This window comes from Chroococcus sp. FPU101 (assembly GCF_017312365.1).
Lineage (GTDB): Bacteria > Cyanobacteriota > Cyanobacteriia > Cyanobacteriales > Microcystaceae > Chroococcus.
The window spans coordinates 1-57671 of record NZ_BLJI01000018.1 but is presented as its reverse complement, the minus strand read 5'-3'; the positions used below and the strand labels follow the sequence as shown (position 1 = coordinate 57671).

The following is a 57671-nucleotide window of genomic DNA, read 5'->3' as shown; positions in this document are numbered from 1 at the left end:
TAATTCCAAAGCGGCTCAACGTCCTGAAGTTAAGCAATTTGTCGAATATTACATCAATAATGCGTCTAAACTGGTTTCTGAGGTCAAATATGTACCTTTACCTGCCGCCACTTATAAAGATGTAATGGATAACTTCAGAAAAAATAAAACTGGTAGTGTTTTTGTTGGTAAAGATATTGTCGGTGTCACTGTTCAAGACATCGTTCGTATGGAAGCCAAAGATTAATTAATTGTTTTAATACATTTAGTAGGGGTTTGGTCGCCAAACCCTTCATTCAAACCAATAATTTTTAATTCAATTCACAAAAATCGCCGATGCAAACTTGGACAAATCAATACAAAAAAAAGCGTAACTTACAAGAAAAAATTATTGAGATAATTCTGCTATTAGCGGCTTTAACCTCAGTCTTAACAACCTTTGGTATTTTAGAAGTATTAATTAGTGAGTCGGTTTATTTTTTTCAAAAAGTACCACTTAAACTATTTTTGACCGATACCCAATGGAGTCCACTATTTGCTGACCCTCACTATGGTATTTTACCGTTATTATCGGGTACTTTAGTTACATCTATTGTAGCAATGTTAGTGGCGATTCCTCTTGGAACCATTGTCGCCATTTATTTGAGTGAATTTGCACCCGCTAAAGTAAGAGAAATTGCTAAACCCTTTTTAGAATTACTCGCTGCTGTGCCAACGGTTGTCTATGGTTATTTTGCCCTACTTTCGGTGACTCCTTTATTACAAACCATTTTTCCAGACTTACCAGGATTTAATATGCTCAGTGCAGCTCTAGTCATGGGATTGATGATTATTCCCTTGATTAGTTCGATTAGTGAAGATGCCATGCGGGCTGTGCCACAATCGATTAAAGAGGGTTCGTATGCAATGGGGGCAACTCGCTTACAAACAGCCTTAAAAGTGGTCTTTCCCTCGGCTATTTCGGGAATTAGTGCGGCTTATATTTTGGGAATTTCTCGCGCTGTTGGTGAGACAATGATTGTCGCAATTGCAGCAGGATTACAACCTAACTTAACATGGAATCCTTTTGACCAAGCGGCTACCATTACAGCATATATTGTTCAAGTTAGTTTAGGTGATTTACCTCATGGCTCACTAGAATATCAGTCTATCTTCGCTGCTGGAATTACGCTAGTTCTCATGACATTAGTTTTAAATATTATTGGTTATTTTCTCGCCAAAAAGTATCGAGAAATTTATTAAAAGATGGTTGCAGAGAATTTACAAACACTACGAGGGGAAATTAATCAGCGCAAATTGATTAATAATCTGTTTGCCATTGTGGGATTAATTGTCATTTTAGTGTCAGTCTTAATTTTATTAGCCTTAATCCTACAATTAGCGATTAATGGCTGGTCGCGCATCACACCAGAATTTTTTACCTCATTTCCCAGTCGTCGCGCTTCTAGGGCTGGTATTCTTTCTGCTTGGGTGGGTACTTCGTTGGTGATGTTAGTGACCGCTTTTTTTGCCGTTCCTTTGGGCATTGCATCGGGTGTCTATCTAGAGGAATATGCTCGTAAAAACTGGCTTTCTGCATTGATTGAAATTAATGTCACTAATTTAGCAGGTGTTCCTTCGATTATCTATGGATTATTAGCATTAGGTGTTTTTGTCTATCAGTTTAATCTCGGCGAAAGTATCTTAGCCGCAGGTTTAACGCTGGCATTACTGATTTTACCTGTCGTCATTGTAACCACTCGTGAGGCACTGCGGGCGATTCCGAATAGTTTACGAGAAGCGGCTTATGCAATTGGGGCGAGTAAATGGCAGATGATCTGGGATCATATTTTGCCCTATTCTTTTGGTAGTATTCTGACAGGTATTATTATCGGCTTATCTCGTGCGATTGGCGAAACTGCACCCGTTATTACGATTGGGGCCTTGACTTTTATTGCTTTTTTGCCTGATTCTCCGATTACAAGCGAATTTCCGTTTATTTCGTTTGCATGGTTAAAAGCCCCGTTTACTTTAATGCCCATTCAAATGTTTAACTGGGTATCGCGTCCCGAACCTGAATTCGAGGTGAATGCAGCGGCGGCTGGAACCGTTTTATTATTTATGACACTAGCGATGAATGGTTTAGCTATCTCTTTACGTTATCGTTTTCGCAAGGGAATCAAATGGTAGAAAATATTTCATATATCGCGCAAGAATTTTTAGATACACCTCCAAAAGCAGAGGTGAGAAATCTAGATTTTTATTATGGTTCATTTCACGCCCTGAAAAAAATTAATATGCTGGTTGCTGACAAAAGAGTAACCGCCTTAATTGGCCCTTCAGGGTGCGGTAAAACCACGCTTTTAAGATGTTTTAATCGGATGCACGACCTTTACCCAGGAAATCGCTATGAGGGACAAATTGCGGTAGATGAGGTTAATATTTTAGGTCGTCAGGTTGACCCGATTGAAGTTAGAATGCGGATTAGTATGGTTTTCCAAAAACCGAATCCGTTTCCGAAATCGATTTATGAAAACGTCGCCTATGGGTTACGAGTCAGGGGAGAAACGCGACGCAATCTTATTGATGAAAAAGTCGAAAAATCCCTTAGAAATGCTGCCCTTTGGGAAGAAGTCAAAGACCGTTTGAGTGCATCTGCTTATGATTTATCGGGGGGACAACAGCAACGTCTTTGTATTGCAAGGGCTTTAGTCAGTGAGCCTGAAATTATTTTATTTGATGAACCCACCTCGGCACTAGACCCCATTGCTACGAACAGTATTGAAAAGTTAATTGGTCTTATTAAAGAGCAAGTTTCAATTTTAATTGTGACCCATAGTATGCAACAAGCGGCGAGAATTTCTGACTATACCGCGTTTATGTATTTGGGTGAATTGATCGAATTTGGTCGGACACAAGATATGTTTAGTCAGCCAGAAAATCAGCAAACTAAAGATTATATTAGTGGTCGTTTTGGATAATTTTTGTTTTTAGAAGGGTTTGGAGACCAAACTGCACCGCTCACGGAATTTTAAATTCCGTGAAACGGCGTGCAGTCGCCTTCCGCGACCCCTACGAAATGATTAACTCTTCGGTTGAGGAATGGTGACATCGACCACTTTAACCTCGCCTCCTAGTTGGGATAATGGGGGTTGAATGGTTTGTTTATTACCGACGACTAGGGTCACAATTTGGTCTGGTTTGAGATATTTTTGGGCGACACGTTGAATATCTGAAATCGTTGTTGCTTGTACTCCACGTTGATAGTTAAAGATAAAATCAGCAGGATAACCATAATATTCATAATTCATCAAACGTGATAAAATTTGACCAGAATTGGCAAATTTAAAAACAAATGAATTTAAAATTGAATCTTTGGCTAGTGCTAATTCTTGTTCCGTGATGGGTTCGGTTTGGATTCGTTCTAGTTCTTTAAGTAAAGATTGAACAAAGGTAACAGTTGTTTCTGAACGAGTTTGTCCACCCGCAAGAAACATTCCAGGAAAATCATAATTAGCACTCCAATACCCATACACTGAATACGCTAATCCTTGACGTGAACGCAGTTGATTAAATAAGCGTCCACCAAATCCATTTAACACTTCATTCATGACGCTGAGTGCTGGATAATCTGGATTACTCAATTTTCCGCCCAAATGTCCGATAAGAATGTTACTTTGGGTTAGTTGCGGTTGATTGACGAAGAAAACACCCCTATCATATTTTTGTGAGGCTGTAGGGATATCTATCTTAGGGGGAGTCGCGGGTGGTTTCCAGTCAGCAAAGGTTTTTTCAATGAGGGCTTTCATTTGTTGAGGTTCAAAATCACCCACCACCCCTAAAATGATTTCATCGGGACGCACATAGGTTTGATAAAAATCAACGATATTGTCACGAGAGATATTATTTAAGGTAGTGAATTCAATTGTCCGCGCATAAGGACTACTTTCACCATAGATAAGCTTTTGGAACTCTCGACTCGCTATATCACCAGGGTCATCGTTTCTGCGAGAAATTTCCCCTTTTTGTTGTGTTTTGGCGATTGTCAATTGTTTATCATCAAAAACAGGATAACGCAGGATTTCAGCAAAGAGTCCAAAGACGGGTTCAATATCTTCTTTAAGAGCGTTAAAACTAGCACTTCCTGACGATGTACCGATCAATGTTTCTACAATAGCAGCATTTTGATCGAGGAGTTCATTGACTTGGGAAGGTGAATGATACTGGGTACCTCCGATACGCAGCATGGTTCCTGCCAGTTCCGCTAAACCGACTTTTTTCGAGGGTTCTAAGCGTGAACCTGTCCGAATCAACGCATTACCGCTAATTAAAGGAAGTTGATGATCTTCCATTAAATATACAATCATGCCATTTTTGAGTTGATAGCGATCGTATTTTGGGATTTTGATTTCGGGTAAAGGAGGAAAGGTTATCTCATTATATTGTCTAGGAGTTTGGGCAATAGCAGGTAAACGCAGAGTTAAAACCATCACCAAAACTAATACAAATATACTTAACCACTGAAAACGCTTAAACGATTTTTGCATAGATGTGATCCTTATTTATTGTGCGGGTTGAATGCGTCCGATCGTGCTATTTTCTTCTTTAAAGGTAGAAATAGCGACACGTTGAATATCTTCAGCACTAACCGCCGAAAATTGATCGATTTGATTAAATAAATTGCGCCAACTTCCTGTTTTAACGTCGTATTCGGCTAAGGCTTGTGCCATTCCCGAATTAGAATTGAGAGTACGCAGGAGTTGCGCCCGTAGTTGATTTTTAGCCCGTTGTAATTCTTTTTCGGAGACGGGTTCATTTTTAAGACGTTCAATTTCTTGGTTTAATGCTTTTTGTACTTCTTCGAGGGTTCCATTGGGTGAAGTCATCGCATAAAACAAAATTAAATTCGGATATTTGTCCCCTGGAAAACCATTAAATCCCTGTGCAACTAACGCGATTTGTTTGTCTTCAACCAAAGAACGATACAAACGCGATGTTCTGCCATTACTCATCAAAGTAGTAATCACTTCATATATCGCATTATCAGGATGATTCAATTCTGGACGATGATACCCTTTAAAGTACCAAGGTTGGGAAGGTAGGGTTAAATCAACTTCTCTTGATGCGGTTTGTTGCGGTTCAATAGAAATATTTTCGCTAGGTTTGGGTTTTGCCGTATAACGACCAAAATAAATCTTTGCTAATTCTTCTACTTTAGCAGCATCGACATCACCAACGATCGCAATTGTTAAATTATTCGGTGGATAATAAGCGTTAAAAAACTGTGTCACATCCTCTCTAGATAAATTACGGATATCCTCGTCATAACCAATGACAGGACGCTTGTAGGGATGTTTCGTAAACGCTTTGTCGATAAAAGCTTCAATCATTTGACCAACTGGATTATTATCGGTTCTGAGACGACGTTCTTCGAGAATCACTTCTTTTTCTTTATAAAATTCTCGAAACACAGGATCTAAAAAGCGTTCTGATTCAAGGGACATCCACATTTCTAGTTTATTAGCAGGAAAACTATAAAAATAGACCGTTGCATCCGCCGAAGTTGCCGCATTTAAGCCAACTCCCCCCGAACGTTCGACAATTTGACCAAATTCATTTTGCTTGACAAATTGATTAGCTTGTGCTTGTAATTGTTCAAATTCTTGGCTTAATTGTTTAACGTCTGCGGACTTACCTAATTTTTTAGCGGTTTGTATCTGGTCATAAACTTGATCCTGACGGTCTAAAATTGCTTTTTCCGCCTGATAATCAGTGGTACCAATTTCTCTAGTCCCCTTAAAAGCCAAATGTTCCAAAAAATGAGCCACCCCTGTTTTGCCAACAGGTTCATCGACTCCCCCCACATCTGCATAGGTAAAAAAGGAAACAACGGGAGCATCACGGTTTTCCATGACAATAAATTTTAACCCGTTATCGAGGGTAAATTCGGTAACTCGTTCTGTGGCTTGTTTGAGATAAGGATTGATTTCTTGTGCAATTACATGAGAGGGCAATAAACCCCAACTTGATATAAACAGGGTTAAGCCAAGTGCCAAACCGATAATGGTTCTTAAAAATCCCATATTGATAATTTAAGTGAGCAGTTCCTTAGCTATCCTAACTATTATCAATTACTAACTGACAACTCCTGATATCGTTGTTGTAGTTCCCGAATCGAAAACAAAGCTTGGAATTTAAGCCCCAAGGACTCATAAAGTTCCCCGCCACCCTGTTCTCGGTCTACTAAAGCAATAATTTGTTCGACGACATACCCCGCGTCTTTTAAGCGTTCAACGGCTTGTAAGGCTGATTTTCCAGTGGTTACAACGTCTTCTAGAACCACTACCTTAGCACCCGAAGAAAGTGTAGGCCCTTCAATATAGGCTTTAGTTCCGTGACCTTTGGCTTCTTTACGAATAATTAATGCTGGAATAGGACGAGCTTCATAGGCTGATACAACACTTACCGCCGAAACAATGGGATCTGCGCCTAATGTTAATCCCGCGACAGCATCGGTTTGTGGGGGCAGGAGTGGCAAAATTAAACGACCAATGGCTAAGGCTCCTTCAGCATTAAGAGTCACTTCTTTGCCATTGATATAATAGGAACTTTTTTGCCCAGAAGATAAAACAAAATCACCTTCTCGATAGGCTAACTGAAGGAGTAAATTGAGCAGAAATTCACGGAGGGCGGGACGAGATGCGATCGCTACTGAAAAATTAGACATAAATTTCATTTTTTGTGGTTCAAAATATCATTTAATTTGATTCAATTTTATTAATTGATCGGCTACAATTGGGTCAAGCTGGTTCAACATTTCATCTATTGTTTTATTAGGATTTTAAATAAATTTACTTAGATAAATTCACGTAAAATACCCGACAAAACCGATGATGTTGTTGCAACTTTCTTAACATCTTTAAACATTTGGAGCAAATGATGGCCATTAGAAAAAATCTGGGTCTTTGGATTCCCAGTCTTTTAGTAACCTCTCTTATTTTAGCCCCTGGGGTTAGAGCCGATGAAGTTTCCTTTGAAGTCGCTCAACAGGAAGATACACAACTCAGTGATAGTAATTTTTCTGCTACCCTAGATGGTGGTATGCTCAATAATGATCTTTCTACCTTATTTGATCGAGCCTTTAATCACAATACTGGAACCTTTCATGATATTACGGGTATCTCAGGACAAATTAATAATATATTTGGCGCACGGACTTTCCCTGGATCGTTTCTAGATAATCTTATTGCTAGAGATGGGAAACTTGTAGGGGCGTTGTATACCTATTTTAAAGAGCAAGAATTTAATAAACCACGTCTGAGAACTCAGGATGCACCCAATCCTTTTAATAGTTCAATTCAAGATGATCCTTCTTATTTAAGTCCCTAACCGTTTGTTACGGGTTCGACTCTTCGATCCAGGGTGCAGGAGTTGAACCTGCCTTGCGCGAATTATGAGTTCGCTGCCTCAACCGCTCGGCCAACCCTGGTTATTATTCTCAGTGTATTATATCCTGTTTAATTAAGCTTTGAGTATTTAAGTCCAAAGAACGGCGATCGCTAAAATGAAAATTAAAACGTATCAACTGACCCTTGCTATCTTAGTTTCTATTTTAGGAGCAGGCATTGGAAGTGCTGTGTTAGCCTATAAACTAGGGGCTGAGGCAATCAAAGGAGTCAGTTCCCCCGATGTCAATCCTAGCAAGAAGTTTTCGACATCGGCTTCACAGACAGCCCGCCCTCAAGCTTTCAAACCCGTTAATGAAAAGCAAATTATTAAAAAAGTAGAAACCTACATCCAAAATCAAAAAACAAAATCTAAAGCCAAGAATGAGCCGAAAAAGGAAACTGAACCCGTCTCTTCACTTGAAAAAACTGAAGCCACTGCCTCAAAAAATCAAGATCTTACCTTCAATTTTCCCTTAAAAGTTCAAGATAAAAAAATGACTTTAGAGATTACGAAAGCCAGTTATCAAGGAGACTCTCTAATTTTTGATATTAGTCTTAAAAATGAAGGTAACCAAACCATACAATTTCTTTACAGTTTTTTAGAAGTTCAAGATAATCAAGGACAAATCTTAAGCGCGATTACTGAAGGCTTACCTAGTGAAATTCCAGCAAATGGCGAAACCTTTAAAGGAACAGTTGAAATTCCGATCGCTTTAATTGAAAAAAATAGTAAATTAATTTCTTTAAAATTAACAGATTATCCTGAACAAAAACTGAAACTTGATATTTCTAATATTCCAATTAGTTCATCAGAGCAGGCAATAGCAAATTAATGATTGTCTGAAAAAATATCCGAATTCCAGAGATTATCTCTTTTATCTAAATGACTACTGACGATATTATTTTAAGATTATCTTTAGTTTTCTTATTAATTTTTCTCAATGCTTTTTTTGTGACGGCAGAATTTTCGATTGTTTCGGTACGGCGTTCTCGAATTATACAACTCGTAGAAAGTGGAGATCTATTAGCCCAAACGGTACAATCATTACAAAGAAGTTTAGATCGTCTTTTATCAACCACTCAACTTGGCATTACGCTTTCGAGTTTGGCTTTGGGGTGGATCGGCGAAAGTACAATGGCAACTTTAGTCAAAGATTGTATCTTACGTCTGCCACTATCTCCACAAACATCTGAGTTTTATGCTCATGCTTTTTCGATTCCGATCGCATTTTTTTTAATTGCATATTTACAGATTATTTTAGGCGAACTTTGCCCCAAATCAGTCGCTCTCATCTATGCCGAAAAACTAGCCAAAATCTTAGCCTTACCCATCGGAGTCATTGCAAAAGTATTTAATCCTTTTATTTGGATTTTAAATCAATCGACCCGTTTTTTACTCAGTTTATTGGGGATTCGTTCGTCAGATACAAGATGGCATGATCGCGTCACTCCACAAGAATTACAATTAATGATTAGTACTGATGAAGTATCAATGGGTTTAGAAGAAGAGCAACGAGAAATTATTAATAACGTCTTTGAATTCAAAAAAGTAACAGCCGAAGAAATTATGATTCCACGAACTCAAATTGCGGCTGTAGAAAAAGAGGCTACATTTAAGGATTTATTAGAAGAAGTTTCCGCAAGTGGCTATTCTCGTTATCCAGTTAAAGGACACTCATTAGATGAGATTAAAGGCGTAATTGAATTTAAAGATTTGGCTTTGCCTTTAGCTCAAGGTAGAAATCTTAATGACACTTTATTACAATCTTGGATTAAACCGGTTAATTTTTATCCCGAATCCATCCCTTTAAGTGAATTATTATCGATTATGCAGGAATCAAACGCCAAAATGGTGATTTTAATCGATGAATTTGGTGGAACATCGGGTTTAATCACAATACAAGACATCATTGCAGAAATTATCGGCGATGAATCCGATGATAATAATTTAGAACCTGTTGATGTTCAAAAGATAGACGAAGACACTTTCTTAGTGCAAGCACAAATGGATTTAGAAGAAGTTAACAAAGCTTTAAATATCGATTTACCTGTCACCGATGAATATCAAACCTTGGGCGGGTTTTTACTCTATGAACTGCAAAAAATCCCTCATCAAGGAGAAATTTATAATTACAATAACTTAGAATTCGCAGTTGTCGCCGCCCAAGGGCCTCGTTTAACTCAAATTCGGATTCATCGTCAAGAATCAGTAGGAGATCAAAACTCAGAAAATGAGCTTAATCATTTATCTGAATAAAACTAACATGGTAAAGTTTTATGTAGCCTGTGAAAGATTTTTGCTCGGATAGATAGCCCAATTTTGAATTTTGCGCTTTTCTAAAATAGCTGCTACCTGTTCAAGATCTTCCGCATTGCCATCAACTATAATCAAAGGATCTCCCGCAATTAGACGATCGCTATAGACTTTGGCATCCTCTTCGGGTATACCACTTTCAACCAGAGCCTTGACTAAATCACCGATTGATGCTGCTTCTACACCGCTACTGACTACGGTAGCAACAAGAGCAACTGCCGCCGTTCCCGCAGCAATCACAGGGCCGATACTGGGTAAAACAAGACTACTCAAACCAACTAAAAAGGTAGCTATTACCCCACTCATAGCCGTATCTTTAACAATTCCCGTCGTCCCCTTGACCTCTTTACTACCAACGTGTCCACTAACTTGAGCGTCGGCAAACTGGGTATCTTTGTCTATCTGTTTAGCAATTACAGAAACCTTATCCATGTCAAAACCCGACGCTTTGATATCATTAAGTGCGTCTTCAACGATTTGAGGATCGCTAAATATGCCAACAGCACGTTTAAGATTTTCACTCATATTTTTTTCTTCCTTCTCCAAAGAAAAGAGCATTACTTGTTAACTGAAGATTTAATCTAAAATTGTGATCGCTACTCGTTGTGCCATCATGAAGCAATTCACTATTACACAGAACACTGTATCCTTTTCAGACTAACGAATTGGACTTGTCCTACCGTCCGTCTTAAGGAATAAACGATCGTGTTAATTCATTTTTAGTAATAATTACTTACGTTACATAAAAACACATAAAATCAGTAAATACTCAGTTTCAGATCAATAAATAAATTATTAAGATAAAAATTAAGACTGAATCACAAAAAGATTCATTGAAGCTATAGTAATTACGAAAGGTAGAAAATTATGCCAGTTGCTCAAGAATTACTACGACCAGATTTAGGCGACTTTAGTAGTATAGTTTGTACAAAAGCAATTGTTATCGGTTTAGAAGATGCACTAGGTGAAAAAGCGGCAATGATCGCATTAGTCGCAGCAGGAAGAAAGCGCGGTAAACAGTTAGCTGAATCTCTGGGTTTAGCGAAAGCTTCCGATAATATGACGATGGATGAAATTAAAGTAAGAGTGAATGAAGCTATTGGAAAAGAAGGGACACGCTTGTGCATCGTCGATCAAATTCTTCAAGTTGGAGAAGTTTATCAAGTTTACACCAAAGAAACGATTTGCTCGGCAGGTGAACCTCAAGGATCTAGCCGTAATTGTACTTATACTTTGGGTGCCATTCAAGGATTTCTAGAAACATTTTTAGACAAACGTTTACGAGGTAAACAAACTGATTCTGTTTTAAGAGGTGGAACTCATGATGTTCTTGAATTTACCGTATTATAGTAGTTCTAAATCAACACTTCTAGAAGTTTGATAGTCAAACTAAATAGGGTTTGCTATTAATGATTGATTTCTAACCAATCATCAATATCATTTAGCACTTGCTCAGGGATTTCCCAAGGAAATAAATGGGCTGTATCAGGGTAGCATTTCCAAGTACAATTTTTTAAATGTTCTGCTGTTTCTTGACTCGCACGACTGGTGATATGACGATCATCTGCACCTGCTAAAACCAAACAAGGCATCTCTAAGATTTTTAGATCTTTTAAGCGATTGTAACCTAAACCCAAGGCTTCAAAGAGAGCTTTTTCGGCAGCGCGAGAGGTTTGTAAATAAGCAGGAGTTCCATAAGAAGCAATATAATTATAGGCTTGCGGCGTTTGCTGTGTAATCAAGTAACGGAATAGCGATCGCTTACCAAAGGTTTCAATATTCCATTGCCATCCTGGTTTGACTGCATTAATTAAACCCGAAATTCCTGTAAATACTAAATCGTACCATCGAATCGGCGGATGATTGCCAAAAGGACGCGCCGCCGACGCAATTAGAATTAATCCTTTAAAACGTTTTGGATTCGCTAGAGCTAATTCTAGTGCTAGAATTCCTCCTAAAGACCATCCCAGTAACCAGCATTCCTCAATTTGATTTTGATCTAAAAGTGCAGTCAAATCTGTTAAATGATCCTGCATCTTAAACTTACCCTGATAACGACTTTTTCCGTATCCTCGAAGATCGGGTGCAACCGTCTGATACTGTTGAGCAAGATGATCCGTAAATACAGATAAACTCTTACTTGAGCCTGGATGACCATGTAGACATAAAATTGGCTCACCTTTTCCTTGAATCTCTACATTGAGGAAAAATGGGGAAATTTGCGTCATGGGAAGAAAGAAAGTCTATATCAATTCTAAGTCAAAAATCTTTATTTTTTATTTATGATTGCTTTTTCAAGAGAGATTTATGATCTAAAACGTATGTTAATCATTTTTAGATACTACTTTGAATACAAATCATTTCAATTATATTTCTTTTGGATATTTTATCAATAAATTAAATGAAGGAAAATCAACTTTAGGCTGACCGCGAGTCAAAACGCAAGATTGTCCAATTAATTTATTATTTGAAGATGACTGAACTATTTGTCGATACAACAGATGATCAAAATGATGGTAGTGCAGCGAATGGTTTATCGCTACGAGATGCAATTATCATTGCTAATAATGATCCGAATAATGCTTACGTCATTAACTTAACAGGTGGTGCTACCTATCAACTGACAGCAGCATCGATCAATGATGATACTAGAGGTGGCGACTTAAATATTATCAATAGAGCGAATGTAACAATTGTCGCTCAGGGTCAACCAGCGATCATCGATGCTTCACGTTTAGTAACACGAGATCGAGTTTTTACGGTTGGTACTTCTGATAATGATGAAAGATCTACTTTAGCTCTCAATAATTTAATTATTACTGGAGGATCGAGCATTATTGAGGGCGGAGGTATTCAAATTACCCTAGGAAGTCAAGGGTTTATAACGAATACGATCGTTACAGGTAATACCAGTTTAGAAACTTCTAGCTTTGGTGGGGGTGGTGGTGGTGGAATTAATAATCAAGGTACATTAACTCTTGTTAATAGTACGGTGATCAATAATCGATCCAGTGTGCTTGGTGGAGGAATTACAAATGAGCAAACCCTTTTCCTCATCAATACAACCATCAGCGACAATAGAGGTGTAGGATTGGCTAATTATGGCAGTACCAGTACAGCAACTATCGACAGTAGCACGATCAGTTACAATCTAGGTGGAGGGATTTACAACTTTTTCGCTACATTAGGACTAAATAACACGACCATTAGCAGTAATTTAGATCAAGCGGATGATGGTGGAGCAGGGATTTTAGTTAATGAAGGACTCGTTAACGTTACTAACAGCACTATTACTAATAATATTTCTACAACTGAGTTTTCTGATCCAACTCAAGGCGGTGGTATTTATGTTGATGGAGGAACCGTTAATCTAAAAAATACGATCGTTGCAGGTAATTTTAGTGATGAAAATCCAGATGTTGCTGTCTTTATCAGTGTTTTTGGCAATCTTGATGGAGATATGAATGGCAATGCGAATAACTTAATAGGTCGTATTGAACAAGAGTTAGGGGGGACACTGGGAACAGGCACAGATATTATTAATCCTAATGCTAGACTTAGCCCGTTACAGAATAATGGTGGGATCACGTTAACTCATGCTTTACTCAATGGTAGTCCCGCTATTGATAGAGGAAATAACGTTTTAGTAAGTGCCGATAGCTTTGACCTTAATGGTAATGGTAATACAGGTGAACTGATTCCTTTTGATCAACGGGGTAATGGTTATCCTCGGATTGTCGGAACGGTTGATATCGGTGCATTTGAATACATTATTGACCCCGCCGAATATGGCGCATCGAACCCCGATCTCATTCCCATTTTTGGCGACAATTTACAAGCCTTACTTAATCATTATTATAACTACGGCATTTTTGAAGGCAGGAGTACCGATAGTTTTGACCCCTACCGCTATGTGGCTTCTAATACCGATCTCATTCCAGTTTTCGGTTTAAATACAACTGCGGCGACTCAACACTACATTACAAATGGTTATTTTGAGGGTCGTTCAACCACTTCTTTTGATCCTGCGCGTTATCTCAATTCCTATAGTGATTTGTTAGGTGTCTATGGCACAAATACAGAAGTCGCCACACAACATTACATGACAAGTGGTTTTTATGAAGGAAGAAACCCTAATTTATTCCCAAGCGATCGTTATCTTGCCTCACACGGCGATCTAATTCAAGCCTTTAGCTATAATCTTGAAGCAGGATCTAATCATTATCTCTTCTCTGGGCGCAATGAAGGAAGACAAGTGACATTCGATCCATTTTCCTATATGAGTTTAAACCCTGATGTTGCTGGTGCTTATGGGGGTAATCCTACTCTAGCGACTGAACATTATATTGAACAGGGTTATTTTGAGGGTCGTCGTGTTGCGTAGTTAACCTGACAATCTTGCTAAATTCAATGAGGTGGGTATGACCCCACCAAACTAAATCTAATTCAACTGAACATTAAGAGGAATGGGACACTCGACATTCGTTCCCCCTAACCCGCAATAACCATTCGGGTTTTTTGCGAGATATTGCTGATGATACGCTTCAGCATAATAAAATTCAGGCGCATCTAAAATTTCTGTAGTAATTGTGCCATATTTAGACGCATTTAAAGCCTTTTGATACATCTCCCGTGATGCTTCGGCTAGTTTCTTTAGTTCATCAGTATAGGTATAAATACCTGAGCGATATTGCGTACCTGAATCATTTCCTTGACGCATTCCTTGGGTGGGGTTGTGGCTTTCCCAGAACACTTTTAGTAGGGTTTCGTAGCTAATCACTTTAGGATCATAAACAACTAACACGACTTCATTATGACCCGTCATGCCCGTACAGACTTCTTGATAGGTAGGATTAGGAGTATGCCCCGCAGCATAACCGACAGCCGTTGTATATACACCGTCTAGCTGCCAAAATTTGCGTTCTGCACCCCAAAAACAACCCAAGCCAAACATCGCCGTTTCTAGACCTTCGGGGAAAGGTGGTTTAAGCGGATGTCCATTCACATAATGACTTGCTGGAACGGGCATCTTTTCAGAACGTCCAGGTAAAGCTTCCTCTGCTTTAGGGAGAGTCGATTTTTTGCCAAATCCAAATAACACCATAACGATGACCGTTTATCTAAATGCTTTACTTTACATTTTTTCACACTTTTCGTTTCGGTTGGGAGTGTGATTTACCGCCCATCGATGGGTTAGGGATTATTTTAGCCAAACTGAGGTTAAAGAGGTATCCTCAGATAAGGCTTCAGTAATATTACGTTGTTCTGCGTTAATCAAATGAGTAGAAATTAAAAATAATCCGATCGAAGTACTCGCGATTAGAATAGACAAGTGGTACATGACTCTTTCCATAGCCCGATCCTCCTTCTTATTGTTTTGTTATTCTAAGTGTTTTTTAGGAAAGGATCTATAAACTTTTCAAGAAGAACTGATCAATCTCCGTAAAATTACTGTAAATCGAGATTTGGACAATTAATATTGGTTTCTTGAAGATATGTATTAACAATACTAAACCAGTCCGCAATAATCAATTGTGAACGTGCTACATCAATGGTTTCATTAACAATAGTTTGCCATTGTGGGTCATTGGCGGGCAAAATCATGCCATAATACTCGCAACTTAAAGGACGACTGGGAACAATCGCATAATCTTCATCTAGATTTAACCTAAGTAAAATTGCTTCACCAATTAACAAAATGCCATCACTGACAAAAGCGTCAATTGTTTCTCGTTGTACAGCTTGAATTCCTCTAACTCTTCCTGTGGGGCCTTGAAATTGTTGAATCGTTGCTGAAGGATAATTCTCTTTAATAAACGCTTCGGTTGAAGTTCCCCGCAAAACCCCGATAGTTAGTCCATTAAGGGTTCCTTTAAAATTAAACTGAGAGCGTTCTGGTTTTCTAATCAAAAATTGGGTGCCTGTCACTAGAAATGGTTTAGAATAACTAACTCCTTCAATTGGTTCTGTTTGAATGGTATTGGGGCCACATTCTAAATCAATAACTTGATCTTGGATTAAATCATAACGATTAAACAGTGTCGATTGAAAGATCTTAACACTCAAGATATTTCGCTGTAATTCTTTTTGTAGTCTAGTTCGCAATAAATTAACAAAATCTAGACATAAACCAGAAAGATTATTTTCTGAATTTCGATAACCAAAAGGAACAGCATCCTCGCGAATTCCCACTCGAATTAATCCCGTTTCTTGTATTCTTTCTAAAACCGTTGTTGGTTGTGCTTTTAATGAACTCGGAAAAGCCGTACCCATTAAGATAAAAGCAAGGATTAATTTAGAGAGATGTTTGGTCTTCATGTTTTTGTTGACTTAAAAAACTAGGTTTGAGTTGCCATTGATCTAAAATATCTTTAAATAAAACCTCATCTAACCAAGTTTTAGCAACAACCGTCAGAGGTAAAGCGAGTAATAAACCCAAAATACCAAAAGTTTGAGCAAAGAAAATTTGAGCCATTAAAGTAATAGCTGGAAGTAAAGAAACTTGTTTAGCCATTACAGTTGGCGTTAATAAATAACTTTCTACATTTTGAATAATAAAATATAAAACAACAATTGGAATAATTTTAATTGGCGAATCAATCAATGCAATCATTAAAGGAAAAACTATACTTAATGTTGGGCCAATATTGGGGATAAAATTCAGTAACCCCGCCATCAGTGCATGAACTAAAACAAGATTCACTTGCAAAAATAATAAACCCATCCCACTTAAAAGACCAACAAACGTAGAACTAATTAAAATGCCGACTAACCATCCTCCTAAAGCTTCTTCTGAAAGTGTCATTACTTCATCGGCACGTCTGCGATAAAAAGAGGGAAATAATTGTAAGAAACTTTGTCGATATTTGTGCGGATTAATCAAAATCATTAACATGAGAATCAGCACAAAAAGAAATTGTAATGCCATAGTTAAAGAATTAGAAAAAAGCGCAAAGAAATTTGCGAATATCCTACTACTTAAGGGTTGAATTTGTTGTTGAATAATATCACTAAGAGGAGGAATTTGCGGCAACCATTCTAACTCAGTTTGTTGTTGTCTTAAAATCGTATACGCTCGCCGAATTTGTTCCCAAGCTTGCGGCATGAGGTCAATTAGCTTTTGAAATTGTTCTAAAAATGGTGGAACAATTAAACTAAAAAATAGGATGGCTATCACTGCACCTAAAACGAGTGTGAGCAAAATTGCTAAGTTTTTTCTAACTCCAAATCGTTGAATTTGTTTAACAATTCGATTGAGAGCAACAACAAAAACAACCGCCGTAAAAATGAGTAGCAATAACTGACGAATTTCCCATAGCACATAAAGAGAAACTAAAAACACTATAAAACCAAGCCACTGACCAAACTTCACCGTAAATACCTAATAATAATTATTGAATAATTTTAAGGAAACCAACGAGGTTTAAAACCTGTATTTAGTTCTTGAGTAGTAATAGTCGAGGAGTTTTTGAAATTAACGTTTTGTGGTGCAGAAAAAATCCACAACTGTCCATTAGCAATTGCTTGTTCATTAGTACCCCTTAAATTATTATTCGTCTGATTAGTAACGGCTACGACTTGATCAAATAATAAGGCTTTTCCGTCTGGAGATAAACTCATCTGTACATCTTGAGAATTTGGTAAGGCTAATAAGGGAAGATCTTGACCCGTTGCAATGTCTACAATAGTCAGATAAGGTTCTTCTTTAATCCGATTATCATCCCCAATTACTAAATCTGTTTTGAGACAATATAACGTTCTTTCCTGTCTAGGTTCAAACTGACACCCTAAAATTGAATTCGTTGTCCTAAAAATTCCTCGGACTTCTTGACGCTCATCCATTTGATAAAGCGATCGACTATAATCATAATTAAGTTTTACAATAATCTGTTTTGTACCATCACGAGAAAATTCGATAATTTTCTCATATCCTGATAAAAATTGGGGTGAACCTCCATTCTTAGTTAAAGGAATCATCGCAACCCCACCTGGTTGAGAAACTGCTACTTTTTGACCATTTGGAGAAAGTAAAAACTCATCCCCTCGTATTCCAATTGGTCTCAGTTCGCCATCTTCTAAAATAACCCATAAACCCGCATCGGCAGGATTATTATGATTGACTCGTTGTACAATAATCGTTTGACCATTACTTGAAAGATCAAATTTAAGATTTTGATAGGTTTGTGCATCCAAAAGTCTTTGAATTCTTCCACTAGGGGGTATTTTTGTCGTAGTCTTAAAACTGAGTCCTGTTGTTACTGTATAAAGTTGTTGCCGAGGTACATCTAAACCCACAGTAGCAGGATCGAAAGCAGAGAATAAAATTTTTTCCCCATTGGGATAAACTCGAAAATTTGTGACAACGAGATCCCCTGGTGTTAATACTGTTTTTTTGACGGTTGTAAATTTATCTTTAGTTTTATTTAAAGTGCTGATAATTAATTTACCGCGTTCGGAACCCTGTAAACCGATATACGCAAAAACTCGATCGCGACTAGAAAAAACTTCATTAAAAGCATACAGATTATTAGGATTAAATCTGCCTCTTGCCTCTTTTAACTGTAATTGATATTGGGTGCCATAAATAGGTAACTCGTTTAGGGTATAAAATAGTTGATTTCCTTGCCAACTGATTTTCCCTGGTAAAGGTGGGTTAATGATTAAGTTTTGTTCAATACTTTTTCGATCAACAGGACGATTAAACCCTAAAGTAAAATAACGATCCTGTACCCCGATTTTTTCCCTAGCCCAACTAAAATAGTTAATCTGTAAAGGTGTTTGATCACCATGCCAAAGAATTAATGCGATCGCAGTACACAACGCAATCACTGTTAGCATTACCGCTAGATCAAAACGGGACAATTTTCTGTTTTCAAAAAGTTTAGAGGTCATCAGGGAAGTTCAACAAACACCTAGACAGCCGAACACTCAACATCTTATATCAAAATCCTCAGTGAGAGTCAATAATCTTAATTTACTGAAAAACTTTAAACTTGCACATTTGTTTCTAAGACTGCATCTAATAAAACTTCTCCACCAAACCTGACGACATCGGTACAAGGTAAACCCGTTTCCTTTTGAACTTTAGCAATAGCAATAGTAGCTGCTTCTTCTTTCAGGTGAAAGGTATTTAAACTAATGCCTTTAATTTTAACAGGGGCAAAAGTTCCGCCAGCAGTTGCCACCATTTCATACAGTTTTATCACTTCAGTCAGAGGAGGAATCAAAATATCGGGTAAATCTTTGATATGGACTTGTCCGAAACGATGGACTAAAATCAGTACGGTGGGTTGACTGCCACGAATTAACGGTAAGGTAGCCGTCGAACCGGGATGTAAGAGTGAACCTTGTCCCTCAATCCATAGAATATCGTGATTTTCCGCCGAATCTAACACCATTTGCTCAACTGCACCCGCAGCAAAATCCACACGAACGGCATCTAGGGGTATTCCTTCACCTGAAATCATCATACCCCCTTGCCCCGTCGCCAAAAATTTAGATTTAATGCCTCTTTTTAAAGCGAGTCGGTTAAGTTCGATACTGGTGGACATTTTGCCGACACTCATATCCGTTCCTATTGTGAGGATACGCTGACAGGAGAGTGATTTAGCCCTTGCTTTCCCAACTCTTAATCCTAAAGGTTCTTGACGAATATCCCAAATCCATTGATCTTGTTTTAAATTGGGAAATTGAGGCGATAGCGGGGTATGTAAACCATTAACGATCGAGATTCCTTTTTCTATTGCTAGTTTAACTTCTGCAAACCAAGTATCGGGTAAAATTCCCCCAGATGGTGCAATCCCGATCAGTAGTACATTTGGACTATATGGCAAAGCGTCCTGTAAATGAGCAACAATGGGGATATTCTGAGGTATTCCTGTTAATGTTTCTAGAGATTGTCCTGCATTTTGGGCATCAATAACCGCAACAATAGATGATTCTCCATAGCGGATATAAGCAAGTCCAGTTTTTCCTTGTGTACCCGAAATTCCCTCATGAAGTAATATAGCAACTCGGTGATCAGACGTTAAACGCATTGATTTATCACTCTTGTCATTCCTAAACCAGGTAAATCATTGGGTAATAATTTTCCTTCCTCTAATTTTGCCCCAATAAAGGGATCATCGATTAAATTTAGATGACTGTCTAAGTCTAGATAATCTACTAAAGGTGATAAATGAGACATCGCTGTATTTGATAAACTACTATCGGAATAACAACCGAACATGACTTGTAAACCACACGCTTTTGCAATATCAATCATCCGTAAGACCTCACTTATTCCTCCCGCTTTCATCATTTTGATATTAATCCCATGTACAGAGGAAGCTAGACGGGGGATATCTTGACTACTGAAGCAACTTTCATCGACAAAAATCGGTAGAAGCGATCGTTGATACAATTGATATAGATCTTTTTCCTGACCCACTGCTAAAGGTTGTTCAATATAAATTACACCTTGTTGGGCTAACCATTCACTCATCTGTAACGCTTGTTCTAAATTCCATCCCCCATTTGCATCAACCATCAAAGGAATATCTGACGCTTCTTCTTTGACTGCGAGTAGCATTTTTTGATCGGCTACAATTCCTTCAGGTGAACCTAATTTAACCTTAATCAGTTTGACATCCATCAAATCTAACCAGTTTCTAACCCGTTTTTTTGCGCCTTCTGGGGTGTTAATCCCCACAGTAACACTGAGGGGTACGATCGCCTGACGATCTAGTCCTAGAATCCGCCACAGAGGTAAATTAGCCCGTTTTCCCAACCAATCATAGAGTGCCATATCAATTGCAGCGCGTGTGGTTGATGAAATTTGATATTGATGTATAAGTTTTTCGATTTGCTGGCGTTCTAAGGGATGAAATTGTTCTAAAATCGGCGTAATCTGCTTTAATTCTTGAATAATTCGGTCAGTATCTTTTTTCGTTTCTTGGACAATGGAAAAGGGTGATGCTTCTCCCCAACCTTCTATATCATCTGCTTGTAAGCATAACCAAATATTCGTATTTTCAGCCGTTGTACCGCGACTAATGGTTAAAGGGAAGCGTTTATGTACCGTAAACGTTTCAAAGCGAACTTGCATGATTACCATGTCTAAATTTCTAATGGTAATCTATCATTAATTCATCTGACGACGATCATAAGTTGTACGTTTTCGTCTGAATTTCTCTCTAGCGACAAGAATAAGTAAAATTAAAGCTAACCCGACTGCTGTTCCTGCGAGTACATAAATCTCTAAATGTCGTAGTGCGATCGCAATAAACGCCCAAATAAACACCCCTGTAAAAGCAATATCTTTACGTTGAATCGCTGCTAAACCCGCTAAGACAGTTCCCACCACTAACATGATAATTGTCCAAGTGGTCGATTCTATATTCCAACCATTCCATTTGAGATCGGTTAAAGCAATAGATACATTGACGATCGTTGCGACACTAATCCAAGCGAGATAAATACTAATGGGAAAATTAATAAACCATTTCTGCTTAAAAGAAACAGGTTTGGTGAAAATGTCTAAACGAAGATAGAGAATAATTAAAGGAATTAAAATCGTTAACATCGCCAGTACCGATAGGACGAATAATCGATATTGAAAAAGAATAACCCAAGCAATTTGGGCAATACTACTTACCGTCAACCAATAACCTAACTGACGACACCGAGGCTCATCTTGATTAGCGGGTAACGCTTGAAAAATCCCTAAAGCGAGTAAAGCTAAATAAATTAGACCCCAAATGGCAAAAGCATAATTAGCAGGAATAACCAAGACATTACCAAAATAATTATCAGCAATATCCTTGATACTAATGCCATCAACGGGAATAATATTAGTAACGGTGTTAACAACAAAAGCCGCAATAATCGCTATTAAGTTAACCCACTGTCTAATTTTATCTTTTTTCATAAATCAAGCAGATTTTTTTATTTAATGGTAAGCTTAACAAAAAATTTTTTATAAATCGCCCATCTCAAGGGAGAAACTAACTTAGAGAATGGTCTATCTCGATACGGATAACCGATCTAGAAAAAACTGGCTAATGAATACAATATTAATAGTAACAAACTTAAATCGATTGACTGTTAAAAGACGCAATGAATGAGCAACAAGAAACAGAAATACCTTTAGAAAACAAGCCACAGGGCGAGAAACTTAAAGCGAATCTCCTCAATAACGCTCTTACAAATCGTATTACTGAGGTTTTTGGTACTGCTACTGAAACCTTAACGAAACTCTTGCCTCTAGAACAAGTTACTCAATGGTTTAGCGTCAATGAGACACAAGTTGCCGAAATTTTAGAAAAAGTTCGCTCAGAACTCCCGACAACCGAAGCATTATTATTAGGTAAACCCCAAGTCGGTAAAAGTTCAATTATACGGGGACTAACTGGCGTATCTGCTGATATTATTGGACAAGGTTTTCGCCCCCACACCCAACACACCGAACGTTATGCCTATCCATCGGTTGATTTACCGTTACTAATTTTTACGGATACGGTTGGTTTAGGGGATGTTAAACAAAATACCGAAACAATTATAGAAGAACTGATCAAAGAATTAGAACAGGAAACCAACTGCGCCAGAATTTTGATCTTAACTATCAAAATTAATGACTTTGCGACAGATACCTTACGTCAAATTGCTCAACAGTTGCGGCAAAAGTATCCAAATATTCCCTGTTTACTCGCTGTCACTTGTTTGCATGAACTCTACCCCACAAGTTTAGAAGATCATCCTGCATATCCACCCGATTTAGCCGATATTCAACGTGCTTATGACGAAATCAAGCTAGATTTTACAGGATTATATGATCGCTCTGTTTTAATTGATTTTACTTTAGAAGAAGATGGCTATACTCCAGTATTTTATGGACTTGAAGCCTTCACAGATAGTTTAGCCGAATTGTTACCTGAAGCCGAAGCGAGAACCATTCATCAATTGCTGGATCAAAAAATGGGCGACAGCATTGGCAATATGTATCGAGATGTTGCCAGACGCTATATTTTAGCCTTTGCCATCATTGCGGCTACTGTTGCTGCTGTTCCGATTCCCTTGGCGACGATGCCCGTTCTAACCGCCTTACAAGTATCAATGGTGGGCGTTTTGGGTAAGCTATATGGTCAAATGCTAACCCCTTCTCAAGCGGGGGGTGTCGTGAGTGCGATCGCAGGAGGATTTGTTGCACAAGCGATCGGACGAGAATTGATTAAATTTATTCCAGGTTTTGGCAGTATTATCGCTGCTTCGTGGGCTGCTGCGTATACTGTAGCGTTAGGTGAGGGGGCGTGTGTTTATTTTGGTGATCTGATGGGTGGCAAAAAACCTGATCCGAAAAAAATTCAATCTGTGATGAAAGAAGCGTTTAAGAATGCACAGGAACAGTTTAAAGGCATGAAATAGTTTACTATTCCATTGATTCTGATCTTAGATTAGAATAACAGAATTAATTTTTGATTAAATCTATTCGATTAGCTTTAATAAATCTGTCTCGCTGAGTTGAGTGATTCTCAATTCAATGGCTTTGTCTAATTTAGATCCTGCTTCTTCACCAGCCACTAAATAATCGGTTTTTGCACTCACTGAACCTGTGACCTTACCGCCAGCTTTTTCGATTAATTCTTTAGCTTCATTGCGTTTGAGGGTGGGTAAAGTTCCAGTGATCACAAATATTTTTCCCGCTAAAGTTTGTTGAGTTGTTGCGGGTTGGGTAGTATTTTTGAACTGTAAACCGACGGCTTGGAGTTGTTCAATTAAAGTTTGATTGGCAGGAACTCTAAACCAATCATAGACAGATTGAGCAATTTCTGAACCGATGCCGTAGACTGATTCTAATTGAGTGACAGATGCTTTGGATAATTGTTCAACTGAAGGAAAACTATCGGTTAATATTTTGGCGTTGACACTTCCAACATAGCGAATTCCTAAACCATATAATACCCTTGACCAAGGTTGATTTTTACTTTCATTAATGGCATGAATCAGATTTTCGGCTGATTTTTGGCCCATGCGTTCGAGGGCAGCAATTTGTTCAACGGTTAGACTGTATAAATCGGCGATCGATTTCACTAAACCATTATCAATTAATAAAATAACAATTCTTTCGCCTAAACCTCTGATATCTAATGCGTCTCTAGTGCAGAAATGGACAACACTACCCCGTAGAATAGCAGGACAAGAACTATTCATACAACGAGTTACTGCTTCTCCCTTGGAACGAACTAGAGTAGAACGACATTCGGGGCATTGTAGCGGCATCTGATAGGGTTGACTATTCGGGGGACGAAGTTCGGGAATAACCCGCAAGACTTCTGGGATAATTTCACCCGCTTTACGAATAATAACTGTATCACCGATGCGGATGTCTAATTCAGTAATCCGATCGCTATTATGTAAAGTAGCCTTTTGTACGGTGGTTCCTGCGAGTAAAACGGGTTTCATCATCGCTAAAGGAGTCACCGCGCCAGTCCGTCCGACATTGACGCTAATATCTAAAACAATCGTCGGGGCTTCTTCTGCGGGATATTTTAATGCTACTGCCCAACGGGGAAACTTTTGGGTAAAGCCTAATTGTTCTTGTAGCGCAAAATCATTAATCTTAACCACGACTCCATCAGTCATGTAAGGTAAGTTACGTCTTTCAGTTTCCCAATTTTGGTAATATTCTTGTACTGCTTCTAGAGATGGGCAAAGTTTACGGTTAGGATTGACTAAAAAACCCATTTGTTGTAGTGTTTCTAAGGATTCCCACTGGGTTTTAGGCGTTTGGTTAGAATGCAACGTATAGGCAAAAAACTGTAAACGTCGCTTATCAACAATTTTCGGGTCAAGTTGTCGGAGAGTTCCAGCAGCAGCGTTACGAGGGTTCGCAAATAACGCTTCTCCTAACTGTTCCCGTTCTTGATTAATTTGATTAAAAGTATCTTGGGGTAAAAATGCCTCTCCTCTGACTTCAACTACAGCAGGAGGATTATCTAAATTTAATCTTAAAGGAATCGATCGGATCGTGCGAACATTTTGCGTAACATCTTCCCCCGTGACACCATCGCCTCTCGTGACACCGCGAACTAACACGCCATTCTCATAGGTTAACGCCATTGCAGAGCCATCTATTTTCAATTCACAGACGTATTCAGCGTCTTTTTGAGTGGGGGATTGTCTGCGCCATCGCTCCTGCCATTGGGCAAATTCCGCTATATTGAAAGCATTTTCTAGACTGTATAACGGGATATTGTGGCGAACCGAAACAAACTGGGATGCAGGTTGGTCACCGACACGTTGCGTAGGACTATCAGCGAAATCAGTTCAGGGTATTGATTTTCAAGTTCTTGTAATTCTCGATATAACTGATCATAGACTGCATCCTCCATAATCGGATTGTCTAGAACATAATAGGCATAACTCGCCTTTTGTAGTTGTTCTCTGAGTTGATTAGCGCGTTGTTGAATCTCAGGTGTCGGTGTCACGGTTTTGAATAAAAATGCTTTTCTCTACTTTATCTGAACTCGATTAGTATGGGAATACTATATCAATCTAAATTTTTGATTTACCTCTATGACATAGTAAAATGAATAATACAAACAAGTTTGTTTGCAATACTAATAAACACATGGCCCAAATTTCTCTGACTGTATCTGATGAACTATTACAATATCTAGTGCAGAAGGTGGATGATCCTAATATTTTAATTGAATCTCTTTTACAAGAATGGCGCAAACAAGAGGAAGATCAAGAACTGGCTCAAGCCTGTAAGCTAGTTGATGAATTAAAGTTAGGATGGGATAATGAATGGCAACAAGCAGCATTTACCGACTGGGAAGTATCTGGTTAGTTACGTTTGATCCTTCTGTTGGTACTGAAATTCGTAAAACTCGTCCTGCTTTAATTATCTCTGGCACTGTATTTAATGAGCAACGTAGTAAAGTTACAGTGTTGCCTTTCACTTCTGTCAAACCTTTAGACCCAAGAGTTTTTTCTGCTGTAGTTAATGTTCCTGCATCAATGGAAAATGGTTTAGCTGTAGATAGTTTGTTAGTTTGTGTTGAACCGATGACATTTGATAAAGTCCGTTTGATTAAACAATTAGGTAATTTAGAAACAGAATTGTTAGAGCAAGCACAAAAAATTTTTGCTCGATACTTAAATCTATCTTGACAATGGAACTAAGGTAGCTTGAGGAAATTCAAAGTGTAATTCTAAAGCTTCTTCAAGATTGAATAATGCTTCTGCTTCTGTTTTCCCTTGACTAGCAATATCTATTTCTAAACACTGGGCAACGTACCACTCACCCTCTAACCAGATACTTGCTGTAAATGTTTGTTTCATGATCTCAGTTGATCTAATAACTTTTTTTCTAAAATAACTCATAAATCAATTGATTAATCATCCCCATGCGTCCTGACAATACTATCGTTGAATTTCAAAATGTAAATTATCGAATTCACAACTGTTATTTACTTTCTAATCTTAATCTCAAGATTGGGCAAGGTGAAGCGTTAATTTTATTAGGGCGTAGTGGAAGCGGAAAAACGACGACACTGAAAATGATTAACCGTCTGCTAACTCCGAGTAGTGGCGAAGTAATGGTTAATGGACATTCTACAATGTCATGGGATGTGATTCAATTGCGGCGTAGTATTGGTTATGTGATTCAAGAAATTGGTTTATTTCCCCATCTCAGTATCGCGGAGAATGTAGGGTTGATTCCATCTCTAGAAAATTGGACAGCAAAACGCACTAAAAGCCGAGTATATGAATTATTGCATCTTGTTGGACTAGAACCCACACAATTCGCTGATCGCTATCCCCATGAACTATCAGGAGGACAACGCCAGAGAGTCGGTGTAGCAAGGGCTTTAGCAATTGACCCTCCAATTTTATTGATGGATGAACCGTTTGGCGCACTTGACCCGATTACTCGTTTAGACTTACAACAGCAATTAAAACATTTACAATCACAGTTAGGGAAAACGATTATTTTTGTGACCCACGACATACAAGAAGCTTTGTTTTTAGGACATCGAATCGGTTTAATGTATGAAGGAGAATTAGTTAGTCTGGGAACACCCAAGGAATTTTTTAAAGATAGTCATGAGGAAGCGAAACGCTATCTTGCTTGTCTAAAAAATTATGCCTGATTTTTTGATTCGCTATGCCCCCGAAATTGGTTTAAGAACACTAGAACATTTATTGCTAGTCGGTGTGGCGATGAGTATTGCGATCGCGATTGGCATTCCTTTAGGTATACTGATTACACGTCGTCCTAATTTGGCTAAACCCGTTCTTGCAGTTGCGAATACGCTTCAAACGATACCCAGTCTTGCGCTATTTGGTTTTTTGATTTCGGTTCCTTTCTTAGGCGGTATTGGCAAAGTACCTGCAATTGTCGCCCTTGCTTTGTATGCTTTACTCCCACTCATTCGTAATACCTATGTTGGAATTACAAGTATTGCACCCTCTATACAAGAAACGGCTAGGGCAATGGGAATGACGGAACGACAGGTTTTATTGAGAGTCGAATTACCCTTAGCGATGGGTGTGATTTTAGCAGGGGTTCGCATTGCTACAGTGATTTGTGTCGGTATTGCAACTATCGCTGCTGCTATTGGGGGAGGAGGTTTAGGCGTTTTTATTTTTCGCGGCATTGCGACGGTTAATAATCAATTGATTCTAGCAGGTGCTGTTCCTTCGGCAATCTTGGCATTAATTGCAGACTGGTTTATCGGATATCTAGAAAAATCTCTAACTCAAACAGGGCGCAAAAAAAACAAAAAATCAATTTTACTCATTACTGGACTGATTTTAGGATCTACGGGCTTAAGTATTTTAGTATTATCCCAGACACTCGGTAATACTGCGATCGTGATTGGTTCTAAGAATTTCACCGAACAAGTCATCTTAGGGGAAATGCTTGCCCAACAAATCGAGAGGAAAACGGGTTTAAAAGTTGAGCGACAATTAAATTTAGGTGGTACAGGGATTTGTCACGAAGCGGTAAAATCAGGGCAATTGGCTGGCTATGTTGAGTATACAGGAACGGCCCTAACTACTATTCTCAAACAACCCCCTTTAAGCGATGCGAAAATCGTTTTTCAAAAAGTCAAACAAGCTTACTTAGAACAATTTAATTTAGCAGTGTTTCCCAGTTTAGGATTTAATAACACTTTTGCAATTATTATCCGTTCTGAAGATGCCCAAAAATATCATCTCACCAAACTGTCGCAAGTCGGTCAATATACCCCGCAATGGCAAGCAGGTTTTGGTTATGAATTTCTCAATCGAGAAGACGGTTTCTCTGGTTTAGCTAAAACCTATAATCTTAAATTCGCTCAACCCCCGCAAGCAATGGATTTAGGTTTGATTTACCGCGCTTTAGAAGAAAAACAAGTGGATTTAGTCGCGGGAAACTCGACCGATGGCTTAATCAAAATCTTAAATTTAGTAATACTAGACGACGATAAACACTACTTTCCACCATATGAAGCGGTTCCCATTTTTAATCAAAAAACACTTGACAAATATCCTAAAATACGGGTTGCTATTGATGAATTAGCGGGCAAGATTTCAGCCCAAGATATGCAGACCTTGAATTATCAAGTCGATGGTTTAGGTCGTCCTGTCGCCGAAGTAGTAAATATGTTCTTAAAAACTAGGACTTTTAAAAGTCCTAAAAGTAATATTTCACTCAGAACCTTTTAAAGATTTCCGCGCTAACTTAGAATAGTTCTTCACGTTTCTAATCGCATTGCTCATAAAAAATTGCGTTATAGAAACTTGACAAAGTTATCAAAATACAGTACTGATTAGGCTAACTTCTTGAGGATGTTGGATGTATAAAACCTTTCTCACCTTTCCCAAATGGTTAAGGTTAGCAATTCTTTTTCCCCTATTTTTTTTAAATGGGTTGTTAATTGTTTTATTACTCAAGTATTTCCAACTTTTAATTTATTTTCTAATTATTGCCAATTTATTAGCCTTTTTGCTGGATCTAGCAGTTAAACTCTTGCAGCAAGAGGGGGTTAGGAGAAGTTTGGCGATTACCCTCATTTTATTATTAACCTTCCTCATCGTCAGTTCATCTGCTCTAATCCTGATTCCTTTAATTATCAAACAACTCAGTGATTTACTTGCCAGTGCGCCACAATGGGTAGAACAGACACAAAAAGACTTACAAGCTTTATCCCAACAACCCATCCTCACGAAACTTCCTTTTGATGTTGGTAAAATTGTTGCTAATTCTTCTCAAAGATTTTTTGAGCGTTTGGAATTACTAGGGAGTCAAGTTTTAGGATTGTTGGCAGGGACGATTAATAGTGTTTTTAATACTTTAATTATCTTAGTTTTTACAATTTTTTTCCTTATTGGGGGTGAGGAATTTTGGAGAGGAATCTTAAGTTGGTTTCCTGAACCTTGGGATCGTAAAATACCTCAATATACTCGAAAAACCTTTAAAGATTATCTATTGAGTCGTTTGATTCTATCGGGTATTACCATTGTCGCTCTAATTGTTATCTTTGTCTTCTTGAAAGTTCCTTACGCTCTTTTATTTGCCTTTGCTTTGGGAATTAGTTCTATGATCCCTATAGTGGGAGGCATTTTAGGTCTTTTCCTGACAGTATTGCTGTGTTTTAATCAACTCGATATCGGGATCAAGTTTTTTATCGCCAATTTTATCGTCAATCAAATTGTTGATAATGTCATCTCTCCCAAACTTACAGGAAATATGATCGGTTTAAATCCCATCTGGTTGTTAATATCTCTATTTGTTGGGGCGCAACTTGGCGGAATTTTAGGATTATTATTAGCGGTTCCCATTGCCAGCGTGATGAAACAGATTATTAGTGATTTACGATTTCCCATGACAGAAGAGAAATTAAATCAACCATTGACACAAAACAAAAGCTAAAGCAGCACTTCCTAACGGTACAGTTAAATTATCTAAACCCCACATGGAAAAACTTTCTAAAATCGTTGCATTCAAAGCGATCATGAAAGCGATCAGCCATATTATCCCCAAATTACCGTAAACAGATAATAAAAGCAACGCAGTTACAATAAAGCTTATTCCCGTCATTGTTAGGGAACCTTCCCAACTTTTTTGATTGCCCCAAACCCTATAGGGATGTTTCCCGAAACGTTGTCCCACAATGGCTGCGAGTCCATCCCCATACGACATAATCAGAATTCCGATCGCTGCAAAGTGATATTGTTGAATTTGCCAAAACCACGCCACCAAAACGCCGATACTCACGGCATAAAAAAAAGTTCCTAAGCTTTTGCGACCTACACTATTAATACTGGGTAGAATTGGCACAAAATAGGAAACTATGGCAACTAGAGCCGCAATAACAGCAGCACTTATCCCAACCCAAGCGGGAATCTTTAACCACCAAGCCAACAGAATCACGTTTCCCGTACCAATATGAACCACTTTGCGAGTCAGTTCACTATTAGATGAATAATAACGCTTTAATCTCTCAGCGACTAGAAGAATGAGTCCCAAGTAAAAAGCAACTAAACTGAGAGAGAATAGAAGATGAGTAGGAGGAAGTAAATCAGACAACCTTTTAACTATTGAATTCGTCTAATTACCACTTTAGGTCATTCTGGGTTAGTCATGAAACTCATCTTGATTTCAATAATTCGCGGCTATCGTCTTTTTATTTCTCCATTATTTCCGCCAAGTTGTCGTTTTCGTCCAACTTGTTCTCAGTATGCCATAGAAGCGATTGATCGTTTTGGGGTGTTTCGAGGAAGTTGGTTCGCGACTCAACGGATTTTACGTTGTCATCCTTGGCATCAGGGGGGTTATGATCCTGTACCCTTGAAAAAAGATCAACAGACACGTGATGATTCTTGTTGTTAATTTTTTGAAGATGAATAAAGTTACTAAATGGTTGATTTCTGGGTTCACTGCTAGTTTGATTTCTGGGTTCACTCCTATTGCTAAAGCGGATAGTCCTTTAACAAGTACCAATTTTTATCAAGCTTATCAAGATGTTGAATTAGTTAATAAAGCTGCACAAAAACAATTAACTCCTGCTTTAATGGATGCTTTAAGTGATCCAACAATTCCGAATGACCAACGCGCTGCTATTATTAATGCTTTAGGTTGGTCAATAGAAGGACAATCAAATGCTACTGTCTATTTAGATTATTTAGCTAAAAAATATCAAAAGAATCGTTCCGATTTAAAATTAGAATCTTTGATAACTGAAGAAATTTTTGCTTTAGGTTATCTATTAGCGATGGATGATTATTTTACGCTAAAAGCATTGGGAGGGAAAGGGGAATTAGAACAAGCAGACGCAGTAACCTTATTATCGACTGCTGCCGCTAGACAACCGCAAGATTATACGATCGCTCTTATAGATAAATTAGCTCAATCTCAAATTTATTTAGCTGATTTTTCTCAGTGGTGTACTGTCTATAAAACGGTGTCTACTATAGTTTACAATTTTCCTCCTGAACGTAATCTGCGCCCCGAAGCCGTCAAAATAATCATGGATTATATTCAAAACTATCAAGAATATTGTCAGAAAAAACAGTAAATTTATCTAAACTAACCAAGCATTTTTAGATAAATAACCTTCTATTAATAAATCCGAATCAATAGCATGAAAGGAAATATTTTCTAACTCTAAAGCTTCGGTCATTTTTTCTAAACCTAAGTCACCGACAGGAGAGGGTGCGAATTGTCCGCCAATAATTTTAGGAGCAATAAAGGCTAAAATTTTCTGTACGGCTCCATCGGCGATCGCTTTAGCCGCTAGTGTACCCCCACATTCCCACAAAACACTACAAAGTCCTCGCTCATAAAGACGTTCCATCACCATAGCAGGCGTTAAGACGGGGAGTTCGATGACTTCTACACCACGTTTCAATAACTGTTTTTGTAGAGTTGAATTGGTTTTCGTTTCCGTAAAAACTAAAGTTGGAACTTCTTGAGTTTCCCACAAATTAGCCTCTAAAGGTAAATCAAGAATACGACTCATCACCACCCGTAACGGGTTATGTTCTGAGACTTGATGCGTTGTTAAAAAAGGATTATCTCGACGAACCGTATTACCACCAATAATCACCGCGTCACAAGTTGCCCGTAATTGATGAACTTGTTGGCGTGATGCTGTACTACTAATCCAACTACTATGACCCGTTGTCGTGGCAATTTTACCATCTAAAGTCATCGCATATTTAAGAATACCAAAGGGTTTTGAAAAGCGAATACGATGGATAAAAGCTTCATTGAGCTTACGACAGTGCGCTTCTTCTACCCCAACAATCACTTTTATTCCTGCATCTTCTAGCTGTTGAATCCCTTTACCACAAACTCTTGTATCGGGATCGATCATGCCCACAAATACTTTCTTCATTCCCGCCTCAATTAAAGCTTTGCTACAAGGAGGAGTCCGACCGTAATGAGCGCAGGGTTCTAAGTTAACATAAATCGTTGCCCCTCTAGCTTCTTCTCCCGCATTTCGTAGGGCAAAAACTTCCGCATGGGGTTGTCCTGGGCCTGGATGAAACCCTTCTCCTAGAATTTTTCCCTCTTTAACAATAACAGCCCCAACTAAGGGATTAGGTGCGGTTCGTCCAACAGCTTGTCTAGCCAATTCTAGACAACGCTGCATCATTTTTTGATCGAAAGGTGTGCCAATGGAAGGGAGATCTAATTCTGAACCGTGATTCATGTTTATTTATTCTGCTGCAAACCGTCTTTACGGTAAATTTACGGAATTATTATAAATCTTTGCACTGTATCAGAGTAAAATGTGATTTTTAATACAGAAAGCAATCGTCAAAAAAATCAAGATTTTATGGATTTAAAATGCTGTACTCGGCTCAATTTCTTTGCTCAGAGCATCTAAATCATAGAATAGCCTTAAATCTATGATAGTCATTGGCTTCTATAGATTGTATTTTTCCTGACTTGCCAATTGAGTTAAGCTCAATACTTTAGCAAATCCCTAACGATTCGAGATCATGTCCATGAAACAAAGTTCTATACAAAAGAATACAGGTTCAGTAAAAGATACATCTTATCTAGAACCGTTAAGATTGATTGCCAAGTCCTTTAAACCTGCTTGGTTGGCTTGCATTCCTCTAACGGCGATTATTGTTTTGCTTGCTGAGATGGCAGTATCAGCCCAAGATACGCCCCCTTTAAGCCTAGAAAGTCTTTCAGGGGATATGCAAACCCTGAGAATGTCTTTAAATACGCTCTGGGTTTTAATTGCAGCGATTCTAGTAATTTTTATGAATGCTGGTTTCGCGATGTTAGAGGCGGGTTTATGTCGTCAAAAAAATGCCGTTAACATTCTGGCAAAAAACCTGATCGTTTTTGCACTAGCCACTATGGGCTATTGGATTTTAGGCTTTGCACTCATGTTTGGTGGTGAGAATGGTTGGATCGGAGGGAATGGTTTATTCCTCAGTGGGAAACCAGAAACCTACGGTTTATCGCCTTTTCCAGAGGGTTTACCCATTCCAGTCTTCTTCCTGTTCCAAACCGCATTTGCTGGAACCGCAGCAACGATCGTTTCTGGTGCAGTAGCAGAACGAATTAAGTTTACTGACTTCCTAATTTTCAGTTTACTACTGACTGGGATTGCCTATCCGATTACAGGTCACTGGGTTTGGAGTGCTGGCGGTTGGCTGTTTAACCTACAAGGTGAGAACGGAGGTTTCAGAGACTTTGCAGGATCAACGGTTGTTCACGCGGTTGGCGGTTGGGCGGCTTTGTTGGGTGCAGCAATCTTAGGCCCTCGAACTGGGAAATATTCTAACGGTCGTATCAATGCGATCCCTGGTCATAACCTAAGTTTAGCGACTTTAGGCTGTCTAATTCTTTGGATCGGCTGGTTTGGCTTTAACCCTGGCTCTCAACTCGCTGTAGATGAAAAAGTCCCCTACATTGCCGTTACAACCAACTTAGCAGGCGCAGCAGGTGGCATCGCGGCTACTTTAACCTCTTGGTTTAAAGATGGCAAACCAGACCTTTCCATGATTATCAATGGGATCTTGGCAGGCTTGGTGGCAATTACCGCAGGCTGTAACGTCGCTTCCTACTTAGGAGCCGTGATCATCGGTTTAGTTGGCGGAATTCTTGTCGTTTATGCGGTTGCTTTCTTCGACAAAATCAAAATTGATGATCCAGTCGGTGCGCTTTCGGTTCACCTAGTCAATGGGATTTGGGGAACGCTCGCCGTTGGTCTATTCAGCATGGAAACTGGACTTTTCTACGGTCATGGGATCGGTCAACTGATTAATCAAATTATCGGTACCCTCGTCGTCGGTGCATTTACAGTAGCTTTTAGTGCGATCGCATGGTCGGCTCTGAAAGCTACTTTAGGCATCCGAGTCACCCAGGAAGAAGAAATCGAAGGTTTAGACATTGGCGAACATGGCATGGAAGCTTATAGCGGCTTTGTCAAAGAAGCGGATGTTTTAACAGGCTCTCGTGCTAGTGGTTCAAGTCGTGTTGATTTCCACGGTTCTGAAATCTAATTTCATTTCTTGTATCAAATTATACAAATTTAATTGGTGAGTGAAAAAAGAAGGTTTGTTGTTAGATGATTTCCGAAAAAAGGATAAAAATCTGACTAGAAATAATTATTTAGCCTTTAAGCTTAATTCACTCACCTTTTTTATTAAATTATTGTCAGTTTTACAGGATAAAAGTCACGTGATTAAAAAATCTTTTTTCATCATTTCCATGGCTTTAGGGATTTTGCTTTTCTCTGGGATGGATAATGTTTTCGCTCAAACGGCCGCACCTACACCAACCATTGATACAGGTGATACAGCTTGGGTATTAGTCGCTTCGGCATTAGTCTTATTGATGACACCCGGTCTGGCGTTTTTTTATGGTGGTTTAGTTCGCTCTCGTAACGTCCTCAACACGATGATGATGAGTCTAGTAATGATGGGACTCGTTGGAGTAACTTGGGTTCTTTGGGGCTATAGTTTAGCTTTTGCACCCACTGAACTTAATCCAGGTGGTGATCCCTCGTATACGGCTAATCCTCTTATTGGTAGCCTAAAATGGCTATTTTTAAATGGTGTCTCCTTTGCTGAACCTGACCCTGTTGGATATGCACCAACCATTCCCCATCAAGTCTTTATGGTCTATCAGATGATGTTTGCTATCATCACCCCTGCTCTGATTTCAGGGGCAATCGTCGAACGAATGACCTTTAAAGCCTATTTCTGGTTTGTTCTATTGTGGTCTACTTTTGTTTATTCTCCCTTGGCTCATTGGGTTTGGGGTAAAGGTTGGATCGGTAGTTTGGGTGCTTTAGACTTTGCTGGCGGAACCGTTGTTCATATCAGTTCTGGTGTTTCGGCGGTGGTTGCTGTTATGGTTCTTGGCCCCCGTCTGAATTATCCGAATCAACCCTCTCCTCCTCACAACATCCCGTATGTTTTACTGGGAATTGGCCTTCTTTGGTTTGGTTGGTTAGGATTTAATGGTGGTAGTGCCTTAGCTTCGGGTGGCTTGGCGGCGGTCGCTGTTGTCGCTACTGTAGTTTCATCGGCGGCGGCGGGTTTAACTTGGCTACTCTTAGAGTGGATTTTAAGAAGCAAACCTACCGCATTAGGCATCGCTACAGGCTTTTTGGCGGGATTAGTGGGGGTTACTCCTGCTGCTGGTTTTGTGACTCCGATTGCGGCGATTCTTATTGGCTCGATTACGTCTTTCTGCTGTTTCTATGCGGTGAGTTTTCGAGCAAAATTACAATTTGATGACTCCCTTGATGCTTTTCCCGTTCACGGTTTTGGTGGCACAATTGGCGCGATTTTAACAGGATTTTTTGCCACAAAAGAAGTCAATTCCGCAGGGGCTAACGGTTTATTTTACGGTGATGCTTCTCTACTTTGGAAACAAATTGTTGGTGTAATCGGAACGTACATTTTTGCGGCGGTTGCTACTTTTGTAATCCTAAAGATTTTGGGTGCTTTTATGCCATTACGCACTAGGTCTAGTATTGAAGAACAAGGCTTAGATGTGCATGAACACGGCGAAGAAGCTTATGGACAAGATTTAATCTAGGTTTATTTTTTCAGTTGTAGAGACTCGCCAAGGTGTGTCTCTTTTTTAAGTCACATTTTCGGCTTGATTAATACGTAGTTCATCGAGTTCTTTAATATGTTGCCCTGCTTGATAAAATTCATTTGAGTAATATTGATAAAGCTCTGGTTGTTCTTGAGCGTTAATACTTTGCCACTGTTGCAAACAATGACGGCGGTATTTTTCCCAACTCACTCGCTCTAATGCTGCGATTGCTTCTTTTAGTCTAACTTGCGCTCTAAATATATCTTCTTGTTTGGTTTCACTTAAATGTAAAAAATGCTCTAACTGTTTGCTCTTTTCGGGTTCACTTAATAATTGATTTTGCACTTGAGATAATAAATCTTTTGAATTAGATGAGTTTTGATGAATGATTTGCCATAAATAGCGATGATGTGACAAACTAAAAACTATATCTTTTTCTTCTAGAATATCCCTAATTTCCTGTTGATGATGGGGACAATATAAATAAATTAATAATAATAATTCTTCGGCTTCTTCTAATAAATTTCGCTCCGAACTGCTAAGAATAGTCTGATTTTTTGTTGAACGAGTTTGCGGTTTTTTAAGTTGTGTCACTAAATTGTTGACTTGCAGAGGAATCAGACGACTATCACCTTGGGCTAAAATTTCAGCACAATAACGAAGATAATGGGTTTTTTGATTATTATCTTCTAATTGTTGCAAGAGTTTGAGCATTTTTTGAGCGATCGCTTTAAATTGATCGGCTTGTTTTAGGTCATGTTCGACTAATAATTGTTGAATTTGCCAATCGAGCCAAAGTGGAGCTTTTAGCAGCAATTCTTGATAAATTTGAGTTGCATTATTACTCGATTTTAAAAACTCATCTGCATCTTTTCCTTGTGGTAAATTGAGAATTTTTAGATTAACTTGACCTGAATAAACTAATTCTGATATTTCTGATATAGCGCGTTGAGTGGCTTTTTTTCCCGCTTGATCGGCATCAAAATTAAAGATAACTTGTTTAGATTCTGTGTATCTTAAAAGTTGTTTTAATTGCTTTTGGCTAAAAGCAGTTCCTAAAGAAGCAACTACATTTTTGATTCCTTGTTCATGAAGTGCGATCGCATCAAAATAACCTTCTACTACTATCGCTTGATCAGCTTTAATGATTGCTTGTCGAGCTTGAGATAAAGCAAATAAAGTCTGTCCTTTGTCAAATAAAAGTGTTTCAGGAGAATTCAAATATTTTGGTTCATCATTACCTAAAGTTCTACTACCAAAACCAATAATTCTACCTTGAATATCTAAAATTGGAATCATCAAACGATCGCGAAATTGATCGTAGTATCCATCTCCATTTTGACGTGCTTTAATTAATCCTGCTTGTTCAACCAAAGCAACAGGATAACGTTTTTGATCAACTAAATAGCGGTATAAAGTTTCCCATCCCGACGGAGCATAACCTAATAAAAATTCTTGAATTATTTCGGCTTTTAAGTGTCTTTTTTCTTTCAAATAATTAGCTGCGATCTCACCTTGACTTTGATTGAGTGCGTGTTGATAAAAATTAGTTGCTACCGCGATAATTTCGTATAGCTGTTCTTTTAAAGATAATTGTTTTTGAAGTTCTTGGCGTTGTTGCGGATCAAGAGTTTTTAACGGAATTTGATAACGTCTTGCTAAATCTAAAACGACTTCACTAAAAGATTGTTTGCCCAATTCCATGAGAAATTTAATCGCATTACCACCCGCACCACAGCCAAAACAATAGTATAATTGTTTACTTTGATTAACACTAAAACTTGGGCTTTTCTCATCATGAAAAGGACATAAGCCTAAAAGGTCTTTACCTCGCTTTTTCAAAACAACGTATTCTGAGATAATCTCAACAATATCAACTCGTTGCTTAACTTCTTCAATCGTTTCGGGATGAATACGAGGTGTTTCCATTTTTCCAATCATTAATCATAAATAACTATATCATCATCTTCTGGCTGATTGATCTGTGCCATCGTTTTCCAGCCTGCCTCCCAAAGATTTTGGTCTTTAAGTTGCTTGGCATTAATCCAAAAACGGGTTTGTGAATCACAAGATGACATCATTTCAGCAAAAACCCATTTACCCTGATTTCTTCGATTAATAACTTGGAAATGTCTCCAACCCCAAGTTTTTTGTTTTGCTGTCCATTTAGAGCCTAATAAAAACGGAAATTTTTGTTTGTTAGCCATGCTTTTTTTCAGAGTGATTGTTTTACTAAGAATGATTAAAAAATATAGACCTTATGTTATGCTAATACATATTATAAGAAAAAATAAGTTTAAAAAATATGAGGTTTAAGAGAATACCCCGAAAAAATACTAAGTATAGAAATTCTTTTAATAAAGTTAGTATTGTCCTAGTAAGTATTTTCCTTTATCCAAGCTTGTGCTTTTCTAGTCTAGCCCAATCAAGTAGTTTGTCTCGCTCAACGCCAGATCAAACAAGAAGAGTTCAACCAACACAGCCGATAGAAGAAACTGAGTATGTGCTAGGGGCGGGTGATCGCATTAGGGTAGCTGTTTTTCAGGTGGCTGATTTTAGTGGAGATCATTTGGTTTTAGTTGATGGAACAATCACACTGCCTTTAGTGGGTTTACTCAAAGTCTCTGGTTTAACAACAGGTCAATTGAGTGACCTACTCTCAAAACGATACGCCAACTATTTAAAACGTCCTATTATTAATGTTACTTTAGCGAGTCCACGTCCACTACAAGTTGCGATCGCAGGCGAGATCAATAACCCAGGCTCATATACCCTACCACTTTCGGGCGATAAATTTCCGCTTTTAAGTGATTTAATTCGTACTGCAGGAGGAATTACAACTGTTGCCGATATTAGACAAATCGAACTAAGACGCGCTATTAATGGAGGCGAAAAAATCTGGAAGCTCAATTTATGGGATTTGATTATTACAGGAAATCTCGCTCAAGATATCTCCCTCAGAGATGGCGATCAAATCGTTATTCCGACTAAAGATCCGATCGATCCCAATGAATTGCGGCAACTTGCTGATGCTAACTTTGGCATACGCACCGATCAAGAAATCAGTGTCACAGTCATTGGTGAAGTCAACCGACCAGGATCTTATAAAGTTTTGCCAGATGCGGTAGCGGGTGCCACAGGTGGTGTCACAGGCACAACTAGGCGACAACCCCCTAGACTGACGATTGCTTTACGATTGTCGGGTGGGATTAAACCAACAGCCGATGTTCGTCAAATTACACTCAATCGTTACAACCGTGATGGCTCACTTCAAGAATTAAATATCGATTTATGGAATTTGCTGCAAACTGGGAATATTGAAGAAGACATTATTTTGCAAGAGGGGGACATGATCACGATTCCTAAAGTAGCCCAAATCAATCCTCAAGAATCAGAAGCCCTAGCACAGGCTAGTTTTTCCCCCGGAACCATCCGAGTTAATGTTGTTGGAGAAGTCGAAAAACCTGGATTTGTCGAAATTGCTGCGAATACACCGCTAAATGGCGCGATCACGGCGGCAGGTGGTTTTAACCGAAGACGAGCCGATGCGAGAACCGTAGAATTACTTCGTCTTAATGCTGATGGTTCAGTGACAAAACGCGAAATTAAAATCGATTTTTCTCAAGGAATTGCTTTGGAAAATAATCCTTCACTCCGCAACAATGATGTGATTTTTGTTGAGCGTAATCGTTTGACAGCAGCAGGAGACTCATTGAGTACCTTTTTTAGTCCAATTGGTGCCGCAGTTGGGGGATTCTTTAGTGTTTTTAATATTTTTAGTTTGTTTGGACTTTAAAAAGATAGTGGAATTTTTCTTTTACAATAATTTTTTAAGGGAATACCAAAGATGAATCCAACAGACTCGACTCATTCTAAAAATCATCAGCATCAGATCTATTCTCGTCCTTGGCAATTTAAGGATAATCAATTTTTTGGCTATCAGTTCAGGCTATTGACAGCAGTTACATTAGGAGTCATGACAGGGGTTTGTTGGTGGCTTTGGCAAAGCGAAACTAAATATATTGGTAAATTCTATCTTCTCTTAGCACCAATTCCTCAAAAATCAACAAATACGCTGGCTCAATATTCTGAAAATGAGCTAGAACTTTCTACTCAAACTGAATTATTGCAAAGTTCTCAACTTTTAAAGCCAATTTTAGCCCAATATCCCGATTTGGATGAGCAATCCAAAAATCCTTTAATTATTAAACGATTAGAACAGACACCAATTGTTGAAATTACCTTAGAGGATCAAGATCCATATAAAATTGAGCAAGTGTTAAAACAACTTGCTACAGCTTATCTTAGTTATAAAATCGAAGCTACTCAAACTCCAGATAACCAACAATCTGGATTAATTAAAAAAGAACTTTCTCAAATTAATCAACGTCTTTCACAATCTCAAAAACAATTAGATACTTTTCAATCTTCTTATAGTTTATATAATCCTGAGCAACAAACTAAACTGTTAGCTGAACAACTGGCTAAACTGGAAATGGAGTCTTATCAGACTAAAATTCAATTACAAGAAACGACGACTTTATATCAAACCCTAGAACAACAATTAAAGATGACTCCAGAACAAGCGATCGCATCTACTGATTTAAGTGAATCACCTTATTATCAAAATTTAGTCAAACAGCTACAAGAAGTCAAAATTGAACTAGCTCAAGAAACTACTATTTTTTTAGATGCTAGTCCCAATATTCAAGCTTTAAAAGAAAAACAAAAAAACTTACAAACTTTGATTGAAAAAGAAGAGGCAAAAATACTCAAAAATCAGCAGGGAGAAATCACCATTAATTCTAGTCCTAATGCTTTACGTCTTTCGCTCAATCAACAATATATTCAAGCAGCTAATCAAATACAAGTTCTACAAAGTCGTGAAGCAGTATTAAAAGAACAAATAGAAAACCTCAAAAGCCAAATCAAAAAAATACCTGTTCTAGCACATCAATATGCAGAATTACAACAAAAAATCAAGATAGAAAAAAAAAATCTTAACCAATATTTAGAATCACAAAATCAATTAAAAAATGAAACAACTCAATCACCTCCTTGGCAACTTTTATCATCACCACAACTTTCAAAAACAACCACAGTACCTACACCGCAAAAAAATTTAATTTTAGGTTTATTCGCGGGTTCATCATTAGGTTTAATCTTTTCTCTTTTGATAGAAAACTTGTTTACGCCATTGTTTAACAAGAAAAATTAACATTGAATTAATTTAATCACTAATTTATCTTCTAAAAGCTCACTACCTTAAACTCATTTACGATACATACACCCAGAAGTGCAAGTTTCATGAATTTCAACGGCATATAAACCAGGTAATTTAGAAGTCTCTAATTTTTCATAAATCCACTTCGCTAATGCTTCACTGGTTGGATTTTCTAAACCCGTTGTTTCATTCAAATAGTAATGATCTAAAAATTGCTCTAAAAGGGGTTGAATATATTTTTTGATTTCTCCATAATCAATAATCATCCCTTGCTGAGGGCCTTCGGTAATTAACTCATCACCTTTTACATAAATTCTTCCTACCCAACTATGTCCATGTAAACGACGACATTTGCCATCATGATGAGGTAATGTGTGTGCTGCCTCAAAGCGAAATTCTTTATAAATAATCCATTCGTGCATTGCTGAAAATAATCATTTTTCGGCTTGGTCGTATTTTTAGCCGATCACTATTTTAGCTTTTATTTCAATTAATGTTTAAAAACTATATAAGATTTAATCTAAAAATAAAAATTATTTAATTAAACGTGGATTTTAGATTGACCTACCTGAAGAACGCTATAATCTTCAATTATTATGTTTCAAGAATAAACTTAATTACTTTTCAAAAAAGGTCACCATGAATTCTTTACTAGAGCAAATTTATACAGTAGGACGTGTTGAAGACACTGAAGGTAATTTAATCGATCCTTTTCCCACCGCAACTCCCCTAGCAATCGGAAATTTTTTAAGAGAAACTATTCAAAAATATAATCTTAAAAATACTCTTGAAATTGGAATGGCTTATGGTTTATCTAGCTTATTTATCTGTCAAGCGCATCAGGATGCAGGTTCAGGCTATCATACAGCTATCGACCCTAAACAAACCGAAAAATGGAAATCTATTGGTTTACTTAATATTAAAAGAGCTAATCTAGAAAATAAATTAAGATTTTTTGAAGATCGTTCTGATAAAATTCTACCACAGTTATTTATACAAGGTGAAAAAATAGATTTTGCTTTCATTGATGGAAACCATTTATTTGATTATACTTTAGTTGATTTTTTTTACATTGATCATTTATTGTCTATAGGTGGTTATATTGCTTTTGATGACATTTGGATGCCTAGTGTTAGAAAAGTTGTATCTTTTGTTTTAAGAAATAGAAGCTATGAACTAATTCCAGTTAAAATAGAAACAAAAATTAGTACACAGTTAGGTATAATTACAAAAAGATTTCTTCAAAATCCATTTGAAATAAATGATTTAAAGGTCAAATTGATTCCTAATAATGTTTGTTTAGTTAAAAAAATATCTGATGATAAAAGACCGTGGGATTTTCATCGTTCATTTTAAAAAGTTAGAGATTTGAATCTCATTCATTAATGCTTGCTTTCTCTTTCGATTGATTGACACCCCAGTTGTGCATTACCTCAGTTAAAGGTTTTAAGCTTTCTCCCAATGCGGTGAGAGAATATTCAACTTTAGGGGGGATTTCTGGATAAACAGTACGATTGATAATGCCATCTAATTCTAATTCCCTTAATTGTTGGGTCAAGACTTTTTGGGTAACCCCTGATAATGCTCGTTGCAGTTCATTAAAGCGTTTCGTACCAAGAAATAATTCCTTTAAAATTAAAAGTTTCCAACGTCCATTAATCACTTTTAAAGCAATTTCAGCAGGACATTTAGACAGTATTGTGCTTTCGTTCTGAATAGTCATAGTATCTTTTAGGTAACTAACTTACTTGATAGTGCGTACTTACTATTTTAAAGAGAATTTGTTTAAATTGAAATAAGAGAAGATCAATGATTTTTGAGGACAAGAAGAATGATTACGGTTCGTAGAGCTAATGAAAGAGGTCATGCTGCTCATGGTTGGTTAGATAGTTATCATACATTCTCTTTTGCAAGTTATCAAGATCCTCAATTTATGGGGTTTAGAAGTTTGCGTGTTATTAACGAAGATCGAGTTATTCCAGGTGCGGGTTTTGGCACTCATGGACACAAAGATATGGAGATTATCACTTATGTTTTAGAAGGTGCTGTAGAACATAAAGACAGTATTGGAAATGGTTCAATTATTCAACCTGGAGAAGTGCAAAAAATGAGCGCGGGTACAGGAATTCTACACAGTGAATATAATCCCTCAGATACTGAAGCTGTCCATTTATTGCAAATTTGGATTATTCCAGAGCAAAAAGGAATTAAACCAAGTTATGAACAGCAAAAATTTAATCTCGAAGCTAATGCAGGAAAATTACAATTAATTGCTGCACCTGAAGGGAAAAATGGAGCAGTAACGCTACAACAAGATGTTAATCTCTATGCTGGAATGTTGCAAGAAGGCGATCGCATTTCCTACACTTTACCCGAAAATCGCCACGCTTGGTTACAAGTCGCTAGAGGTAAAGTCAGTCTCAATGGTACTTCTCTAGATGCGGGTGATGGAGTCGCTATTAGCGATGAATCAGAAATCAATCTGACAGCACAAAACAACGCAGAAATTTTGTTGTTTGATTTGAATTAATTATATTCGTAAGGGTTTGGTCACCAAACCCCTACCTTCAATAGACATTATAAACTTGGTTTAACCGATGAAAGCTGCAACGCCTGAAACTTTACAAACAGCACAATTAGCCTTTCAATATTTCGCTCATGCCTTAAAAACAGGTGAATGGGCTGCTTTTCTGGCAATGCTTTCAGAAGATTTTACTTTTTGGTTTCCTATTGGAGCTTATCAAGGCGAAAATGTTGGAAAAGATAAAGCGGTTGCATTTTTTCATTCTGTTACTAACCAAGTTTTTATTGGCGGTTTATCTCTTACTTTGATCAATGTGATGAGTAATGAAACAAGTGTTATTTTTGAGGTACGCTCTCAAGGGAAGATGTACGGGCATTCCTATCAAAATCAAGCTGCTATTGTTTTTGAGGTTCGAGGTGAGCAAATTTGTCGATATCGGGAATATTTAGGCGTTTTGTTCCGCATTGATTCATCTACGATTCCTGAATAGCTAACCTTGATAGTATCCTAACGACTTTATCCAGTCGCCATTGAGCCATATGGAAACGATTCAGGTCTTGGAGCAATCTTGTAAAAAATTAGAGCTTAATTTTTTGGGTCAGATATTGCTCTAACGCTTCTTTAACCACAAAGTAGCACTCACAGGCGGCATCTTCCATTCCTTCTCGATTAAGGATTGTAATCTTACCTCGGTCGGCACGGATTAATCCTGCTGATTGTAAAGTGCCAGTCACTAGGCTAACGGTTGGGCGACCTGCACCGATCATCTCAGCCAAGATTTCCCGTGTTAAGGAAAACTCAGATCTCTTGCTGTGATCTTGTGCGACTAATAACCACCGACAAAGCCGTTCCTCTACACTATGAAAACGATCGCATAAAGCAGATTGACTCAGTTGCACCATCTTTAAATAACTAAAAGCGGCTACTCTTTGCCGTAGAGTCTTAAATTGATCAAGAGCCGTCGTAAAATCTTCGCTCTTGAGTTTCAAGGCTCTGCCTGACATTTGAACTTCAGTTCGCCAAGGTGAAATGTCTTCACCGAGCAGTAGCGTTACTCCAGACAGACCTTCATTACTCGTTACTCCTATCTCAACAATTTCACCCATTTCGGTCGAATTTGTTAAAGACAGTAAGCAGGTAGTCGGAAAATAGACGCTTCTTATCTGTTCTCTGGCTTGATAAAGAATATCACTCTGTTGCAATTCAACTTCTGTTAGCTTGGGTTGCAGCCACTCGTACTCACTTGTCGGTAGCGAATCGAGAATCAAGTTTTTTGAAGCCATAGTACCCTAAAACTCTAAATTTATTTTTTTCACTCTGTTCGCTGACGAACTGACTTCTGTTATTTAAACTAAGTAAGCTAGTTACTGTTGGAAAAAGAATAGCGTCAATCTAATAATGGTTTCTTTTAGGAAAATCAGGATTCTATGCGTTAATGACTCAGAAGATGAGTCCGAGTTGTTCCCTTTTATGTTGACTCTAATGGGATGTGATGTAAAATCAGCACAATTAATGACAGATGCTTTGTCACTTCTTGATAAGAGTTTATTTGATTTATGCCTACTTAACATCTCTCTTGGGGATAGTACAGGCTTTGAATGGATCGAAAAAGTGCGGGCGATCGCTCCGTCAATTCCCCTAATTATTTGTTCAGATGATGACCGTGAATCGACCCGACAACAAGCTAGACAAGTCGGTATTCAAGCCTTTTTTACTAAACCAATTGATTTTAATTTGCTGATTACAGCAATTACTCAACCCAACAAATACTCTTATGTTTAGCTGATAAGATTAAAAAAAGGTAGCCCGAAGACTACCTAGCTAAATGATTAAATTAATTGAGTTTATGCGGTAACTGCTTTTTTCGCGCTGGATGAAAGTTCACCTTTAGCGTATTTAGCTGCAAAGTCATCTAAGCTAACTTGTTTGATCTTGCTTGCATTACCAGCCGCCCAGAACTCTTGATAACGATCAGCACAAACTTGCTTCATGTATTTGATCGAAGGCTTCATGAAGTGACGGGGGTCAAAGTTAGAAGGATCTTTGAAGGCTGCTTCACGAATTGCCGCCGTAATCGCTAAACGGTTGTCGGTGTCGATATTAACTTTACGAACACCACTCTTAATACCTTTTTGAATTTCTTCAACGGGTACACCGTAGGTTTCACGAATTTGACCGCCATATTGGTTGATCATTTCAAGCCACTCTTGGGGAACGGAAGAAGATCCGTGCATGACTAGGTGGGTATTCGGTAGACGACGGTGAATTTCTTCGATACGGCTAATGGCTAGGATCTCACCTGTCGGCTTACGGCTGAATTTGTAAGCACCGTGACTGGTTCCAATGGCTACGGCTAAAGCGTCTACTTGAGTCGCTTCTACGAATTCTACTGCTTGATCAGGATCAGTTAGAAGTTGCTCTTTAGTCAGTGTTCCTTCAAAACCGTGACCATCTTCTTTTTCACCACTCATGGTTTCGAGTGAACCTAAACAACCTAATTCACCTTCAACACTCGCGCCGACGGAATGAGCGACTTTAACGACTTCTGCGGTTACATTAACATTATATTCAAAACTAGCGGGAGTTTTGGCATCTGCTTCTAAGGAACCATCCATCATAACGCTGGTAAAACCGTTGCGGATCGCAGAATAACAGGTAGCAGGGCTGTTACCGTGATCTTGGTGCATCGCAATCGGAATATGGGGATAGGTTTCGGCAGCAGCTAAAATTAAGTGACGGAGGAAGTTTTCACCGGCGTAAGAACGTGCGCCACGAGAAGCTTGTAAAATAACAGGGCTGTCGGTTTCAGTAGCAGCCTGCATAATCGAAATAATTTGTTCTAGATTATTTACATTAAAAGCAGGAATTCCATAGTCATTTTCTGCCGCGTGATCCAATAGCAGCCGCATGGGTACGAGCGCCATAGATGTCCTCCTAAGACTTTTTGGGGTTTATTGGTTTGTGTACTGTTAAGAAAATTTATTCTCAAATAGGACTTTCAAAAGTCCTATTTGATAATCTTAAGATAGTTTTTACATTTTGTTGAGATGTTTTTGATTTAATTTCTAGAGCATTTTTTGTGATTTTTGTCAATAATTTAATATTCGATTCCAGGTTGAGCTTTAATTTTTTGCTCTCGAAAAGGATGTTTAATCAGTTTCATTTCCGTAACCAAGTCGGCAACTTCGATCAGTTCGGGGGGTGCGCCTCTACCTGTTAAGATTACGTGGGTTGATTCGGGTTTTTGAGCAAGTCCCGCTACAATCTCTTGAGCCTCTAAATATCCGAGTTTAAGCGCGACATTGATTTCGTCGAGCAGAATCAGTTGATATTCGGGGTTTTTGATGTAAGATAAGCCTTTTTGCCATGCTTCTTGTGCTTTCTGGATGTCTCGGTCTCGATCTTGGGTTTCCCACGTAAAGCCTTCTCCCATCGCCTGAAATTCCAATTGTTCTGACCATTGGCTTAGAATTGCTTTTTCGGCGGGTTCCCATGCTCCTTTAATAAATTGTACGATCGCACACTTAAATCCGTGTCCCAGGGAGCGGACAACCATCCCTAACGCGGCGGTGGTTTTTCCTTTACCGTCACCTGTATGAACAATAATTAAGCCCTGAGAATGCGATCGCTCATTCAAACGCTGTTCTTGAATTTCCTTGCGTCGCTGCATTTTTTCTTTGTATTGTTCTGGAGTGAGTTGAGACATAAAGCAATAAAAAACGGTAGCCTTTACTAGACTACCGCGTTTTTCTACTCTCTTTTAACTCTAACTAGCTACGATATATTCTTTCACATTAGAACGCCGTCTGCGTAATTGACTAAGGGCTTGGTGTTCTAACTGGCGGACTCTTTCGCGGCTAATGTTCATCTGTTGTCCGATTTTGGCTAAAGATAGTTCTTTGCCATCTCGTAAACCAAATCGTAAGGACAAGACTTCACGCTGTTGAGGGGTTAATTCTGCTAACAGGTTCTCAATATCTTGTTTCATCATCTCATGAGTGATGAAGTGATCGGGAGAAACGCCTTCATCTTCTAGCAGTTCCGATAACTCAGTATCTTGGTTATCACCGACTCGGACATCTAATGAAATCGGTTGACGAGCAATGCTTAAGAATTCTCGAATTTGAGAGGGTTCTAAGTCTAAAGCTTGAGCAATTTCGCTAGGTGTGGCACTGCGTCCTAATTTTTGGGCTAATTCTCGCTGTGTTTTTTTGATTTTGTTCAGTTTTTCGGTGATGTGAATTGGAAGACGAATCGCCCGCGCTTGTTGTGCGATCGCACGAGTAATCGCTTGACGAATCCACCAATAGGCATAGGTGGAGAATTTATAACCTTTAGTCGGGTCAAATTTTTCGACTCCCCGTTCTAATCCTAAACTACCTTCTTGGATCAGGTCTAAGAATTCCATGTTGCGCTTTTGATATTTCTTAGCAATGGCTACAACTAAGCGCAAGTTAGCCTCGATCATTTTTCGTTTGGCACGATTTCCTAGGTGGATGGCTTTGTTAAGTTCATCTTCACTCATAAGAACAGATTCCGCCCACTCGGTTTGGTTGGGTTCTTTTCCGAGTTTTGTCGTTAGTTCTTCTTTTTTCTCTAACAGGCTCATCATCTTTTGAACTTGCTTGCCATACACGATTTCTTGCTCATGAGTTAGCAAGGGGACTTTCCCAATTTCATGCAGATAGGTACGCACCATATCGGCAGAAAGGGTCGGATTGGCTTGTTTCGGGTTGAGTTTGGCAGTGGGCATCTTTGTAGTTGTGACTCCTTCAAACACGCAGAAGATCTGTCGTTATCCTTAATTTTTCTCAAGCTCTAAACAGTACTGTACTATCGCATTGAGAAAAATCTGAATTAATACGAAGCCATTATGAGTTTGACTTATTCCAGACTAACTTATAACTTTAGACGTTGGCAAGGATCGAAAGGTTCACAATAGTTTAATTTTTGCTATGATAGTTAGTTACCTTTTTAAAGGTTACTTCTATCATCTCTGATTTTGGCTAGTAATAAAAGAGCAATGTCTATGGAGATTACCGAACTCGGAGGGGGGAAACTTCGACACTTAGGAGTGGAAACTGCGATAAGCCTCTTTCATCAATTACCCCTAAGCCTTAAACTAAAATTTACAAGCTATCTATTGAAAAGAGATCATAAATAAGCTGTGCGAAAAAATATTATTGCTGGTAACTGGAAAATGCACAAAACTCAGGCAGATGCGCTAGAGTTCCTGCAACTATTTAAGTCGAAACTAGAAGAAATAGACGACACGAGAGAAATTGTTTTATGTGCGCCGTTTACGTGCCTTTCGATGATGTCTCAACTTTTACATGGTAGTCAGATTCGCTTAGGGGCGCAGAATATTCACTGGGAAAAACAAGGAGCCTATACAGGAGAAATTTCGGGTGCTATGCTGACCGAATTGGGTGTCCATTATGTGATTGTCGGACATAGTGAGCGTCGTCAGTATTTTAGTGAAACGGATGAAACGGCTAATTTACGTCTGTTATCGGCACAAAGATCGGGTTTAACACCGATTCTCTGTGTTGGTGAATCAAAAGGACAACGAAATGCAGGCGAAACCGAATCCGTGATTATTAATCAAATTAAACGCGGGATGGTCGATGTTGACCAAAATAATATTGTAATTGCCTACGAACCAATTTGGGCAATCGGAACTGGGGCAACTTGTGAATCATCGGAAGCTAACCGAGTTGTGGGTTTAATCCGTCAACAATTGGATAATAAAGATATATCGATTCAATATGGTGGTTCTGTCAAAGCTGATAATATTGATGAGTTAATGCAGCAGCCCGAAATTGATGGCGTTTTGGTTGGTGGTGCTAGTTTAGATCCCGCAGGATTCGCTCGTATTGCTAATTTTAAGTAGTTGGTAGAGACGCGATCTAACGCGTCTTTACTTAGATCTTTCGTCCTAAAATCACTAAATCTCTTAAATTATCGCTCATTAACGCAACTTCTGGAAGATAGCCCCAAGATTCAAAGCCAAAATTTTTAAATAACTTCAAACTCGGCAAGTTGTGAGCAAAGATAAAACAAACCAACGCTGTTAAATTCAATGTAGAACAGCTTTCTAACATATATTTTACTAATTGTTTCCCAATTCCTCGACCTTGATAGTTAGAATCGATATAAACACTCACTTCAGCCGTTTTCGCATAAGCCGCCCTGCCGTAAAATTGTTGTAAACTTAGCCACCCTACTACCTGTTGATCTAATTGGGCAACCCAAATAGGATAGGAAGATGAACTATGTTGCTTAAACCACGCCAGACGACTTTCAACGGATATCGGTTCTAAATCTCCCGTTGCTTGTTGCCCTGGAATGGCTGCATTATAAATTTCGATGATGGTTGACAAATCACTAATCAGAGCGTCACGAATAATAATCAATGTCATGCGAATATAGATCAGTATTATTGTTCAATGCCTTCCTGCTGATGGGTGATTTAATTAGGCTAAAAGTTTAATCAATCCGTAGGAAGTTAATACCCATCAAACATTAATAAGATAAAAAGGCGAAGCAAGCAAGGATTCGTTCACACGATGGCTAACTCTCTCTGGACTGGAGGGAGTTTTTATTATTTTAGAAAACATGACCACAAAAATTAAAAATCATTCTAAAAAATCTTACATCGCCTAGTTCAAAAGTGTCAGAATATGCTTGTAAGAGTGATTACTCATGAAATCTAGGGGATAATATGGATACTGTTGGGATCGACTCTCTTGATCACTTTACAATCGTTAATACAATTATTAGCTTATTACTCGGTATTAGCCTTAGTACGGCTAGTGGCTTTCGCGTCTTTGTCCCTTTATTAATTATGAGTATCGCCGCAGGAACGGGATTTTTGGATTTACCGACTAATTTTGATTGGGTAGGTAGCAATGAATCTCTGATTGTGTTTGCGGTGGCGAGTTTACTCGAAGTTGGGGCTTACTATATTCCTGTACTAGATAATATTCTAGATACGATCGCAACTCCTCTAGCGGCGGCTGTCGGTGCGTTTATTACCGCGTCTACAGTTCCTCCTGATATGAGTCCTCTAGTACAGTGGACACTGGCTATTATCGCAGGTGGCGGCTCGGCGGGACTGATTAAAAGTCTAACGAGTATCTTTCGTGTGGGTTCGACGACTGCTACTGGTGGTCTAGCGAATCCGATTTTTGCTACTCTGGAATTAATTTCATCGATCGCACTATCGATTTTAGCGATCGTTCTCCCAATTCTAGCGGGTTTTATCGTTCTTGGATTATTGATTTTTGGTGGTTTTAAAGTACGGCGATTTATTTTTAAGCGAAAGGTAGATTCAACTACGCCATCAACTTAAGCATCAGGTGGGTATGCTTTCAACCCACCTTTTTACTTACCATTCTTGATACAGTTTTTCAGCATAAAACATAATTTCTTCATTAGGTAAGCGGATTTTGGGTATTGAGCGTTTGTAAGATTTTTCTATCGCGTTGGTATCTTGGCGTATGATTTCATCAGCCGCTTTTAAGACTGATTTTTTTAAAAAACTTCCGATTATTGTATTTTTAAAGCGTCCAAAGAGCATGACAAATGTTTTTGTTTGTGCTTCGGTTTCGGGGTAAAGGGCGTGAATTTGAATAATTTGACCGATTGGAATTTGAGCGATAAAAGAAGTTAAACATGGAAAAGCATATTCAAACTGATTCGTAAATTTCTTAGGAATAATTAGTAAAGCGGGATTATTGATGATTTCTTGCAGGGTATTCTCATCTCTAGTAATGGTTTGAGAGAGTTTGGTTGTGTACCCTTGTTCTTCATAGTCACTCACTGCAACGTCTTTAATCTTAAAGCTTTCTCGATGGGTGCCATTTTGATGATTGTAGTCATAATTAATCAATAAATTACTTAAAAAATCGCCTTTAATACTTTTAATCCCTGCTACTCCAATAAACTCAAATCCTTTGGTGATACGAGTTAGCAGACTGGAAATCGGAATTTTTGCTGCTAGGCCGTTATACGTCCAGATATAATCATCAATAACAGTTAATTCGAGTGGTTCTGTGATCGCTTGTGTGCTAAAGTTCCCATTTTGATACAATCGTCCTTGTCCATCAAATTCTATCGCATGAAAAGGACAGGTAATGGTATTTCTCTCTTGGCAAATCCAACCATCGGCTAAAGATGCTTGCAGATGTGGACAAATATTATTAAGTGCAGAGATCTCACCATTAGAATTCTGCCACAAAACATAATCTTGACCATTCAGTGTAACTTTATATGGCTGATTGATGCCCAACATCGATCGATGAGCAATTAACCAAGGCGCACCTGATAAAATAGGCAGCATGGCTCTCCTGTTTAAATTGTTAAAAAGCTTTTTAGTGATTCAATAGATGACAAATGCGTCATGTTTATAAAAATACGACAACTTATTCATATTTGTCAAGCAAAATTTTATGGCTCAAGTCAAAACGATGCGACGCTTACCCAAACAGCAACGAGGTAAGCAAAGAGTCGAAAAAATTCTCGATGCGGCGGCTACAGTATTTTCTGAAGTGGGTTATGAGGCAGCAACAACTCATCTAATTGCAGCGCGGGCAGATACAGCCGTCGGTTCAGTGTATCAATTTTTTCCTGATAAAGCGGCAATTTTCAAAGCTTTAGAGATTCGCCATGTCGAACGAGTACGGGCAATGTGGGCTAGAGTCGATACACCTGCCATTATTGAACTGCCCCTCAGACAGATGATTCAAAAGCTGATCGCGGCTGTTACTCAGTTATTTGAAAATCCAATTTCGCGAGTGGTTTTTATTCAGTTTTACACCGCTCCCGAAATCTTCCAAGCTATTGATGAAAGCTTTACCCAGGAAGCCATTAACTTTACAGCCCATCTCCTCAAACAAAAGAATGCTGAATTAAGTAACGAGCAATGTCATTTATTAGGAGAAGTATGCGTACATTGTAGCAATACGCTGATTTTAGTCGCATTACGCAGTAACCAAGAGCATAGCCAGCAATTAAGCCTACAAATTGAGGATTTGTTAGTCGCTTATCTCAATCCTTATTTTGAAGTTCAAGTAATGAAAGTAATGAAATGTCCTCATTGTCATTCTGAACAACTTTCAAAGAATGGTCATCGACACGGAAAACAGCGTTATTTGTGTAAGGAGTGTGGTAAACAATTTGCAGAGACGTTGGCATTGTATGAGTAACAAGGGCTTGATAACCAAGCCCCTAACTTCAAACTAAATCGGGAAAGACTTCTTGTACGGCAGGATGGACTAAACGGTAATTCATTACATTTAAACCACCATGCAAAGAACGATCGTAATCTAACGCTTTAATCCCATTGTTGGCTAATTTTACCGCATAGGGTAGTGTACTATTATTAAGTGCTTGGGTTGCTGTCCAAGGAACTGCCCCAGGCATATTCGGAACGCCAAAGTGTACTACTCCCTCCTCAATGTAAGTCGGGTTGCTGTGAGACGTAGGATGTAAGGTTTCAACACAACCCCCTTGATCAACTGCAACATCAATAATTACAGCACCAGGGCGCATTTTTTGGACTAACTGACGAGTGACTAAAATGGGGGCGCGTCTTCCCATGACTAAAACCGCACCGATCAGAAGATCCGCATCAACGACGGCGGCTTCAATTTGATCCGCATTGCTATAGAGAAGTTCCACACGAGAACCAAATAATGTTTCTAGATAAGCCAATCGATCTACATTCACATCTAGAATTTTAACGTGCGCTCCCATCCCGATCGCCATTCGTGCCGCTTCTGTTCCGACGACACCACCTCCTAGAATTACCACTTGTCCCTGACGTACCCCTGGAAAACCGCCCAAGAGTACCCCGCGCCCACCTTGTTGTTTTTCGAGGTATCTCGCCCCAAATTGTACCGATAAGCGTCCTGCAATGATACTCATCGGAGTCAGTAGGGGAAGTCTGCCATCAGGAAGTGCTACGGTTTCATAGGCGATCGCAGTTACGCCCGATTGGATTAATTGTTCGGTTAAAACCCGATCTGCCGCCAAATGAAGATATGTAAAAAGTAGTTGACCTTTTTGAATCAATATGTACTCATCTGGCAAAGGCTCTTTAACTTTAATTACTAATTCTTGATGCCAAACTTCCTTTGCACTATTAACAATTTTGGCCCCTGCGTTGAGATAATCTTGATCGCTAAAGCCTGATCCTAATCCAGCTTGAGTTTCAACATACAGATTGTGACCATATTCTCGTAATACTCTAACGCTACTGGGGGTGAGTCCAACGCGAAATTCTTGATCTTTGATTTCTTTAGGAACACCGATATCCATCTAATTCCTCATTAAAGCTTCTAACTCTACTCTATTACTTCTGCCTAGATAATGGCATCAACCATTTTTTGAGCTAAATGATTTGTCTTTTCAACTAATGTTTCTAGCTCAACTGTCGTTAATTGTCCTTGATCAACGATTTTTTTGCCATGTATAAAACTGTAATCAACTCGATCCACTTGACAGAACACTAAAGCGGCTACAGGATCGTGTAAAGCACCTGCTAGTTGAGGACGATCTAAATTAATTGCAATAAAATCAGCAGCCATTCCCTTAAGAAGTGAACCAATATCATCGCGTCCTAACACTTTAGCACCTCCTAGAGTCGCCATTTCTAAAGCTTCTCGCGCTGTCATTGCCCCTACTTCGCATTCTCTTACACGTGCCAACAGAAACGCCATTCTGACTTCTTGAAGGAGATTTCCACTATCATTTGAAGCCGAACCATCCACCCCAATACTAACAGGAACACCTAGATCTAACATCCGACGAATGGGTGCAATACCACTGGCTAAACGCATATTACTACAGGGACAATGGGCAACACCTGTACCCGTTTGCGCGAATTTTTGAAGCGCTGTCTCACTTAATTGTACACAGTGAGCGTGCCAGACATCCTCACCCAACCATCCCACAGACTCCGCATAATCTTCGGGAGTCATGCCAAAGTTTTCCAGACTATAGGTAATATCGGATTGATTTTCAGCTAAATGACTATGCAATCTAACTTTAGAATAACTACGGGCTAAAATTGCTGATTCTTTCATTAAATCAGTAGACACCGAAAAAGGTGAACAGGGTGCCAGTACCAGACGTAACATCGAATAACGATCGCGATCGTGATATTGTTCAATTAATCTCTGGCTATCTTTTAAAATATCGGCTTCTTTTTCGACTACGCTATCAGGTGGCAAACCTCCTAAACTTGTCCCCACACTCATACTACCTCGACAGGGATGAAACCGTACTCCCATCTCTTGCGCGGCTTGAATTTGATCATCTAGTCTACAGTTATTAGGATAGATATAAAGATGATCGCTGGCTGTCGTGCAACCCGATAAGATTAATTCAGCGAGTGCCATTTTTGTACTTACATAGACGGCATCTGCTGTAAGATTTGCCCAAATGGGATATAGAGTTTTTAACCAATTAAACAATGTACAGTTTTGTGCTGCGGGAATAACTCTAGTCAGGGTTTGATAAAAATGGTGATGAGTATTCACCAATCCTGGTAAAACGATATATTGATTGTGTAAATCTAATATTTCATCGGCAGTTTGTGGCAATTCTTCGGTTGTACCGACTTGCTCTATGAGATGATCTCTAATGTATAAAGCACCCTGTGTGATTTCTCTGCGGTTAGCATCCATTGTCACGAGGGTATGAATATTTTTGACCAGTAAAGTAGCCATTGGTTCTTTTTTTAATCAATCAAGCTAGTTCAGCTTATCCTTTAACCTTCTTTAGAAATTGTGGACTACTATACTGTTTTTCTTTCAAAAAAAGGTGAGCATTGCCCACCCTAGTTTTATGATAAGACTCTTAGAATACTGCTTCCTGGGAGAAACCAAAATTTTTTGTTAGCATTCGGAAGATGTTTGTAAGATTCTTCGATCCATTTGATCGCATCATCTTCAGTATTAAAAGTTCCAGTCCGATTGGTTCTATAGTTATAGACGTGCCATTGCAGATTACGTTCTGCATCTAAAGATGTCCAAACACGAATTTCTGAATCATCAAAGAAAATCTTGCCTAGATAAGTGACAACATCTTGATACAAAACGCGAAGTCCTGTAATTAAAGACCATTTATGTTGATGACTGTTTTTCTGTGGATTAAACAGCATAGCTTTTAACTCCTGTTGCTAAAGATGCCAATTGCCTAAAGACGCATCTTTATCTCACTAATGAAATCCTCTTGCTTGGCTACGCTCGATGTAGCCCAGTAGTTAATCATTTCGTTTACATTTATACTTTATCTTTTTTAACAAATGATTAACCTCACCCATTTAGGTGATTTTAATAAAATGGTTGTAAATCATACAGATAAATCTCCCTAGAATGCTAGAGAGATTATCTTATTGTTTAATCAGTAGATGCAGAAAACCCTTATTAAACCGTTACAAAATCATTAGCCGTCAAAGTAGAAGTAATCACATTCGTCAGTGTTGCTAGGGTTTGACTTCCGAATAGAATATTACTATTTGAGAAAGTCAAATTACTGAACTGTAAACCATCTGCTAGACCAATTTTGTCACTTTGAGTAATACTAAAATCAGTAATCGTATCTATGCCCTCACTAATAGCAAGTACAAAAATATCACTATCGGCACCACCCGTTAATCGATCGCTTCCTAAACCTCCTCGAAGAGTATCATTACCGTTTTGTCCAGCAAGTTGATCATTTCCTCTCATGCCAAGAATTAGATCATTTCCATTGCCACCACTAATACCATCAATTCCAACGCCACCATTAAAGGTATCATTACCTCCACCAAGATCAACAACAGAGTTACCGTAACTACCTAAAAGGGTTACTGTATCATTGCCATCTAAAGCACTAGCAATGGGTTCATCTCCTTTTAGATTCAGGAAAAAGTTACTTTTATTCATGGTGACGGTAATCACATCATCGCCATAACCACCAGTAATTTTGCCATCAGAACGAGGACTGGTGCCACCCCAATTACTAGCAAAAGTAACATTAATGATATCGTTTCCAGAACCACCGTGAGCCGCATTAATCCCATCGAGATCAGTAATTTGATCATCACCACTGCCAGCAAAAATACGATCGTTTGCACCATTACCACCGTTTAGCGTATCATTGCCGCCTTTTCCATCGATCGCATCATCACCGCCATTTCCATTTAAGATATTAGGGCAAGCAGTTCCTGTAAGCGGAATCGTATTACCTTGATCATTATCATCGTAATTATAAGGATTAACGGTAAGATTGACCGTCGCTAAGTTGCTGGTGGCATTTTGGTTATCTTTAACCGTGTAAGTAAAGCTGTCTGAACCACAGTAATCAAGATTAGCGGTGTAGGTAAATGTTCCATCTCCATTATCGGTCAGGGTTCCATGACTGGGGTTGGTAAAGCTATTGATCGATAAAGTATCACCAATATCGGGATCTAAATCGTTGCTTAATGCAGAAATGATGATGGATTGTCCTTCTGTCACACTTCCTGTATCGTCGGTTGCAACAGGTACATCATTGACAGCATTTACTGTAATACTAACGGTTGCGCTACTGGTGCCACCTAACCCATCGCTAATTTGATAAGTAAACGAGTCTGTGCCGTTAAAGTTCGCATTTGGTGTGTAAGTTAAAGTATCATCGGCTAGATTGGATGGTGTTCCGTTATCATTACGTGTCACCGTACCGTTAGCACCAGAGGTAAAACTGGTGAGGTTACGGGGGTTACCATCAACATCGGTATCATTAGCTAAAACCGCAATGGTTACAGCAGTATCTTCATTAGTGGTCGCACTATCGTTATTGGCGACAGGTGCATCATTAACTGGAGAGACCGTAATATTAACAGTTGCGCTACTGGTGCCACCTAACCCATCGCTAATTTGATAAGTAAACGAGTCTGTCCCGTTAAAGTTAGCATTTGGTGTGTAAGTTAAAGTATCATCGGCTAAATTTGATGGTGTGCCGTTATCATTACGTGTCACCGTACCGTTAGCACCAGAGGTAAAACTGGTGAGGTTACGGGGGTTACCATCAACATCGGTATCATTAGCTAAAACCGCAATGGTTACAGCAGTATCTTCATTAGTGGTCGCACTATCGTTATTGGCGACAGGTGCATCATT

Annotated in this window: 57 protein-coding genes, 1 tRNA gene and 3 pseudogenes (1 of these 61 running past the window's edge); 29 read left to right on the top strand and 32 right to left on the bottom strand. The window is 38.6% G+C overall.

Going from position 1 to position 57671, the window contains the following annotated elements; translation table 11 throughout:
* From CFPU101_RS15650 to pstB, 4 genes are all read left to right on the top strand, one after another.
* Positions 1-226, top strand: the 3' end of a protein-coding gene (locus CFPU101_RS15650) for a PstS family phosphate ABC transporter substrate-binding protein (protein WP_206816270.1). It extends 797 nt beyond the left edge of the window; only the last 226 of its 1023 coding nucleotides appear in the window; the start codon falls outside the window, past its left edge; it ends in the stop codon at positions 224-226.
* A gap of 89 nt (positions 227-315) precedes the next feature.
* Positions 316-1221 (top strand): phosphate ABC transporter permease subunit PstC, encoded by a 906-nt coding sequence (gene pstC / locus CFPU101_RS15645; RefSeq protein WP_206816269.1) that lies wholly within the window; start codon positions 316-318, stop codon positions 1219-1221.
* 3 nt (positions 1222-1224) lie between these two features.
* Positions 1225-2148 carry a phosphate ABC transporter permease PstA gene (pstA, locus tag CFPU101_RS15640; protein WP_206816268.1) on the top strand — a complete coding sequence of 308 codons (924 nt, stop codon included), beginning with the start codon at positions 1225-1227 and terminating at the stop codon, positions 2146-2148.
* Positions 2142-2939, top strand: coding sequence for a phosphate ABC transporter ATP-binding protein PstB (pstB, locus tag CFPU101_RS15635; protein ID WP_206816267.1), 798 nt, complete (start codon positions 2142-2144; stop codon positions 2937-2939). Before pstA ends, pstB begins: the two co-directional genes overlap by 7 nt.
* Positions 2940-3041: 102 nt before the next feature.
* On the opposite strand, the gene CFPU101_RS15630 is transcribed toward pstB, so the two are convergent.
* Genes CFPU101_RS15630 through pyrE form a run of 3 tightly spaced genes read right to left on the bottom strand, consistent with a single transcriptional unit; the run spans position 3042 to position 6685 of the window.
* Positions 3042-4505: a pitrilysin family protein gene (locus CFPU101_RS15630; protein WP_206816266.1), complete on the bottom strand. Its 1464-nt coding sequence runs from the start codon at positions 4503-4505 to the stop codon at positions 3042-3044.
* Between the two features lie 15 nt (positions 4506-4520).
* Complete coding sequence (locus CFPU101_RS15625) at positions 4521-6041, bottom strand: pitrilysin family protein (protein ID WP_206816265.1); 1521 nt, start codon at positions 6039-6041, stop codon at positions 4521-4523.
* Positions 6042-6085: 44 nt separating this feature from the next.
* Positions 6086-6685, bottom strand: coding sequence for an orotate phosphoribosyltransferase (gene pyrE, locus CFPU101_RS15620; RefSeq protein ID WP_206816264.1), 600 nt, complete (start codon positions 6683-6685; stop codon positions 6086-6088).
* Between the two features lie 209 nt (positions 6686-6894).
* On the opposite strand from pyrE, the gene CFPU101_RS15615 reads away from it, so the two are divergent.
* Positions 6895-7347: a hypothetical protein gene (locus tag CFPU101_RS15615; RefSeq protein ID WP_206816263.1), complete on the top strand. Its 453-nt coding sequence runs from the start codon at positions 6895-6897 to the stop codon at positions 7345-7347.
* 27 nt (positions 7348-7374) lie between these two features.
* Here the strand turns inward: CFPU101_RS15615 and CFPU101_RS15610 are convergent.
* A tRNA-Ile gene (locus tag CFPU101_RS15610) sits at positions 7375-7447 on the bottom strand.
* Between the two features lie 75 nt (positions 7448-7522).
* Between CFPU101_RS15610 and CFPU101_RS15605 the strand changes: the two genes are divergently transcribed.
* A complete protein-coding gene (locus tag CFPU101_RS15605; RefSeq protein WP_206816262.1) occupies positions 7523-8239 on the top strand; it encodes a hypothetical protein in 717 nt (238 codons plus the stop codon).
* A 50-nt stretch (positions 8240-8289) separates the two neighbouring features.
* Positions 8290-9663 carry a hemolysin family protein gene (locus tag CFPU101_RS15600; protein ID WP_206816261.1) on the top strand — a complete coding sequence of 458 codons (1374 nt, stop codon included), beginning with the start codon at positions 8290-8292 and terminating at the stop codon, positions 9661-9663.
* 18 nt (positions 9664-9681) lie between these two features.
* On the opposite strand, the gene CFPU101_RS15595 is transcribed toward CFPU101_RS15600, so the two are convergent.
* Positions 9682-10245, bottom strand: a complete 564-nt coding sequence (locus CFPU101_RS15595) for a signal transduction histidine kinase (STHK), LytS (RefSeq protein ID WP_206816260.1) — start codon at positions 10243-10245, stop codon at positions 9682-9684.
* A 342-nt stretch (positions 10246-10587) separates the two neighbouring features.
* On the opposite strand from CFPU101_RS15595, the gene CFPU101_RS15590 reads away from it, so the two are divergent.
* Positions 10588-11070, top strand: coding sequence for a hypothetical protein (locus CFPU101_RS15590; RefSeq protein ID WP_206816259.1), 483 nt, complete (start codon positions 10588-10590; stop codon positions 11068-11070).
* Positions 11071-11126: 56 nt separating this feature from the next.
* Here CFPU101_RS15590 and CFPU101_RS15585 read toward each other — a convergent pair whose 3' ends face one another.
* Positions 11127-11948, bottom strand: a complete 822-nt coding sequence (locus tag CFPU101_RS15585) for an alpha/beta fold hydrolase (RefSeq protein WP_206816258.1) — start codon at positions 11946-11948, stop codon at positions 11127-11129.
* A gap of 245 nt (positions 11949-12193) precedes the next feature.
* On the opposite strand from CFPU101_RS15585, the gene CFPU101_RS15580 reads away from it, so the two are divergent.
* Positions 12194-14104, top strand: coding sequence for a right-handed parallel beta-helix repeat-containing protein (locus CFPU101_RS15580; protein WP_206816257.1), 1911 nt, complete (start codon positions 12194-12196; stop codon positions 14102-14104).
* Between the two features lie 57 nt (positions 14105-14161).
* Here CFPU101_RS15580 and msrA read toward each other — a convergent pair whose 3' ends face one another.
* The 8 genes from msrA to CFPU101_RS15540 form a co-directional block, all read right to left on the bottom strand.
* Positions 14162-14824 carry a peptide-methionine (S)-S-oxide reductase MsrA gene (msrA, locus tag CFPU101_RS15575; protein WP_206816256.1) on the bottom strand — a complete coding sequence of 221 codons (663 nt, stop codon included), beginning with the start codon at positions 14822-14824 and terminating at the stop codon, positions 14162-14164.
* A 96-nt stretch (positions 14825-14920) separates the two neighbouring features.
* Complete coding sequence (locus tag CFPU101_RS15570) at positions 14921-15073, bottom strand: hypothetical protein (RefSeq protein WP_206816255.1); 153 nt, start codon at positions 15071-15073, stop codon at positions 14921-14923.
* A gap of 95 nt (positions 15074-15168) precedes the next feature.
* Positions 15169-16038, bottom strand: coding sequence for an amino acid ABC transporter substrate-binding protein (locus tag CFPU101_RS15565; protein ID WP_206816254.1), 870 nt, complete (start codon positions 16036-16038; stop codon positions 15169-15171).
* Positions 16016-17092 (bottom strand): AI-2E family transporter, encoded by a 1077-nt coding sequence (locus tag CFPU101_RS15560; protein ID WP_206816253.1) that lies wholly within the window; start codon positions 17090-17092, stop codon positions 16016-16018. Before CFPU101_RS15560 ends, CFPU101_RS15565 begins: the two co-directional genes overlap by 23 nt.
* 32 nt (positions 17093-17124) lie before the next feature.
* Positions 17125-18612, bottom strand: a complete 1488-nt coding sequence (locus tag CFPU101_RS15555) for a hypothetical protein (protein WP_206816252.1) — start codon at positions 18610-18612, stop codon at positions 17125-17127.
* Between the two features lie 95 nt (positions 18613-18707).
* Positions 18708-19757 (bottom strand): DUF1611 domain-containing protein, encoded by a 1050-nt coding sequence (locus CFPU101_RS15550; RefSeq protein WP_206816251.1) that lies wholly within the window; start codon positions 19755-19757, stop codon positions 18708-18710.
* The gene (locus tag CFPU101_RS15545) at positions 19748-20806 is read right to left on the bottom strand and encodes a dipeptide epimerase (RefSeq protein WP_206816250.1); all 1059 of its coding nucleotides are present in this window, start codon (positions 20804-20806) and stop codon (positions 19748-19750) included. Before CFPU101_RS15545 ends, CFPU101_RS15550 begins: the two co-directional genes overlap by 10 nt.
* Before the next feature lie 36 nt (positions 20807-20842).
* On the bottom strand, positions 20843-21628 hold the full coding sequence (locus tag CFPU101_RS15540; protein WP_206816249.1) for a tryptophan-rich sensory protein: 786 nt from the start codon (positions 21626-21628) through the stop codon (positions 20843-20845).
* 188 nt (positions 21629-21816) lie between these two features.
* On the opposite strand from CFPU101_RS15540, the gene CFPU101_RS15535 reads away from it, so the two are divergent.
* On the top strand, positions 21817-23121 hold the full coding sequence (locus CFPU101_RS15535) for a GTPase family protein (protein WP_206816248.1): 1305 nt from the start codon (positions 21817-21819) through the stop codon (positions 23119-23121).
* A 60-nt stretch (positions 23122-23181) separates the two neighbouring features.
* Here the strand turns inward: CFPU101_RS15535 and ligA are convergent.
* A pseudogene (gene ligA / locus CFPU101_RS15530) lies at positions 23182-25184 on the bottom strand (NAD-dependent DNA ligase LigA).
* A 143-nt stretch (positions 25185-25327) separates the two neighbouring features.
* Here ligA and CFPU101_RS15525 point away from each other — a divergent pair.
* Together CFPU101_RS15525 and CFPU101_RS15520 are read left to right on the top strand one after the other, a co-directional pair.
* Positions 25328-25549, top strand: a complete 222-nt coding sequence (locus CFPU101_RS15525; protein ID WP_206816247.1) for a hypothetical protein — start codon at positions 25328-25330, stop codon at positions 25547-25549.
* Positions 25507-25872 (top strand): type II toxin-antitoxin system PemK/MazF family toxin, encoded by a 366-nt coding sequence (locus CFPU101_RS15520; protein ID WP_206816246.1) that lies wholly within the window; start codon positions 25507-25509, stop codon positions 25870-25872. Before CFPU101_RS15525 ends, CFPU101_RS15520 begins: the two co-directional genes overlap by 43 nt.
* Here CFPU101_RS15520 and CFPU101_RS15515 read toward each other — a convergent pair.
* Positions 25864-26043 carry a type II toxin-antitoxin system HicB family antitoxin gene (locus CFPU101_RS15515; protein WP_206816245.1) on the bottom strand — a complete coding sequence of 60 codons (180 nt, stop codon included), beginning with the start codon at positions 26041-26043 and terminating at the stop codon, positions 25864-25866. The two genes, CFPU101_RS15520 and CFPU101_RS15515, sit on opposite strands and share 9 nt — an antisense overlap.
* A gap of 65 nt (positions 26044-26108) precedes the next feature.
* Here CFPU101_RS15515 and CFPU101_RS15510 point away from each other — a divergent pair, with 65 nt between their 5' ends.
* The 3 genes from CFPU101_RS15510 (at position 26109) to CFPU101_RS15500 (ending at position 29623) form a co-directional block, all read left to right on the top strand.
* Entirely contained in the window at positions 26109-26855 is a 747-nt protein-coding gene (locus tag CFPU101_RS15510; protein ID WP_206816244.1) for an ATP-binding cassette domain-containing protein, read from the top strand.
* Positions 26848-28416, top strand: coding sequence for a glycine betaine ABC transporter substrate-binding protein (locus CFPU101_RS15505; RefSeq protein WP_206816243.1), 1569 nt, complete (start codon positions 26848-26850; stop codon positions 28414-28416). The genes CFPU101_RS15510 and CFPU101_RS15505 overlap by 8 nt, the downstream gene beginning before the upstream one ends.
* A 130-nt stretch (positions 28417-28546) precedes the next feature.
* The gene (locus CFPU101_RS15500) at positions 28547-29623 is read left to right on the top strand and encodes an AI-2E family transporter (RefSeq protein WP_206816242.1); all 1077 of its coding nucleotides are present in this window, start codon (positions 28547-28549) and stop codon (positions 29621-29623) included.
* Here the strand turns inward: CFPU101_RS15500 and CFPU101_RS15495 are convergent.
* The gene (locus tag CFPU101_RS15495) at positions 29591-30280 is read right to left on the bottom strand and encodes a diacylglycerol/polyprenol kinase family protein (RefSeq protein WP_206816241.1); all 690 of its coding nucleotides are present in this window, start codon (positions 30278-30280) and stop codon (positions 29591-29593) included. The genes CFPU101_RS15500 and CFPU101_RS15495 overlap by 33 nt on opposite strands.
* A gap of 54 nt (positions 30281-30334) precedes the next feature.
* Between CFPU101_RS15495 and yidD the strand changes: the two genes are divergently transcribed.
* Entirely contained in the window at positions 30335-30583 is a 249-nt protein-coding gene (gene yidD, locus CFPU101_RS15490; RefSeq protein ID WP_206816240.1) for a membrane protein insertion efficiency factor YidD, read from the top strand.
* A 10-nt stretch (positions 30584-30593) separates the two neighbouring features.
* Positions 30594-31268, top strand: a complete 675-nt coding sequence (locus tag CFPU101_RS15485; protein ID WP_206816239.1) for a hypothetical protein — start codon at positions 30594-30596, stop codon at positions 31266-31268.
* A 6-nt stretch (positions 31269-31274) separates the two neighbouring features.
* On the opposite strand, the gene ribD is transcribed toward CFPU101_RS15485, so the two are convergent.
* Positions 31275-32408 carry a bifunctional diaminohydroxyphosphoribosylaminopyrimidine deaminase/5-amino-6-(5-phosphoribosylamino)uracil reductase RibD gene (gene ribD / locus CFPU101_RS15480; RefSeq protein WP_206816238.1) on the bottom strand — a complete coding sequence of 378 codons (1134 nt, stop codon included), beginning with the start codon at positions 32406-32408 and terminating at the stop codon, positions 31275-31277.
* 298 nt (positions 32409-32706) lie between these two features.
* On the opposite strand from ribD, the gene CFPU101_RS15475 reads away from it, so the two are divergent.
* Entirely contained in the window at positions 32707-34224 is a 1518-nt protein-coding gene (locus CFPU101_RS15475; RefSeq protein ID WP_206816237.1) for an ammonium transporter, read from the top strand.
* A 208-nt stretch (positions 34225-34432) separates the two neighbouring features.
* On the top strand, positions 34433-35770 hold the full coding sequence (locus tag CFPU101_RS15470) for an ammonium transporter (RefSeq protein ID WP_206816297.1): 1338 nt from the start codon (positions 34433-34435) through the stop codon (positions 35768-35770).
* 45 nt (positions 35771-35815) lie between these two features.
* Here the strand turns inward: CFPU101_RS15470 and dnaG are convergent, their stop codons facing one another.
* On the bottom strand, positions 35816-37702 hold the full coding sequence (gene dnaG / locus CFPU101_RS15465) for a DNA primase (protein ID WP_206816236.1): 1887 nt from the start codon (positions 37700-37702) through the stop codon (positions 35816-35818).
* A gap of 11 nt (positions 37703-37713) precedes the next feature.
* The gene (locus CFPU101_RS15460) at positions 37714-37980 is read right to left on the bottom strand and encodes a TIGR02450 family Trp-rich protein (RefSeq protein ID WP_206816235.1); all 267 of its coding nucleotides are present in this window, start codon (positions 37978-37980) and stop codon (positions 37714-37716) included.
* 227 nt (positions 37981-38207) lie between these two features.
* Between CFPU101_RS15460 and CFPU101_RS15455 the strand changes: the two genes are divergently transcribed.
* Positions 38208-39569 (top strand): polysaccharide biosynthesis/export family protein, encoded by a 1362-nt coding sequence (locus tag CFPU101_RS15455; RefSeq protein ID WP_242578026.1) that lies wholly within the window; start codon positions 38208-38210, stop codon positions 39567-39569.
* A 51-nt stretch (positions 39570-39620) separates the two neighbouring features.
* The gene (locus CFPU101_RS15450; RefSeq protein WP_206816233.1) at positions 39621-40991 is read left to right on the top strand and encodes a hypothetical protein; all 1371 of its coding nucleotides are present in this window, start codon (positions 39621-39623) and stop codon (positions 40989-40991) included.
* A 53-nt stretch (positions 40992-41044) separates the two neighbouring features.
* Here CFPU101_RS15450 and queD read toward each other — a convergent pair whose 3' ends face one another.
* On the bottom strand, positions 41045-41419 hold the full coding sequence (gene queD / locus CFPU101_RS15445; RefSeq protein ID WP_206816232.1) for a 6-carboxytetrahydropterin synthase QueD: 375 nt from the start codon (positions 41417-41419) through the stop codon (positions 41045-41047).
* A gap of 217 nt (positions 41420-41636) precedes the next feature.
* Here queD and CFPU101_RS15440 point away from each other — a divergent pair, with 217 nt between their 5' ends.
* A complete protein-coding gene (locus CFPU101_RS15440) occupies positions 41637-42353 on the top strand; it encodes a class I SAM-dependent methyltransferase (protein ID WP_206816231.1) in 717 nt (238 codons plus the stop codon).
* Positions 42354-42372: 19 nt separating this feature from the next.
* Here CFPU101_RS15440 and CFPU101_RS15435 read toward each other — a convergent pair whose 3' ends face one another.
* On the bottom strand, positions 42373-42720 hold the full coding sequence (locus CFPU101_RS15435) for a helix-turn-helix domain-containing protein (protein ID WP_206816230.1): 348 nt from the start codon (positions 42718-42720) through the stop codon (positions 42373-42375).
* 108 nt (positions 42721-42828) lie between these two features.
* Here CFPU101_RS15435 and CFPU101_RS15430 point away from each other — a divergent pair, with 108 nt between their 5' ends.
* Positions 42829-43527, top strand: coding sequence for a pirin family protein (locus CFPU101_RS15430; RefSeq protein ID WP_206816229.1), 699 nt, complete (start codon positions 42829-42831; stop codon positions 43525-43527).
* Between the two features lie 67 nt (positions 43528-43594).
* Complete coding sequence (locus tag CFPU101_RS15425; RefSeq protein WP_206816228.1) at positions 43595-44011, top strand: nuclear transport factor 2 family protein; 417 nt, start codon at positions 43595-43597, stop codon at positions 44009-44011.
* An 88-nt stretch (positions 44012-44099) separates the two neighbouring features.
* On the opposite strand, the gene CFPU101_RS15420 is transcribed toward CFPU101_RS15425, so the two are convergent.
* Positions 44100-44804, bottom strand: a complete 705-nt coding sequence (locus CFPU101_RS15420) for a Crp/Fnr family transcriptional regulator (protein WP_206816227.1) — start codon at positions 44802-44804, stop codon at positions 44100-44102.
* A gap of 115 nt (positions 44805-44919) precedes the next feature.
* Between CFPU101_RS15420 and CFPU101_RS15415 the strand changes: the two genes are divergently transcribed.
* A complete protein-coding gene (locus CFPU101_RS15415) occupies positions 44920-45303 on the top strand; it encodes a response regulator (protein ID WP_206816226.1) in 384 nt (127 codons plus the stop codon).
* A gap of 62 nt (positions 45304-45365) precedes the next feature.
* Here the strand turns inward: CFPU101_RS15415 and fba are convergent, their stop codons facing one another.
* The 3 genes from fba to CFPU101_RS15400 all read right to left on the bottom strand — a co-directional run bounded on the left by fba (position 45366) and on the right by CFPU101_RS15400 (position 48274).
* Complete coding sequence (fba, locus tag CFPU101_RS15410) at positions 45366-46445, bottom strand: class II fructose-bisphosphate aldolase (RefSeq protein WP_206816225.1); 1080 nt, start codon at positions 46443-46445, stop codon at positions 45366-45368.
* Positions 46446-46618: 173 nt separating this feature from the next.
* On the bottom strand, positions 46619-47227 hold the full coding sequence (gene cobO / locus CFPU101_RS15405; RefSeq protein WP_206816224.1) for a cob(I)yrinic acid a,c-diamide adenosyltransferase: 609 nt from the start codon (positions 47225-47227) through the stop codon (positions 46619-46621).
* Between the two features lie 60 nt (positions 47228-47287).
* On the bottom strand, positions 47288-48274 hold the full coding sequence (locus tag CFPU101_RS15400) for an RNA polymerase sigma factor, RpoD/SigA family (protein ID WP_206816223.1): 987 nt from the start codon (positions 48272-48274) through the stop codon (positions 47288-47290).
* 414 nt (positions 48275-48688) lie between these two features.
* Here CFPU101_RS15400 and tpiA point away from each other — a divergent pair, with 414 nt between their 5' ends.
* Positions 48689-49414: a triose-phosphate isomerase gene (gene tpiA / locus CFPU101_RS15395; RefSeq protein WP_206816222.1), complete on the top strand. Its 726-nt coding sequence runs from the start codon at positions 48689-48691 to the stop codon at positions 49412-49414.
* Between the two features lie 31 nt (positions 49415-49445).
* Here the strand turns inward: tpiA and CFPU101_RS15390 are convergent, their stop codons facing one another.
* Positions 49446-49934: a GNAT family N-acetyltransferase gene (locus tag CFPU101_RS15390; RefSeq protein WP_206816296.1), complete on the bottom strand. Its 489-nt coding sequence runs from the start codon at positions 49932-49934 to the stop codon at positions 49446-49448.
* Positions 49935-50245: 311 nt separating this feature from the next.
* On the opposite strand from CFPU101_RS15390, the gene CFPU101_RS15385 reads away from it, so the two are divergent.
* Positions 50246-50875, top strand: a complete 630-nt coding sequence (locus tag CFPU101_RS15385) for a DUF4126 domain-containing protein (RefSeq protein ID WP_206816221.1) — start codon at positions 50246-50248, stop codon at positions 50873-50875.
* A gap of 36 nt (positions 50876-50911) precedes the next feature.
* On the opposite strand, the gene CFPU101_RS15380 is transcribed toward CFPU101_RS15385, so the two are convergent.
* Positions 50912-51865: a Rieske (2Fe-2S) protein gene (locus CFPU101_RS15380; RefSeq protein WP_206816220.1), complete on the bottom strand. Its 954-nt coding sequence runs from the start codon at positions 51863-51865 to the stop codon at positions 50912-50914.
* Positions 51866-51974: 109 nt separating this feature from the next.
* Between CFPU101_RS15380 and CFPU101_RS15375 the strand changes: the two are divergent.
* Positions 51975-52562 (top strand): annotated as a pseudogene (locus CFPU101_RS15375) (TetR/AcrR family transcriptional regulator); the annotation flags it as partial.
* Positions 52563-52607: 45 nt separating this feature from the next.
* Positions 52608-52709 (top strand): annotated as a pseudogene (locus CFPU101_RS25660) (IS1 family transposase); the annotation flags it as partial.
* A 49-nt stretch (positions 52710-52758) separates the two neighbouring features.
* Here CFPU101_RS25660 and ald read toward each other — a convergent pair.
* From ald to CFPU101_RS15355, 4 genes are all read right to left on the bottom strand, one after another.
* Positions 52759-53844: an alanine dehydrogenase gene (gene ald, locus CFPU101_RS15370; protein WP_206816218.1), complete on the bottom strand. Its 1086-nt coding sequence runs from the start codon at positions 53842-53844 to the stop codon at positions 52759-52761.
* Positions 53845-53888: 44 nt separating this feature from the next.
* The gene (locus tag CFPU101_RS15365) at positions 53889-55256 is read right to left on the bottom strand and encodes an 8-oxoguanine deaminase (protein ID WP_206816217.1); all 1368 of its coding nucleotides are present in this window, start codon (positions 55254-55256) and stop codon (positions 53889-53891) included.
* A 116-nt stretch (positions 55257-55372) separates the two neighbouring features.
* Complete coding sequence (locus CFPU101_RS15360) at positions 55373-55690, bottom strand: hypothetical protein (RefSeq protein ID WP_206816216.1); 318 nt, start codon at positions 55688-55690, stop codon at positions 55373-55375.
* Between the two features lie 265 nt (positions 55691-55955).
* The coding region (locus CFPU101_RS15355; RefSeq protein ID WP_206816215.1) for an Ig-like domain-containing protein at positions 55956-57671 on the bottom strand (1716 nt) is incomplete at its 5' end.

Bases quoted from the DNA above. Each gene is read 5' to 3' on its own strand.
- pstC (WP_206816269.1), top strand. From the start codon at position 316: ATGCAAACTTGGACAAATCAATACAAAAAAAAGCGTAACTTACAAGAA.
- pstA (WP_206816268.1), top strand. From the start codon at position 1,225: ATGGTTGCAGAGAATTTACAAACACTACGAGGGGAAATTAATCAGCGC.
- pstB (WP_206816267.1), top strand. From the start codon at position 2,142: ATGGTAGAAAATATTTCATATATCGCGCAAGAATTTTTAGATACACCT.
- CFPU101_RS15630 (WP_206816266.1), bottom strand. From the start codon at position 4,505: ATGCAAAAATCGTTTAAGCGTTTTCAGTGGTTAAGTATATTTGTATTA.
- CFPU101_RS15625 (WP_206816265.1), bottom strand. From the start codon at position 6,041: ATGGGATTTTTAAGAACCATTATCGGTTTGGCACTTGGCTTAACCCTG.
- pyrE (WP_206816264.1), bottom strand. From the start codon at position 6,685: ATGTCTAATTTTTCAGTAGCGATCGCATCTCGTCCCGCCCTCCGTGAA.
- CFPU101_RS15615 (WP_206816263.1), top strand. From the start codon at position 6,895: ATGATGGCCATTAGAAAAAATCTGGGTCTTTGGATTCCCAGTCTTTTA.
- CFPU101_RS15605 (WP_206816262.1), top strand. From the start codon at position 7,523: ATGAAAATTAAAACGTATCAACTGACCCTTGCTATCTTAGTTTCTATT.
- CFPU101_RS15600 (WP_206816261.1), top strand. From the start codon at position 8,290: ATGACTACTGACGATATTATTTTAAGATTATCTTTAGTTTTCTTATTA.
- CFPU101_RS15595 (WP_206816260.1), bottom strand. From the start codon at position 10,245: ATGAGTGAAAATCTTAAACGTGCTGTTGGCATATTTAGCGATCCTCAA.
- CFPU101_RS15590 (WP_206816259.1), top strand. From the start codon at position 10,588: ATGCCAGTTGCTCAAGAATTACTACGACCAGATTTAGGCGACTTTAGT.
- CFPU101_RS15585 (WP_206816258.1), bottom strand. From the start codon at position 11,948: ATGACGCAAATTTCCCCATTTTTCCTCAATGTAGAGATTCAAGGAAAA.
- CFPU101_RS15580 (WP_206816257.1), top strand. From the start codon at position 12,194: ATGACTGAACTATTTGTCGATACAACAGATGATCAAAATGATGGTAGT.
- msrA (WP_206816256.1), bottom strand. From the start codon at position 14,824: ATGGTGTTATTTGGATTTGGCAAAAAATCGACTCTCCCTAAAGCAGAG.
- CFPU101_RS15570 (WP_206816255.1), bottom strand. From the start codon at position 15,073: ATGGAAAGAGTCATGTACCACTTGTCTATTCTAATCGCGAGTACTTCG.
- CFPU101_RS15565 (WP_206816254.1), bottom strand. From the start codon at position 16,038: ATGAAGACCAAACATCTCTCTAAATTAATCCTTGCTTTTATCTTAATG.
- CFPU101_RS15555 (WP_206816252.1), bottom strand. From the start codon at position 18,612: ATGACCTCTAAACTTTTTGAAAACAGAAAATTGTCCCGTTTTGATCTA.
- CFPU101_RS15550 (WP_206816251.1), bottom strand. From the start codon at position 19,757: ATGCGTTTAACGTCTGATCACCGAGTTGCTATATTACTTCATGAGGGA.
- CFPU101_RS15545 (WP_206816250.1), bottom strand. From the start codon at position 20,806: ATGCAAGTTCGCTTTGAAACGTTTACGGTACATAAACGCTTCCCTTTA.
- CFPU101_RS15540 (WP_206816249.1), bottom strand. From the start codon at position 21,628: ATGAAAAAAGATAAAATTAGACAGTGGGTTAACTTAATAGCGATTATT.
- CFPU101_RS15535 (WP_206816248.1), top strand. From the start codon at position 21,817: ATGAATGAGCAACAAGAAACAGAAATACCTTTAGAAAACAAGCCACAG.
- CFPU101_RS15525 (WP_206816247.1), top strand. From the start codon at position 25,328: ATGGCCCAAATTTCTCTGACTGTATCTGATGAACTATTACAATATCTA.
- CFPU101_RS15520 (WP_206816246.1), top strand. From the start codon at position 25,507: ATGGCAACAAGCAGCATTTACCGACTGGGAAGTATCTGGTTAGTTACG.
- CFPU101_RS15515 (WP_206816245.1), bottom strand. From the start codon at position 26,043: ATGAAACAAACATTTACAGCAAGTATCTGGTTAGAGGGTGAGTGGTAC.
- CFPU101_RS15510 (WP_206816244.1), top strand. From the start codon at position 26,109: ATGCGTCCTGACAATACTATCGTTGAATTTCAAAATGTAAATTATCGA.
- CFPU101_RS15505 (WP_206816243.1), top strand. From the start codon at position 26,848: ATGCCTGATTTTTTGATTCGCTATGCCCCCGAAATTGGTTTAAGAACA.
- CFPU101_RS15500 (WP_206816242.1), top strand. From the start codon at position 28,547: ATGTATAAAACCTTTCTCACCTTTCCCAAATGGTTAAGGTTAGCAATT.
- yidD (WP_206816240.1), top strand. From the start codon at position 30,335: ATGAAACTCATCTTGATTTCAATAATTCGCGGCTATCGTCTTTTTATT.
- CFPU101_RS15485 (WP_206816239.1), top strand. From the start codon at position 30,594: ATGAATAAAGTTACTAAATGGTTGATTTCTGGGTTCACTGCTAGTTTG.
- ribD (WP_206816238.1), bottom strand. From the start codon at position 32,408: ATGAATCACGGTTCAGAATTAGATCTCCCTTCCATTGGCACACCTTTC.
- CFPU101_RS15475 (WP_206816237.1), top strand. From the start codon at position 32,707: ATGAAACAAAGTTCTATACAAAAGAATACAGGTTCAGTAAAAGATACA.
- CFPU101_RS15470 (WP_206816297.1), top strand. From the start codon at position 34,433: ATGGCTTTAGGGATTTTGCTTTTCTCTGGGATGGATAATGTTTTCGCT.
- dnaG (WP_206816236.1), bottom strand. From the start codon at position 37,702: ATGGAAACACCTCGTATTCATCCCGAAACGATTGAAGAAGTTAAGCAA.
- CFPU101_RS15460 (WP_206816235.1), bottom strand. From the start codon at position 37,980: ATGGCTAACAAACAAAAATTTCCGTTTTTATTAGGCTCTAAATGGACA.
- CFPU101_RS15450 (WP_206816233.1), top strand. From the start codon at position 39,621: ATGAATCCAACAGACTCGACTCATTCTAAAAATCATCAGCATCAGATC.
- queD (WP_206816232.1), bottom strand. From the start codon at position 41,419: ATGCACGAATGGATTATTTATAAAGAATTTCGCTTTGAGGCAGCACAC.
- CFPU101_RS15440 (WP_206816231.1), top strand. From the start codon at position 41,637: ATGAATTCTTTACTAGAGCAAATTTATACAGTAGGACGTGTTGAAGAC.
- CFPU101_RS15435 (WP_206816230.1), bottom strand. From the start codon at position 42,720: ATGACTATTCAGAACGAAAGCACAATACTGTCTAAATGTCCTGCTGAA.
- CFPU101_RS15430 (WP_206816229.1), top strand. From the start codon at position 42,829: ATGATTACGGTTCGTAGAGCTAATGAAAGAGGTCATGCTGCTCATGGT.
- CFPU101_RS15425 (WP_206816228.1), top strand. From the start codon at position 43,595: ATGAAAGCTGCAACGCCTGAAACTTTACAAACAGCACAATTAGCCTTT.
- CFPU101_RS15420 (WP_206816227.1), bottom strand. From the start codon at position 44,804: ATGGCTTCAAAAAACTTGATTCTCGATTCGCTACCGACAAGTGAGTAC.
- CFPU101_RS15415 (WP_206816226.1), top strand. From the start codon at position 44,920: ATGGTTTCTTTTAGGAAAATCAGGATTCTATGCGTTAATGACTCAGAA.
- fba (WP_206816225.1), bottom strand. From the start codon at position 46,445: ATGGCGCTCGTACCCATGCGGCTGCTATTGGATCACGCGGCAGAAAAT.
- cobO (WP_206816224.1), bottom strand. From the start codon at position 47,227: ATGTCTCAACTCACTCCAGAACAATACAAAGAAAAAATGCAGCGACGC.
- CFPU101_RS15400 (WP_206816223.1), bottom strand. From the start codon at position 48,274: ATGCCCACTGCCAAACTCAACCCGAAACAAGCCAATCCGACCCTTTCT.
- CFPU101_RS15385 (WP_206816221.1), top strand. From the start codon at position 50,246: ATGGATACTGTTGGGATCGACTCTCTTGATCACTTTACAATCGTTAAT.
- CFPU101_RS15380 (WP_206816220.1), bottom strand. From the start codon at position 51,865: ATGCTGCCTATTTTATCAGGTGCGCCTTGGTTAATTGCTCATCGATCG.
- ald (WP_206816218.1), bottom strand. From the start codon at position 53,844: ATGGATATCGGTGTTCCTAAAGAAATCAAAGATCAAGAATTTCGCGTT.
- CFPU101_RS15365 (WP_206816217.1), bottom strand. From the start codon at position 55,256: ATGGCTACTTTACTGGTCAAAAATATTCATACCCTCGTGACAATGGAT.
- CFPU101_RS15360 (WP_206816216.1), bottom strand. From the start codon at position 55,690: ATGCTGTTTAATCCACAGAAAAACAGTCATCAACATAAATGGTCTTTA.